At 32.6% G+C, this 50770-nt stretch carries 41 protein-coding genes and 1 other RNA gene; 24 read left to right on the top strand and 18 right to left on the bottom strand.

Translation table 11 applies throughout. The annotated features are described in order from the left end of the window. Window positions 1-391: 391 nt before the first annotated feature. The 6 genes from B0A81_RS00355 (at window position 392) to B0A81_RS00330 (ending at window position 5889) form a co-directional block, all read left to right on the top strand. Entirely contained in the window at window positions 392-877 is a 486-nt protein-coding gene (locus B0A81_RS00355) for a SixA phosphatase family protein (RefSeq protein WP_089056155.1), read from the top strand. Window positions 878-882: 5 nt separating this feature from the next. Continuing rightward, the gene (ppk1, locus tag B0A81_RS00350) at window positions 883-2964 is read left to right on the top strand and encodes a polyphosphate kinase 1 (RefSeq protein WP_089056154.1); all 2082 of its coding nucleotides are present in this window, start codon (window positions 883-885) and stop codon (window positions 2962-2964) included. 33 nt (window positions 2965-2997) lie between these two features. Beyond that, window positions 2998-3888 carry a Ppx/GppA phosphatase family protein gene (locus tag B0A81_RS00345; RefSeq protein ID WP_089056153.1) on the top strand — a complete coding sequence of 297 codons (891 nt, stop codon included), beginning with the start codon at window positions 2998-3000 and terminating at the stop codon, window positions 3886-3888. Window positions 3889-4022: 134 nt separating this feature from the next. Next, window positions 4023-4595 (top strand): TMEM175 family protein, encoded by a 573-nt coding sequence (locus B0A81_RS00340; protein WP_089056152.1) that lies wholly within the window; start codon window positions 4023-4025, stop codon window positions 4593-4595. Between the two features lie 22 nt (window positions 4596-4617). Continuing rightward, the gene (locus tag B0A81_RS00335) at window positions 4618-5178 is read left to right on the top strand and encodes a Crp/Fnr family transcriptional regulator (protein ID WP_089056151.1); all 561 of its coding nucleotides are present in this window, start codon (window positions 4618-4620) and stop codon (window positions 5176-5178) included. Between the two features lie 132 nt (window positions 5179-5310). After that, window positions 5311-5889, top strand: coding sequence for an NAD(P)H-dependent oxidoreductase (locus B0A81_RS00330; RefSeq protein ID WP_089056150.1), 579 nt, complete (start codon window positions 5311-5313; stop codon window positions 5887-5889). Window positions 5890-5966: 77 nt separating this feature from the next. Here the strand turns inward: B0A81_RS00330 and B0A81_RS00325 are convergent, their stop codons facing one another. Beyond that, window positions 5967-6410: a DNA polymerase III subunit gamma/tau gene (locus B0A81_RS00325; RefSeq protein WP_165768024.1), complete on the bottom strand. Its 444-nt coding sequence runs from the start codon at window positions 6408-6410 to the stop codon at window positions 5967-5969. Here B0A81_RS00325 and B0A81_RS21585 point away from each other — a divergent pair. Then, window positions 6394-6561 carry a hypothetical protein gene (locus B0A81_RS21585; RefSeq protein WP_165768023.1) on the top strand — a complete coding sequence of 56 codons (168 nt, stop codon included), beginning with the start codon at window positions 6394-6396 and terminating at the stop codon, window positions 6559-6561. The two genes, B0A81_RS00325 and B0A81_RS21585, sit on opposite strands and share 17 nt — an antisense overlap. Window positions 6562-6634: 73 nt before the next feature. Here B0A81_RS21585 and dnaX read toward each other — a convergent pair whose 3' ends face one another. Together dnaX and B0A81_RS00315 are read right to left on the bottom strand one after the other, a co-directional pair. After that, window positions 6635-7720 (bottom strand): DNA polymerase III subunit gamma/tau, encoded by a 1086-nt coding sequence (dnaX, locus tag B0A81_RS00320; RefSeq protein ID WP_089056148.1) that lies wholly within the window; start codon window positions 7718-7720, stop codon window positions 6635-6637. 60 nt (window positions 7721-7780) lie between these two features. Next, a complete protein-coding gene (locus B0A81_RS00315) occupies window positions 7781-8437 on the bottom strand; it encodes a hypothetical protein (protein ID WP_123922143.1) in 657 nt (218 codons plus the stop codon). Window positions 8438-8545: 108 nt separating this feature from the next. On the opposite strand from B0A81_RS00315, the gene B0A81_RS00310 reads away from it, so the two are divergent. From B0A81_RS00310 to B0A81_RS00295, 4 genes are all read left to right on the top strand, one after another. Further along, entirely contained in the window at window positions 8546-9340 is a 795-nt protein-coding gene (locus tag B0A81_RS00310; RefSeq protein WP_089056146.1) for a peptidase, read from the top strand. A 57-nt stretch (window positions 9341-9397) separates the two neighbouring features. Then, window positions 9398-9847, top strand: a complete 450-nt coding sequence (locus tag B0A81_RS00305; RefSeq protein ID WP_089056145.1) for a nuclear transport factor 2 family protein — start codon at window positions 9398-9400, stop codon at window positions 9845-9847. Window positions 9848-9946: 99 nt separating this feature from the next. Then, window positions 9947-10195: a type II toxin-antitoxin system ParD family antitoxin gene (locus tag B0A81_RS00300; protein WP_089056144.1), complete on the top strand. Its 249-nt coding sequence runs from the start codon at window positions 9947-9949 to the stop codon at window positions 10193-10195. Then, window positions 10188-10481 carry a type II toxin-antitoxin system RelE/ParE family toxin gene (locus B0A81_RS00295; protein WP_089056143.1) on the top strand — a complete coding sequence of 98 codons (294 nt, stop codon included), beginning with the start codon at window positions 10188-10190 and terminating at the stop codon, window positions 10479-10481. Before B0A81_RS00300 ends, B0A81_RS00295 begins: the two co-directional genes overlap by 8 nt. 225 nt (window positions 10482-10706) lie before the next feature. On the opposite strand, the gene B0A81_RS00290 is transcribed toward B0A81_RS00295, so the two are convergent. Beyond that, window positions 10707-11000, bottom strand: a complete 294-nt coding sequence (locus B0A81_RS00290; protein ID WP_089056142.1) for an SH3 domain-containing protein — start codon at window positions 10998-11000, stop codon at window positions 10707-10709. Between the two features lie 125 nt (window positions 11001-11125). Between B0A81_RS00290 and rnpB the strand changes: the two genes are divergently transcribed. The 4 genes from rnpB (at window position 11126) to B0A81_RS00270 (ending at window position 14396) form a co-directional block, all read left to right on the top strand. Next, window positions 11126-11445: RNase P RNA component class A (gene rnpB / locus B0A81_RS00285), an RNA gene on the top strand. Window positions 11446-11477: 32 nt separating this feature from the next. Beyond that, window positions 11478-12728, top strand: a complete 1251-nt coding sequence (locus B0A81_RS00280; protein WP_089056141.1) for a cation:dicarboxylate symporter family transporter — start codon at window positions 11478-11480, stop codon at window positions 12726-12728. Between the two features lie 66 nt (window positions 12729-12794). Continuing rightward, window positions 12795-13763: a ketopantoate reductase family protein gene (locus tag B0A81_RS00275; RefSeq protein WP_244281186.1), complete on the top strand. Its 969-nt coding sequence runs from the start codon at window positions 12795-12797 to the stop codon at window positions 13761-13763. Window positions 13764-13853: 90 nt separating this feature from the next. Continuing rightward, window positions 13854-14396 (top strand): hypothetical protein, encoded by a 543-nt coding sequence (locus tag B0A81_RS00270; RefSeq protein ID WP_089056140.1) that lies wholly within the window; start codon window positions 13854-13856, stop codon window positions 14394-14396. Window positions 14397-14428: 32 nt separating this feature from the next. On the opposite strand, the gene B0A81_RS00265 is transcribed toward B0A81_RS00270, so the two are convergent. Next, entirely contained in the window at window positions 14429-15118 is a 690-nt protein-coding gene (locus tag B0A81_RS00265) for a response regulator transcription factor (protein WP_089056139.1), read from the bottom strand. Window positions 15119-15128: 10 nt separating this feature from the next. Continuing rightward, the gene (locus B0A81_RS00260; RefSeq protein ID WP_089056138.1) at window positions 15129-16487 is read right to left on the bottom strand and encodes a sensor histidine kinase; all 1359 of its coding nucleotides are present in this window, start codon (window positions 16485-16487) and stop codon (window positions 15129-15131) included. Between the two features lie 134 nt (window positions 16488-16621). On the opposite strand from B0A81_RS00260, the gene B0A81_RS00255 reads away from it, so the two are divergent. After that, window positions 16622-18736 carry an outer membrane beta-barrel family protein gene (locus B0A81_RS00255; RefSeq protein WP_089056137.1) on the top strand — a complete coding sequence of 705 codons (2115 nt, stop codon included), beginning with the start codon at window positions 16622-16624 and terminating at the stop codon, window positions 18734-18736. A 51-nt stretch (window positions 18737-18787) separates the two neighbouring features. Here B0A81_RS00255 and B0A81_RS00250 read toward each other — a convergent pair whose 3' ends face one another. Both B0A81_RS00250 and B0A81_RS00245 read right to left on the bottom strand, forming a co-directional pair. Further along, entirely contained in the window at window positions 18788-19393 is a 606-nt protein-coding gene (locus tag B0A81_RS00250) for an RsmD family RNA methyltransferase (RefSeq protein WP_089056136.1), read from the bottom strand. After that, on the bottom strand, window positions 19390-20211 hold the full coding sequence (locus B0A81_RS00245) for a DUF3822 family protein (RefSeq protein ID WP_089056135.1): 822 nt from the start codon (window positions 20209-20211) through the stop codon (window positions 19390-19392). The genes B0A81_RS00250 and B0A81_RS00245 overlap by 4 nt, the downstream gene beginning before the upstream one ends. A gap of 560 nt (window positions 20212-20771) precedes the next feature. Here B0A81_RS00245 and B0A81_RS00240 point away from each other — a divergent pair. After that, window positions 20772-22181, top strand: coding sequence for an ATP-dependent DNA helicase (locus tag B0A81_RS00240; RefSeq protein ID WP_089056134.1), 1410 nt, complete (start codon window positions 20772-20774; stop codon window positions 22179-22181). A 116-nt stretch (window positions 22182-22297) separates the two neighbouring features. Next, window positions 22298-23128: a 4,5-DOPA-extradiol-dioxygenase gene (gene ygiD, locus B0A81_RS00235; protein WP_089056133.1), complete on the top strand. Its 831-nt coding sequence runs from the start codon at window positions 22298-22300 to the stop codon at window positions 23126-23128. Between the two features lie 192 nt (window positions 23129-23320). On the opposite strand, the gene B0A81_RS00230 is transcribed toward ygiD, so the two are convergent. Continuing rightward, a complete protein-coding gene (locus B0A81_RS00230) occupies window positions 23321-24655 on the bottom strand; it encodes a PQQ-binding-like beta-propeller repeat protein (protein WP_089056132.1) in 1335 nt (444 codons plus the stop codon). Window positions 24656-24785: 130 nt separating this feature from the next. Here B0A81_RS00230 and kdsB point away from each other — a divergent pair, with 130 nt between their 5' ends. Next, the gene (gene kdsB, locus B0A81_RS00225) at window positions 24786-25520 is read left to right on the top strand and encodes a 3-deoxy-manno-octulosonate cytidylyltransferase (RefSeq protein ID WP_089056131.1); all 735 of its coding nucleotides are present in this window, start codon (window positions 24786-24788) and stop codon (window positions 25518-25520) included. A gap of 355 nt (window positions 25521-25875) precedes the next feature. Here the strand turns inward: kdsB and B0A81_RS00220 are convergent, their stop codons facing one another. From B0A81_RS00220 to B0A81_RS00185, 8 genes are all read right to left on the bottom strand, one after another. Beyond that, complete coding sequence (locus B0A81_RS00220; protein WP_089056130.1) at window positions 25876-28287, bottom strand: alpha-ketoacid dehydrogenase subunit alpha/beta; 2412 nt, start codon at window positions 28285-28287, stop codon at window positions 25876-25878. Between the two features lie 187 nt (window positions 28288-28474). Next, on the bottom strand, window positions 28475-31225 hold the full coding sequence (locus B0A81_RS00215) for a gluzincin family metallopeptidase (RefSeq protein WP_089056129.1): 2751 nt from the start codon (window positions 31223-31225) through the stop codon (window positions 28475-28477). Window positions 31226-31441: 216 nt separating this feature from the next. Then, window positions 31442-32170: an LOG family protein gene (locus B0A81_RS00210; RefSeq protein WP_068845660.1), complete on the bottom strand. Its 729-nt coding sequence runs from the start codon at window positions 32168-32170 to the stop codon at window positions 31442-31444. Between the two features lie 384 nt (window positions 32171-32554). Next, a complete protein-coding gene (locus tag B0A81_RS00205; protein WP_089056128.1) occupies window positions 32555-33463 on the bottom strand; it encodes a hypothetical protein in 909 nt (302 codons plus the stop codon). 102 nt (window positions 33464-33565) lie between these two features. After that, window positions 33566-36397, bottom strand: coding sequence for an excinuclease ABC subunit UvrA (gene uvrA, locus B0A81_RS00200; RefSeq protein ID WP_089056127.1), 2832 nt, complete (start codon window positions 36395-36397; stop codon window positions 33566-33568). A 160-nt stretch (window positions 36398-36557) separates the two neighbouring features. Continuing rightward, the gene (locus B0A81_RS00195; RefSeq protein ID WP_089056126.1) at window positions 36558-38342 is read right to left on the bottom strand and encodes a chloride channel protein; all 1785 of its coding nucleotides are present in this window, start codon (window positions 38340-38342) and stop codon (window positions 36558-36560) included. 86 nt (window positions 38343-38428) lie between these two features. Beyond that, the gene (ggt, locus tag B0A81_RS00190; RefSeq protein ID WP_089056125.1) at window positions 38429-40108 is read right to left on the bottom strand and encodes a gamma-glutamyltransferase; all 1680 of its coding nucleotides are present in this window, start codon (window positions 40106-40108) and stop codon (window positions 38429-38431) included. 34 nt (window positions 40109-40142) lie between these two features. After that, window positions 40143-40727 (bottom strand): acyl carrier protein phosphodiesterase, encoded by a 585-nt coding sequence (locus B0A81_RS00185; protein WP_089056124.1) that lies wholly within the window; start codon window positions 40725-40727, stop codon window positions 40143-40145. Between the two features lie 282 nt (window positions 40728-41009). Between B0A81_RS00185 and glmM the strand changes: the two genes are divergently transcribed. Continuing rightward, window positions 41010-42398, top strand: a complete 1389-nt coding sequence (glmM, locus tag B0A81_RS00180; RefSeq protein WP_089056123.1) for a phosphoglucosamine mutase — start codon at window positions 41010-41012, stop codon at window positions 42396-42398. A gap of 83 nt (window positions 42399-42481) precedes the next feature. Here the strand turns inward: glmM and B0A81_RS00175 are convergent, their stop codons facing one another. Next, entirely contained in the window at window positions 42482-43357 is an 876-nt protein-coding gene (locus B0A81_RS00175) for a lysophospholipid acyltransferase family protein (RefSeq protein WP_089056122.1), read from the bottom strand. Window positions 43358-43469: 112 nt separating this feature from the next. Here B0A81_RS00175 and B0A81_RS00170 point away from each other — a divergent pair, with 112 nt between their 5' ends. The 4 genes from B0A81_RS00170 to B0A81_RS00155 all read left to right on the top strand — a co-directional run bounded on the left by B0A81_RS00170 (window position 43470) and on the right by B0A81_RS00155 (window position 50289). Further along, the gene (locus tag B0A81_RS00170) at window positions 43470-44108 is read left to right on the top strand and encodes a rhomboid family intramembrane serine protease (protein WP_089054401.1); all 639 of its coding nucleotides are present in this window, start codon (window positions 43470-43472) and stop codon (window positions 44106-44108) included. 53 nt (window positions 44109-44161) lie between these two features. After that, window positions 44162-44854: an SIMPL domain-containing protein gene (locus B0A81_RS00165; RefSeq protein WP_089056121.1), complete on the top strand. Its 693-nt coding sequence runs from the start codon at window positions 44162-44164 to the stop codon at window positions 44852-44854. 809 nt (window positions 44855-45663) lie between these two features. Further along, the gene (locus tag B0A81_RS00160) at window positions 45664-48852 is read left to right on the top strand and encodes a SusC/RagA family TonB-linked outer membrane protein (RefSeq protein ID WP_089056120.1); all 3189 of its coding nucleotides are present in this window, start codon (window positions 45664-45666) and stop codon (window positions 48850-48852) included. A 12-nt stretch (window positions 48853-48864) separates the two neighbouring features. Continuing rightward, window positions 48865-50289, top strand: a complete 1425-nt coding sequence (locus B0A81_RS00155; RefSeq protein ID WP_089056119.1) for a SusD/RagB family nutrient-binding outer membrane lipoprotein — start codon at window positions 48865-48867, stop codon at window positions 50287-50289. Window positions 50290-50770: the final 481 nt, after the last annotated feature.

Genomic DNA, 50770 nt, shown 5'->3' with positions numbered 1-50770 from the left:
TTAAGTGCTCTTTTTTTATTAAAAAAGGCATGAAAAAAATATTTTTTTTGCCAAATTTTTTCAATTTCAATAGTATGATTTCTTCTCTTTTTGGCTTAAAATCATTTTTTAAACACGGTGTAAATGATTAATAATCAGTTATTTAGTTAAAATTTTACCAATTTGCAAAATATCGACGAACTGTATTGTTTAATAGGTGAAGTACATTTTTTGGAATAAAATCCTAAGAATGATTTTATTTGTTTTGAAAGCTCTGAAGATCAATTATACTTGTTAAAATTTACTTAAAATGTTAACACTAATAAAAAATTGAGAAGGTTTAAAATATCTTTTGTAAATTAGAACTTAAAAAAAATAATGACCTCTTTTTGAGGTTTCAAAACTTCTGCTTATGAAAAATTTAATTTTAATACGTCATGCAAAGTCAAGTTGGGAAGCTCCTCTAAAAGACTTCGATAGACCTTTAATGAAAAGAGGAATTTTAGATGCGCATGATGTTTCTTCTACTATTTCTAAATTTCTTCCAAAAACATACATTATTTGGAGCAGTACCGCAGCACGAGCTTCAGAAACGGCATTAATTTTTGCACAAAATATTTCATATCCTATAGAAAGTATTGTTTATAAAGACGACCTTTATACTTTTGATGATAAACAACTCGAAAAGGTTATTAAATCATGTGATAATAGTTTCGAAAGCGTTATTCTTTTTGGACATAACGAGGCTATTACAAATTTTGTTAATAAATTTGGGGATGTTTTTATAGAAAATGTCCCAACCTCAGGCTTTGTATCTTTACAGTTTGATTCAGAAAGCTGGGATACTATAAATAAAGGCAAAACCCATAAAACAATTTTCCCCAAAGATTTAAAATAAATATAGTGTACGAACAAAAATATATCGATAGAGAAAAAAGCTGGTTAGCGTTTAACGCAAGAGTACTTCAGGAAGCGGGTGATAATACGGTTCCACTTTTAGACAGACTTCGTTTTGTTGGAATTTTTTCAAACAATTTAGATGAGTTTTTTAGAGTTCGTTATGCTGCAATAAGAAGATTGAGTCTCTCTGGAATTTCTGGCGAAAAATATTTAGGCGGAGTTTCGGCACATCAATTAATTAAAGATATTACAGAAATTGTAATTCAGCAGCAATCAGAAAGCTTACGTATTCTAGGAAATATTGAAGCTGAACTTGAAACAGAGAATATTTTTATTATAAACGAAGATCAAATTACCAAAAATCAGGAAAGTTTCCTGAAAGACTTTTTTATGCAAAAATTAAGTCCAGAATTGGTAACTATTATATTGAATGATTTGGCAGAATTCCCTGTTTTAAAAGACACTTTAGGATATCTTGCCGTTCGTTTAGAAATGACAAACAACGAAGTACGTTACGCTGTTATAGAAATTCCAAAAACGATAAACAGATTTGTTGTTCTTCCATCTGAAGATGAGAAACAGTATGTAATTTTAATTGACGATGTTATTCGTTACAACTTAAAAAACATCTTTAACATATTTGATTATAAAAGTGTTTCAGCACATATGATCAAGATTACTCGTGATGCTCAGTTAGATATCGACAGTGATTTGAGTAAAAGTATGCTCGAGAAAATTGCAACATCAGTAAAAGACCGCCGAATCGGTGAGCCAGTTCGTTTTATCTATGATAATTTAATTGAAGAGGATACTCTGCAGTTCTTTTTAGATAAGATGAAAATTGTTGAAACAGATAGTATAATTCCTGGTGGAAGATATCATAATCGCCGTGATTATATGAGTTTTCCTAATTTAGGACGCTATGATTTGCTTTACAAACCAAATGAACCTCTGCCAATTCCAGGTTTAAGTCTTGGCGGAAGCATATTAGAAAAAATTAGTAAAAAGGATTATTTATTACACGCTCCTTATCAGTCATTTTCTTATTTAACTAAATTCTTGCGTGAAGCAGCTTTAGATCCAAAAGTAACCAGTATCAAAATTACTTTATATCGTCTAGCTAAGAATTCGCAGATTATTAGTTCTTTAATTAATGCTGCAAAAAACGGAAAGAAAGTAGTGGTTCAAATCGAGCTTCAAGCGCGTTTTGACGAAGCAAGCAATATTTCGTACGCAGAGCAGATGCAGACCGAAGGTATTGAGCTTATTTTTGGAATTAAAGGTCTTAAAGTACATAGCAAAATATGCGTTATAGAAAGACTTGAAGAAGGAAAAACACGTCGTTACGGTTTTGTTTCTACAGGGAATTTCAATGAATCGACAGCAAAAATTTATACAGATGTTACTTTGTTTACCTGTAATCAAGGTATTTTGAAAGATGTTACCAAAATATTCGAATTTTTCGATATAAATTATAGAGTACACAGATACAAGCATTTAATAGTATCGCCGCATTATACAAGGTCAAAATTTGTTAAACTTATTGATCGTGAAATCCTTCATGCTTTAGCTGGAAGAAAAACGCATATTAAGTTAAAAATGAATAGTTTATCTGATTTTAAAATGATCGATAAATTATATGAAGCCAGTAATGCAGGTGTAAAAATTCAACTGCAGGTAAGAGGAATTTGTTCTCTGATTCCTGGAATCCCTGGAATGAGTGAAAATATTGAAGCTATTAGTATCGTCGATAATTACTTAGAACATTCAAGAGTTTATATTTTTGGAAACGCAGGACTTAATGAAGTGTATATTTCTTCGGCCGATTTTATGACACGTAATCTTGACGGCAGAGTAGAAGTTACCTGTCCAATCTATGATCTTGAAATTAAAAAAGAATTAATCGATAACTTTAATATTGCTTGGAAAGGAAACGTTAAAGTAAGATACCATTCTTATAAATTAGATAATAAGTACAAACCTCGAAATCATCATGCATCATTTAGAGCGCAGTTTGAAACCTATAAATATTATCAAAACAAAATTAAAAAGTTCGAAGAAATTCCGCAAAAAGTAAATCAATAATAATAGAAAACAATTTCAAATCATAAAGTGAGCATGATTAATATAAGGAAATTTGCAGCAATAGATATTGGATCAAATGCCATGAGGCTTCTGATATCGAATGTTGTAGAGCAAGATGGCAAAGAACCGCAGTTTAACAAAAGTTCACTTGTTCGTGTGCCAATTCGTTTGGGACAAGATGCCTTTACAGTAGGTGAAATTTCAGAAGAAAATATAGATCGAATGGTTGATGCTATGAAAGCATTCAATCTTTTGATGAAAGTACATAAAGTAGAACGCTATATGGCGTTTGCAACTTCGGCAATGCGCGAGGCATACAATGCAAAAGAGGTTGTGGCTCTAATTAAGAAAAAAGCCGACATTAAAATCGAGATTATTGATGGTAAAAAAGAAGCGGCTATTATAGCTTCAACAGATTTACTTCATTTACTAAAAACAGATGAAACCTATTTGTTTGTTGATGTTGGAGGTGGAAGTACCGAGTTTACTTTATTCTCTGACGGGAAATTGATTAATTCTAGATCTTTTAAAGCAGGAACCGTTCGTTTATTAAATAATATGGTGCACGATGTAGTTTGGGATGAAATTGAAAAATGGATCAAAACTAATACCGCAGACTATGATGAAGTAACACTTATAGGTTCTGGCGGAAACATCAATAAGTTGTTTAAAATGTCTGGCAAACAGCAAGAAAAACCGCTGTCATATATCTACATTAATTCACAATACGCGTTTTTAAATTCGCTTACTTACGAACAACGAATCGCTGAATTAGGATTGAATTCAGATCGTGCCGACGTAATTATCCACGCAACAAGAATTTATCTTAATGCAATGAAATGGAGCGGAGCACGCCAGATTTACGTTCCTAAAATTGGACTTTCTGATGGTATCGTGAAAGCAATGTACTACGGGAAAATATAAATTATTCTTTCGCCATAAATTACACAAATTTGCACTATTTTTTTTATTTACATTATAAAATGTAATTCCAGTAAATTTGTGTAATTCGTGGCAAACTTTTTAAAAGATACTTAGATTATTTTAAACTTATTTAAATGAACAAAACTAGACTCGAAGCCTTTAGTGATGGTGTTTTAGCAATCATTATCACCATTATGATTTTGGAAATTAAGGTACCTCAAGGGCATGAATTTACAGACTTGAAACCGCTTATTCCGAAGTTTTTAAGTTATATTTTGAGTTTTATTTACGTTGGAATTTACTGGAATAATCATCACTATTTAATTCATGGTTTATCAAAAGTAAACGGAAAAATTCTTTGGAGCAATCTGCATTTACTATTTTGGCTTTCTTTAATTCCAGTTTCAACTGGTTGGATGGGAGAACACAATTTCGAAAAAGCAGCAATGGCTTTGTATGGAATTATTCTGCTGCTTTGCGCAATTTCTTATGTAATTCTTCAAAAAACAGTTCTTGATGTTGAAGGGAAAAATTCTGCGTTGGCAAAAGCTTTAGGGAGAGATTTAAAAGGAAAAGCTTCAGCAGTTTTATATGTTATTGGTATTGCAGCTTCATTTTATAATGTTATTATTTCTGGAGCCGCTTATTTTATAGTTGCAATGTTATGGCTTATTCCAGATAAAAGAATTGAAAGAATTTTTTCTTAAAAGAGTAATTTTAATACTATAAATGAAAGCTGTTTTTCAATCAATTCAGGAATTATCTAATGAAGAGTTGTCACATTTAGATGATTTAATCACTTTTAGAAAACTCAAAAAAGGAGATTTTTTACTAGAAGAAAATCAGATTTGTAATGAAATAGTATTTATAGAAAAAGGAATTCTACGTTCTTTTTTTATGAATCATAAAGGTGATGAAATTACCAATTGTTTTGCTTTTGAAAACGATTTTATGGCGTCATTTGCCAGCTTCATAACACAAGAAAAAGCCGAAGAAAGTATTCAAGCATTAGTTGATACAGAATTGCAGGTTTTAGATCGAAATGCATTAGAAAAACTTTATAAATCAAGTTATAACTGGCAGGAAATAGGCAGGAAGTTAACCGAAATGGAGTTTGTAAATCTTCAAAAACGAATGGTAGATTTTCAAAAATTATCTGGTGCAGAACGTTATGAAGCACTTTTTAGGAATCATCAAAAATACCTTCAGTTGATTCCGTTACAATATTTAGCATCCTATTTAGGAGTTACACCAAGACATTTAAGCCGAATTAGAAAAGCGGTCTCGTAAGCGCTTTTAAGAAATTCTAAGAAGGTTCTTTATCTAGGTGTAAAGCTGTGAATTAAATTTATATTTAGTTTTTTTAGGACATTTGTCTAGTAAAAGAAAACCCGCAGAAAGTATTTTTGAAAAAAGAAAAACATGAGAAAAATACTGATTATAAATGGACACCCAAATCCAGACAGCTTTAATTTTGCCATTGCTGCCGAGTATCAAAAAGGCGCATCAGCTTCTGGAGCAGTGGTGGAAACAATTACAATTGCAGCTCTGAATTTTAATCCAAATTTAAAATTCGGATATCAAAAACGAACAGAACTAGAACCGGATTTATTAGAATCGTGGGAAAAAATTAAAAGAGCTGATCATTTAGTTTGGATTCATCCCGTTTGGTGGGGCGGACTTCCTGCAATTACAAAAGGCTTTATTGATCGATTATTTTTACCTGGAATGGCATTTCAGTACAGAGAAAATTCTGTGTGGTGGGATAAATTATTAAAAGGAAAAACGGCACATATTATTACAACTCTTGATCAACCTGGCTGGTATTATAGATTGTTTTTTGGAAGACCAAGCGTGAATCAATTAAAGAAATCAACTTTAGAATTTTGTGGTGTAAAACCAGTAAAAGTAAGTTATATCGGAATCATAAAAACAGCAAAAGAAAGTCAAAGAAATAAATGGCTTGAAAAAGTTTATAATTTCGGATTTCTAAATAAATAATGCTGCTAAAGTTAATTGCTGTTTTTTATTTCATGTAAAAACAATTCGTATAAATTTGCAGCGAAAAGAGTATAAAATTATCCAGGTAAATCCAATCCAAATGTTGAACGTAAAAGCTCAATGTTTGGATTTATTTCATGTAAACGATTGTATTTGTCTTGGTCGTTGAAACTTCTTTTAATCTCGAGTTTTTCATTTACAATTACTTCAATTGTGATGTCGTGATTGTGAAGATGACCTCTTAGATGTCCTAAAAGTGCATTCATCTGACTTTCGAATTCTAGTTTAGAACCTTCGTTCGGAAGTTCGTAAGTGATGTTGGTTCCACTTAAAACCGGATCGTTGATTAATAAGATCGACTCCATGATCTTTAAACCTTTTTGACCCAAACGCTCTGCATATTTATTCCATTGCACAAGCATTTCGGTTTCGGTAAACTCTTCAGTAGGAAAAACAGATGTTGGTTTTACATAAGATTTAGTGCTTTGTTCAAGTTCTTTCTTCTTGCGAATACTAGCCAAAGAAAATGCAGAAACCTTTGCTTCACCACCAGTTTCGGCTCTTGGAGTTTCAATCTTCGGAGTTTCAATTTTCGGAGTTTCTGGAACAGCCGTATTTATGGCAGCAGAATTATTATTGACTTTTTCTTCCGTTTTTGAAGTTTCAGTCTGACTTTCGACTTTTGACTTTTGACTTGGAACTTCAACAATAGAAAAACTTCCGTTTTTATAATAAGTAGGAGGGATTATGTATTGCTCAACTTTTTTTTTTCTCCATCAAAGTTGATAGAGGCAAGTTGCATCAAGCATAATTCGACTAAAAGACGTTGATTCTGACTCAATTTATATTTTAAATCGCAGTCATTTGCAATATCAATTCCTTTTAATAAAAATTCTTGAGAGCATTTTTGAGATTGAACGCCATACATTTGCTGTGCTTGTTCTCCAACTTCTAATAAGGAAATAGTTGCAGGAGTTTTGCTAACCAATAAGTCTCTAAAATGAGAGGCTAATCCAGCAATAAAATGATGCCCATCAAAACCTTTTGATAAGATATCGTTGTAAGCCATTAAAAGATCTGGAATTTTGTTTTCCAAAATCAAATCAGTAATACTTATGTAGGTTTCGTAATCTAATACGTTTAGATTCTCAGTTACAGCCTGACGTGTCAAGTTAGTTCCGCAATATGAAACCACACGGTCAAAAATAGATAAAGCATCACGCATTGCGCCATCAGCCTTTTGAGCAATAATGTGCAAAGCATCGTCTTCAAAATTGATTCCTTGACTTTGAGCAACATCTGCTAAATGTTCTTTAGCATCTTTTACCGTAATTCTTTTAAAATCAAATATCTGACAACGAGATAAAATCGTCGGAATGATTTTGTGTTTTTCTGTTGTCGCTAAAATAAAAATAGCATGCTTTGGCGGTTCTTCTAATGTTTTAAGAAAAGCATTAAAAGCAGCCGAAGACAACATATGAACCTCGTCAATAATATAAACTTTGTATTGTCCGGTTTGCGGCGGGATTCGGACCTGATCAATAAGGCTTCGAATATCATCAACCGAGTTGTTTGAAGCGGCATCTAACTCAAAAACATTAAATGCAAAATCTTCATTAGGATCGTCATATCCAGGCTGATTTATTTTTCGAGCCAAAATACGTGCACAAGTAGTTTTTCCAACTCCACGCGGTCCTGTGAATAAAAGAGCAGAAGCAAGGTGATTACTGTCAATAGCATTCAACAAAGTGTTTGTAATGGCTTTTTGTCCCACAACATCCTTAAAGGTCTGCGGGCGATACTTACGAGCCGATACTACAAATTGTTCCATATTCTTTTTATTCGATAGCAAATATATGACTTTTGTTTCGTTGTTTAAAGTCGATTTTGCTTATTTGACGAAATTCTTTTTCTTTAAAATTACAAAAATCAAACTTAGAAATAATACGATGTTGACTATCAAAGATATGATGATATATCTGTTGTATGTTTCAAGTTTAGTCTCGTTTTTTTCTTTATCAGAAATTTCTTTTTGAGATTTTTTATATACTCTTAATTTCTCTATTTGATAAATCCAATCTTGTAAATTTCGATTTTCAAATTTCAGATCCCAGACATAAAAAGACAATGATTTTATTTGATTATCTGTCTTTTGTGACATTTCTATTTCTGGTGGAGAAGGCATGGAGTCGCTCCCATAGGGTTTAAAACCAGTACTTGGAGAACAACTACTCACTTCGATAGTTTTATCGTTATTAAAATTAGCATAAACAATCCAAAGTTGTTTTAGGGATGGAATAATAGAACAATTACCAGAATACTTTTGCGTAATGAATAGAGAATTGTATTTTCCTTTAAAGAGTTCTACGATTCTAAAAGTATATATTCTGTTTATTGAATCTACTTTTGTAACTTCTCCATAAAATACAATTTCATACTTTAATCCTATTTCTACCATATTTTCTCGGTCAATTGGGTTACAGTCACATGAAAAAGAATTCGTGCAAATAAAAAAGAATGCAAAAACAAAAATGTATCTAAACTTCATAAAGTTGATTTTGAATACAATAATAATTAAATTTTTGTAATAAAAAATGTGTTATTTTTAATCCGAAACTAAAATGACCAATTAACAAAAATATTAATTTGATATTTCATGAACGCAAAACAAATAGTTAGATTCAGCAATATTATTGGAATCACATCAATACTTTTATTAGTGTATTGGGTATTTACTTTTATAACCATTCAGGTTTTTGGCTTAAAAGTTTTTAAAGAGAATATGACCGAGACATTTTATCTAAGTATTTTAGGAATTCTTGCTTTGATGGTTGGTTCTCTGATTATCAATTTAATGTTTAATTTGACCAGAATTGCTGAAAAACATAATCTAGATGCAGTGAATGATAAATCAAATAGATTGCGGTTTTTGACTTTGATTTTGATTTTTCCCCTGATTGCTATTATTTTATTTGGCGGAGATTATTTGACCTCGGCTAAAAAGGAAAAGCGATTGATTAAATCGGCTGAATCAATTATTGCAATTAATAAAGCGAATAGCGATAAATTAGTAAATTATAGTTTTTCTGAAAGCTATATAAAAGAGACTGCTGATATTTTGGACATTTTGTCTAAGACAGATAAAAATTTTCCCAATGTTACTGTGATTGTAAAAGATTCAGTTAAAGGCTCTCAGGTTTATTTGGGCTTTAGTGATTATTATGAAGGAAATTTGAAAGACTCGATTCATCCACAAAAGCAGCGTTATATTTATCAAACTACAAAAGAAGAGAGAGATTATTTGAAAAGTGTTTTTGAGAAAGGAAGCAACGAATTGCGTTACAGTTCGCATAATGGTTATTATGAATTATTTTATCCGTACGAAAAAAACGGAAATAAAGTAATTCTGTATTTTTCAGAACAACAACGTTATGGAAAACTTGGAAGTTAATTTCTATTAGTAACAACTTTAGAATGTTTTAGATAATAAATCGTAATCCCATTTTACATGAAAAAATATTTAATACTCTTAGTAATTATAATTAGTTCTTTTAAAAATCAAGCACAAACCGCTCAAGATACGTTAGAAATTAAACGAGCAGCTTTGGCATATATTGAAGCACAGCATAATCCAAATCCAAAATTGATGGAAAGCGCCTTGCATCCTAGAATGGTAAAAAGATCAGTTTTTAGAAATAAAGTGGCACAGAAAGATTATATCTCTGAGTTTTTTGCTGAAAACATGGTTATACTGGCAGAAACTTATAATGTAAAAGGCGATAAATTTCCAAAGAATCCAAGAAAAGAAATAAAATTGTTAGATGTTTCTGCAAAAACAGCGTCAGTGAAGTTACTTGCAGATGCATGGATAGATTATATGCATATTGTAAAAATAAATGGCGAATGGAAAATTATAAATGTACTTTGGCAATATAATGATGTAAGGCAGCACGAATAAAAAAAAGCCTTCTTTTTATTGAAAAAATCATATCGTTTTTCTAGTTAGATACTATTTATTACCAATTTTTGGTAACTTTGTAATATAGAAAGTTAAATCATGGGAAGAAATACATCAATATCGCTTGGAAATCATTTTGAAAACTTCATTGAAAATAGTCTTTCTGAGGGAAGGTTTAAGAATGCAAGTGAAGTTGTTAGAGCAGGATTACGTCTTTTAGAAGAAGAAGAGAATAAATTACTTATTTTGAAAAAAGCTGTTCAGGAAGGACTTGAAAGTGGACGTGCTGAGAACTTTGATTCCAAAAAACATCTTGAAAGTTTAAAAGCAAATAGAAAACATGGCTAAATATCATTTGACAAATAAAGCTGTTGAAGATTTAGCTGATATTTGGAATTATACTTTTGATGAATGGTCAGAAAATCAAGCTGATAAATATTACCTTTTGCTTTTAGATTCTTGTCAGGAATTGGCTGAGAATCCAAATCTTGGAAAAAAATATGATACTGTCGCAGAAAGTTTATTTGGGTTTAAATCAAACCTGCATATTCTTTTTTATCAAATTATTTCAAACACCGAAATTGAAGTTGTTAGGATTCTTCATGGAAGAATGGATTTAAAAAGTAAGTTTTAATTCTTTTGTAAAAAAAATACTAAGATAAACTTCTTTTTTATGTCATCCCGAGGAACGTATAATCTTCGCAAGAAACTCTGCAATGTAAATAACCAATTTTTCGGCGAGCTGCTAATGAAAATTCTTTATTCTTCAAGATGACATAGATTGTTATTCCTTTACTTTTAAAATGGATAACGTAATTTCCTTATTGAACAGAAGACTGGTGGTTTTGACTTCTGAAAATTACCTTCCTTTAATGCTTAAATCAAATAAAAGTTTAGTGGTTTCCTGATCTGCATCGGCAGAAAAACCTGCTACAAAAACACCTTTTTTGCCATTACTGGACTTAATTCCGTATACAACTGCCTCATCGCCTGGGTCTGATTCCCCTTCGTATCGATACACATGTACAATTTCAAATTTCTCAGGATTTTTTTTAAGAATGTCTGAGTTGAGATTAAAATCGCACGTAAACCCTTTTTCATGCAATTGATCTAAAGCTTTTGAAACAGTTGCGTAGTGATACATCCTAATCATAATATTTCAATTTAAAAATTATCGAATTTTAAAGATAACTATTTTAAAATTAAAAAGTTATGATAAAACTCATAAAAACAGAAATTTAAAATCATTATTCTTAGCTCATAAATCGCTACTTTTGCAGCGCAGACCGCCTTATCGCTGCCCGCTACGGTGGGGAGAGGAAAGTCCGGACACCATAGAGAAGCATAGCGGGTAACACCCGTCGGTCCTGATAGCTGTCGGGATTAGGACAAGTGCAACAGAAAGTATGTACAGGTAATGCTGTAGTGAAACCAGGTAAACTCTATGCGGTGAAATACCAAGTATATCAACATTTAAGGGCTTCTCGTCCGTTGTTGAAGGGTAGGTAGCTCGAGTTTCGAAGTAATTCGGAATCTAGATAAATGATAAGGCCTTGATTTATCAAGGACAGAATCCGGCTTATAGGTCTGCTTTTTTTATATATTTGTGAAACTCTACTAACCTGTTTTCATGAATATAACCGCTCCAAAATCTTCTTCAAAGGCAAAAAAAAGCCTTTTTAATGCCATAATTACAAATCTTACTTTTTGGGTTTTAATAGCAATTATTGCGGGTATTTTACTCGGACATTTTTCGCCTGAAAATGGTGTGAAAATGGAAATTTTAGGAGCGAAATTTATAAGTCTTATCAAGTTGTTTATTGGCCCGATTATTTTTCTGACGATTGTTTTGGGAATTTCTGGAATGGGTAATTTGAAGAAAGTAGGACGAATTGGCGTGAAAGCTTTAGCTTATTTTGAAGTTGTTTCTACTGTAGCTTTAGCAATTGGCGTTGCAGTTGCTTATATTTTTAAACCCGGAAAAATTGATAAATCAGGATTAACTTTAGGCGACGCAAGTCAATATACAAATGGTGCTGCAAAAGATTTTTCATGGCTGGAGTTTTTTCTTTCCAATTTTACATTACAGGTTTTATTAGCGGCTATTGTATGCGGAATCGCTTTAAATTTTTATAAAAAGAGAGAACAAACTATTCTAGTTTTAGAACGGTTTTCAAATGTCGTTTTCTTCGGTTTAAAATATGTTATGTATCTCGCGCCAATTGGTGCTTTTGGCGGAATGGCTTATACAATTGGAAAATTTGGATTAGGAACTTTAATTCCACTCGGGAAATTAATGCTTTGTGTTTATTTAACGATGGCGTTGTTTGTTTTTCTAATTTTAGGAAGCATTCTGCGTTATTATAAAATAAGTATACTTTCGATTTTAAAATATATTAAAGAAGAACTTTTATTAGTTTTAGGAACATCATCTTCAGAAGCTGCTTTGCCAAGTATTTTGGTGAAACTAGAGCAAATGGGCTGCAGTAAATCGGTCGTAGGATTGGTGATTCCAACAGGATATTCTTTTAATCTCGATGGAACGTCGATTTACTTATCAATGTCAGTTATATTTTTGGCACAATTGTATGATGTGCACTTGAGTTTCTTTGAAATTTTAACTGTTATTGGTATTTTAATGATTACTTCAAAAGGTGCCGCAGGTGTTACCGGAAGCGGATTTATTGTTTTAGCCTCTACTTTAACAGCACTTCATAAAATACCAGTTGAAGGTTTAGCGTTTCTATTAGGAGTTGACAAATTTATGAGTGAAGCCAGAGCCATTACCAACTTAATTGGAAATACGGTCGCGACAATTATAATTTCGAAAACCGAAAGAGATTTTACAGAGCTTGATTTGAATCCTGTTTTGGAAGAATAATATAAGTGCTCAGGTGAGAAACGGTTTTCTTTGTCGAATTACAAGTGTGATTTCTCGTTCCTCGAAATGACAAAATTACGCGTTATAAGTGGTGTAATTAGTGATAAAAAAAAGGCTATGAAAAGAATTGGAATTTTAGGACTTGGCGGCGTTGGCGGCTATTTTGGCGGACTTTTAGCGAAAGAATATTATAAGTCTGAAGATGTTGAAGTGGTTTTTATTGCACGCGGTGAAACTCAAAAAGCGATTACCGAAAACGGATTGAAAATTGTAACAGATGATTCTGAAACAATTGTTTTTCCTAGTTTAGTTTCAAATAATCCTGACGAAATTGGCGAATTAGATTATTTAATTTGTGCGACCAAAACGTATGATATTGAAGAAAGTTTAACGTCTTTGAAAAAATCTATTAAGAAGGAAACGGTGATTTTACCATTGTATAATGGAGTAGACGCGCAGGAAAGAATCCAAAATATATTTCCCGAAAATGAAGTTTTACAAGGTTGTGTTTATATTATCTCGATGATCTTTTCACCCGGAACAATTCGTAAAATTGGCTTTTACGAAAAGTTATTTTTTGGTTCTAAAACCGCACCATTTTCAAAACTAGAAGAGCTGCAAAACATCTTCAAAAAAGCAAAAATAGAAAGCTACTTAGTTGCAAATATTGAAGAAACGGTTTGGGAGAAGTTTATTTTTATTTCGGCATTAGCCTCGGTAACTTCTTATTTAAATCAGAATATTGGTGAGATACTGCATAATTTAGAATCTAAAGTAATTTATATTGAACTGCTTCATGAAATCGAAGACGTGGCGCAGGCAAAAGGTCTAAAATTACCAGAAGATATTGTTGCGCAAACTATTGTAAAGTTAGAGAAATCTCCAAGAGAAGCAACATCATCTATGCACAGAGATTTAATCGCAGGTAAAAATACGGAAGCAGTTTCGCTCACACAGTTTGTTGTTAATGAAGGAAGAAAATATTGTGTAAAAACGCCTCTTTACGAAAAGATTGCTGCTATTTTAATTAAATAATACGATTATATCTGTAAGAAAATAATTTACTTTTTTAAGCTGTGGTATGTTTTTAATGTTATTTTTGCCCAAACCAATTTAAAATAACCAATGAAGAAAAATTACCTATTTCTATTACTTTCTGTTCTTTTTATAAATGCAGTTAATGCGCAAGACGATGCTCCAACTGCAGTAGCAAAACATCAGTTTAAAATTAATTTATTGCTTCCGGGATTCGTTTATGAACACGGATTTAATTCTAAAAACACCTTGTATTCTGAAGCAAGTTTAGGTTTAGGTTTTCAAGCCAATTCGAACAATTCGAATTTTGCCATTTATCCTACTATTAATGAACAGTTTCGTCATTATTATAATCTTGAAAAAAGAGCAGAGAAAGGAAAAAGAACAGCAAGAAATTCAGGGAATTATTTAGCCGCAAATGCAGTTTATAGTTTTGGTTCGATTTCTACAAATGATAATTATAGAGAAGCTTCTTCTTCGTTTACGCTTGGCGCCCTTTGGGGATTGCAGCGTACGTATAAAGGAAGATTTAATTTAGAATTTAATGCTGGACCGGGAGTGAATTTTGACGAATATGACACGGAATTTGTTCCAATCATAAATTTCACCTTAGGCTGGGTAATTGGAAAATAAAGCTCGTTTAAAATAGAAAAACCTTGATTTTATCAAGGTTTTTCTATTTTAAACTCTAAGCCAATACTTCGAACGCTTTCAATACTGATTTTTGGATCTGAATTAAAATATTTTCTAAGTCTGCTGATAAAAACATCCATGCTTCGTCCAGAAAAATAATCGTCTTTTTTCCAAACAGACATTAAAATTTGTTCTCTTTTTAACAGCTGATTATGGTTAAGATATAAATATTCAATAAGTGAAGCTTCTTTTTCTGTGAGCTGTTGAACGTGATTTCTATTATTAAGAGTTAAACGTTCGTTATCAAAAATATACGAACCAATTTCAATTGTATTATTTCCTTCTAGGCTTCTCTTTTGCTCGAGTCTCTTCAATATGTTCTGCAAACGCAGAATCAGCTCGTCGACTTCAAAAGGTTTTGCTATATAGTCGTCAGCGCCAAGTTTTAATCCAATGATTTTGTCTTCTTTTAACTTTCTTGCAGTTAGAAAAATAAAAGGAGTCTCGGGATTTATTGTAATCATTTTTTCAGCCAATGAAAACCCGTCCAATTTGGGCATCATGACATCAAGAATACAAATATCGAAAGTCTGGTTTTTAAAATGATCTAAAGCTATTTCGCCATTTTCTGCCCAGGTTACTTCAAATTGATGAAGCTCTAAATATTGTTTTAAAATCGCTGCAAAGTCAAAATCGTCTTCAGCTAAAAGTAATTTTTTCAAAATATGGTAATTAAACTTTTAATAAAATTGTAAACTGAGTTCCTTTTCCTAAATCACTAATAACGTTAACAGAGCCCTGATGTGCTTTTACGATTTGATCAACATAATATAGTCCTAAACCCAAGCCTTTTGTATTGTGAAGATTTCCTTGTTCTACACGATAAAATTTATCAAAAAGAAGTGATTGTTTGTTTTTTGCAATTCCAATTCCGTCATCTTCAAAACAGATAGAAAACTGATTTTCTACGATTTTTGTTCTTACAGTAATCGTGTTCGAACCATATTTTACCGCATTTTCTAAAACATTTAAAAGAGCTGTTGTTAAATGAAATTTATCCAGAACTAAAATCGTTTTCTGAGTTTGAAAGTCAGTTTTAAGGTTGATTTTTGGAAAAGCAATTTTAAAATCATCGACAATTATCTGAAGGAAATTCTCAGTTTCAATTTTTTCCTTTTGCAATTCGATTTCATTTTCAGCCAAAGAATTTGCCATAACTTGATCAATCAAATTTTGAAGACGATTGTTCTGACGTGAAATTGTATTGACAATTGAGTTGAAATTCTCATCGTTGTCACGAATGTTTTTTTGTTCCAAAATTTTGGTTGAAATACCCAAAGTTGCTAAAGGAGTTTTAAGTTCGTGTGTAATATTATTGATGAAATCTGTTTTTACATCACTTACCTTTTTCTGTTTAATTAAAGCTTTAAGTGCAATTACAAAAAGCGAAATTAATGTAAGAATTGACAATAATGATAAAGCGAGAATAAAAGCCATTCGTTTTAAAATAATCAATTCCCAATCGATAACCGAAACATACATCGAATCTTCGGTAAGTAATTTATATTCTTGATTTTCAAAAGTTCCGTTTGTAGTTCCAACATAATTTCGAACTAAAAAAGCATGATTTAAAGATGACAGATTTCCGTATAATTTATTTTGTATAAAAGGCTTTTCAGAGAAAATTGTATCTCTTTTTTTAGCGTTTTTGTAAAGGATAAATTTATTTAGAACAATAGCAAAATCAATTTTGAAATTGGGTAAATCTCTTTCAAACTTTCGTTGAATTTTCTGTGTTAACGCATCATTAGATTTGCTTTCTAAAATGCCTTTTTTAATATCAATTTTAGAATTTTTGCCTTTAATATATTGTTCCGATAAATTCTTGTAAAGCGCTTCTTTTTTTGAAACTAAAGCAGCGTCAATGTCACTGTAATTATTTGTAATTGCAGCAATCTCATTCTTGATCTGTGTATGAAACTGCGCCACTTTATAATCGTAAGCAGTTTTGACCAAATAACATTGTACTGTCGACAAGACAAGTAGTGCGACAACAGAAAGCGTTATTAATAAATTGATTCTTTGCTTCATAAACTTAAAAATTCACTTCAAAAATACTGCTTTTGTGAGATATTCCAGTCATTAACTCAGCATTAACCTTCAATTAACCTTGATAACTCTTTTTTAGAAGCATTTTTGCATCATCTCAAAACAAAAAACTAAAAATGAACCTTTATTTGCCATTAAAACTCCTTATTGCACTTTTGCTTTTTTGTCTTTCATTTGCTGCAAATGCACAGAGTGAAACTCCAAAAGACTCTATTTCAAATCAATTGAACGAAGTTGTTATCAATCAGAATAAAAAGACTTTTACAAACTCAAACGGAAATATAAAAGTTGACGTTGCAAATTCTATTTACAATTCAATTCCAAATACAGTCGATTTGCTGGCAAAATTACCAACCGTTTTAGTGAGTCCAGATAAAGAAACTATTACAGTTGTAGGCAAAGGAAGTCCGCTGATTTATATTGACAACCAAAAAGTGGGAATGAATGATTTGAATGCTTTGGCTCCAGCCGATATTAAAACTATCGAAATTATTCAAAATCCATCTGCAAAATATGAAGCGGAAGGAAGATCTGTGATTTTGATTACAAGAAAGTTTAGTAAAAAAGATAGTTTTAGAACCGATATTTCTGAAACAGCATCTTTTAAAAAACAGTTTAATAATTACCTCGGATTTAATTCTAGTTTTAAAAAGAATAAATTAGAATGGAAAGCAAACTTCAATTATAATCGTCTAAATCCGTGGGAAAATCACAGTATCGATTACCAAATTCCAAATGCAGAAATAGCTTCCAAATATGATGTAACAGCTCAAACAAAAAGAAAACAATTTATTTTTGGCGGCGGTGTGTTTTATAAAATAAACGAAGATGATTATTTCTCGTTTAGTATCAATAGTAAACTGCAGACAGATACTTTTCCTATAAATACAATTACAGATAATAAAAATAAAGATGTAGAGAATAATGTTATCACTTACAGTGATAATGAAGGAGACAAGAATTTTGTAAACGCATTTTTGAATTATTCTAAGAAAATTAAAGCAATTGATATGCTTATTTTTAGTGGTTTTCAATATTCGAATTTCGATCAAAAATCGTGGAGTAATGTGCAAGATAATTTTAATAATACGCAATTTGAGATGTCTCAAAATCGTGATCAAGATTTTAAAGTGAATGTTTTTTCGGGAAGAGTTGATACAGAGAAAAAGTTTAAAAATGATCTGAAATTAGAAATTGGAGGATTGTATTCATCTGCAGATTCAAAATCGGATATTGATATTTTTTATTATAAAACGGGTGTTGATGAAATAAGTAATTATGATTTCAAAGAACAGAATTTGGCAGGATACAGTCAGTTTTCAGGAAAGATTAAAAAGGTTGATTTCTCATTTGGAGTCAGAGTTGAAAATACGAATGTTAACGGAAAGTTTAAAAGTGATTTATTGCCTTTGGTTGATAAAAATTACACGAAATTCTTTCCAAAAGCACAATTCACATTTCCAATTGACAGCACAAAAAGTATTAGTGTAAACTATTCAAAAAGTATATCAAGACCCAATTATTCGTCTTTAAGTCAGGGAGCTACATATATAAATCCATATTTTTTGTATGCCAGAAATATATTTTTAGATCCCACAATGATCAATGAAATTTCCTCGACTTTTCAGTATCACGATAAAACGGTTAAATTGAGTTATTATAAAAATACAAATACAGTTTATAACAGTTTTACGTTTGATGAACAGAATAATATAATGACTTTTAAAGATGTGAATTTTGATAAAGAAACTGGTTTTAATCTTGATTTTGAATTGCCTTTTACTTATAAGTTTTGGACAACGAGTAATTCACTGATTTTTATTTTAGAGAAAATCGAAGATCCTTCCGCAGTATTTATGACTTCGAAACCCTATTTTTATTATTACTCCAATAATGAATTTAAGCTCTCAAAGGAATATAATTTTGTGTTGAATTTTTGGGGATTGACAAAACAGAAAGTTGGTGTTTTTGAAAGAAACCCAATGTTTGTTGTTGATATGGCAGTTTCGAAAACCTTTTTTAAGAAATGGAGTTGTACTTTAAGCTGGAATAATATTTTTAAAAACACGATTAGAACGGAGAATTTCACCATTAATGCTGTCAGTTCGAAAGCACGATATGTAGTGGATTCTCATGAAATTTCGATTGCGTTAAAGTACTCTTTTGGAAAAGTGAAAGAAAGTGAGTTTAAAGGAAAAAGTATTGATGAGAACGAAAGCAGAGTTAAATAAAAAAGAAAAAACCTTGAAAATTCAAGGTTTTTTTATGCTGTAAAAAGAAAATTATCCTTCGTCTTCTTCCGTAATTTTTATTGGAGTATCACCTGGTAATTCTTCATCGTCATCTGTCGAATTTAATTCGAAGAAACTAAAGAAAGAACCTCCGTAACTTTTTTGAAATGAAAAATTACTCAAATGATCTAGTTTGGTGTACTTTGAATGTTCGATAATCATCATGCCGTCTTCGTGAAGCAAATCTCTTTCGAAAACCGTTAAAACAATTTTTTCAAAAGTGTTTTGATCTAATCCATAAGGAGGATCGGCAAAAATAATATCGTAAGATGTTTTACAGTTCTCCAGAAATTTAAAAACATCGCTTTTGGTAGCCGCAATGTCAAAATCATATTCTGACGAAACTTGTTTAATAAATTTCACGCATCCAAAATCACCATCAATAGAGGTAATTGGTGCGCTTCCACGTGATGCAAATTCGTAGCTGATATTTCCGGTTCCCGAAAATAAATCTAAAACCTTTAAGCCGTCAAAACTAAAATGATTATTCAAAACATTAAATAATGCTTCTTTACTCATATCAGTCGTAGGTCTTACAGGAAGGTTTTTTGGCGGAAAAATGCGGCGTCCTTTGTATTTTCCTGAAATAATTCTCATGATTGAAATAAGATATAATGTTTTTGATTCTGAGCAGTTGTATAATTGTTTTTTTCTTGTAATGTGCTTACATCTAAGAAAGATACATTACGAATATATTTGTATGCAATCGCATAAAATGGATCGTTTTGGGTTATTGTACCCAATAATTCCAGTTGAAAAAGTTCTGGATTTAAATTGGTTTGTTCGGCCGTAAAAAGTAAATAATAAATAAAATCTTCTGGAGTTTGATATTCAAAAGAGTTAAATAATAATAGTTTTTGGTTTTGAACTACTATAACCTCAAAATGATTTGGGTTAAAGTTTACCACCATTTTTTTCTCGTCATTATTTCTTGAACCTTCCAGAATTTTTTCGACTAGAATACTATTTACGTGTTTGTACTCAAAAGACCCGACGTTATCAATTAGAAAATTATTGATATTTATGTACGGGATATAAACAGAGTTCATTTCGTAATTTGAGATTTTATCGAAAGTAAAAAAATCGGATTCAAATACTTTTGTACTGTACTGTAAATAACTGCCTAGATAATTTTCATCAAATAAAGCAGTTGGTACAAAGGTTGAAAGATTGTTGTTATGAATGACTAGAATATCATCGTAGGTTTCTTTTAATTCAGGATAATTTTTAAATGAAGCTGAAAATAAGTCCTCGATTTTATTTTGTTTTTGAGAAGTATCAAATTGTACTTCGTTAAACGAAGTAATGGTATTATTTAAAGTATCAAAACAGCAAAATGAAAATCCATTCAGTGAAACCTGAATCGAAAGTTTTTTATAATTTTTGGAAATAATGTTAGTGTTTTGTAATGACATATTGATTTACAATTCGTTACCTGTTTTACAAGAAAGAATTTAAGGCGACTACAAACTTACAAATTAAAAAGGAACAATTATAATTGCAATTTCAAAAAACAATATTACAAGGAAGTTACTAAAGTTTTATCGTTGTGTTATTTTTTTAGAGTTTAATCAATAAACGATATATGGTATTTAAGCTTAGAGGATTTTTTTTTTATTATTGAGATCATTTAAGCACTATCAGCATCAAAAGGAAGCGTTTTATATGGTACTTTAAAATTACGTCGCTCATTGTGTGTAATATATAGATATTTGTTTAAACACATAGAAACATAGATTTTATAGTTTAAAAAGAATACAAAAAGAAACACATTTCTTTCACATAAGCTTGCTTTGTGCATTTTTGTTAAGTGAAATGCTTTTTTTGTTAAGTCAGAGTCTATCCCGATAGTTATCAAGACTATGTGTTAAAGATAAATATCCTCAACGAGTTAAATATCTTATATCACTTATATGGTTTCAAATTATTGCCATTGCCATTAAAAAAGGCGACCTTTGTATTTCAAATTTTCCTTATGAATTCAGCATTGTTTTACGGCATTTTACAAAAAAGATTTCCATTTGCACCCACATACAAACAGGATATTTTTTTTCAAAAAATTGCTATTTTTTTAACCGAACCAGTTAACGATACCATTTTTGTATTAAAAGGATATGCGGGAACCGGAAAAACAACGGTGATTTCGACAATTGTAAACAATCTTGGCGACATAAATAAAAAGTTTGTTTTGCTTGCACCAACTGGACGCGCTGCAAAAGTAATTGCCAATTATTCGAATACGCCGGCTTTTACTATTCATAAAAAAATATATTTTCCTAAAAAATCGTCGGGTGGAGGAGTTGCTTTTACAAAACAACTTAATAAACATAAAAACACCATTTTTATAGTTGATGAGGCTTCGATGATTTCAGACAGTACTTTAGACAGCGGTTCACTTCTTGATGATTTGATTAATTACGTTTATTCTGGAACTAATTGTAAAATGATTCTTTTAGGAGATACAGCACAGCTTCCACCGGTAAATTTAGATATAAGTCCAGCGTTAGATATTCAAACACTCGGAATACATTACGATAAAGAAATTGAACATATTGAACTAGATGAGGTAATGCGTCAGGAAGAAAGCTCGGGAATTTTGTTCAATGCAACTGAATTACGTGAGCTGTTGAAAGAAAGTTTTATTACGGAGTTTAGATTCAATGTAAAAAAGTTTAAAGATATCGTGCGTCTTACAGATGGTTATGATATTCAAGATGCGATAAATACAGCTTATAGTAATTATAGTATTGAAGATACTGCTTTTATTGTGCGATCTAATAAAAGAGCAAATCAATACAATGAACAAATTCGAACTCGGATTTTGTTCAAAGAAAGTGAACTTTCTGTAGGTGATTTTTTGATGGTAGTTAAGAATAATTATTTCTGGCTTAAAGAAACAGATGAAGCTGGTTTTATTGCAAATGGCGATATTATTGAGGTTCTCGAAATGTTTGGAATTAAGGAATTATACGGATTTACTTTTGCGAGAGTAAAAATAAGAATGGTCGATTATCCAGATCAAAAGCCTTTTGAAACGGTGTTACTTTTGGATACTATAAAAAGTGAATCTCCATCATTGACTTACGAAGAATCAAATCGTTTGTATGAAGAAGTGATGAAAGATTATGAAGACGAAACAACAAAATATAAGAGATTTCAAAGAGTAAAAGAAAACGAATATTTCAATGCTTTACAGGTAAAATTTTCTTATGCTATAACGTGTCACAAATCGCAGGGTGGACAATGGAATACGGTTTTTATAGAACAGCCTTATTTGCCAAATGGTATCGATCGCGATTATATTAGATGGTTGTATACGGCTATGACACGTGCTAAAAATAAGTTATATTTGATAGGATTTAAAGACGAGAGTTTTGAGGAATAATTTTTTAGCCGCAGATTAAAAATGATTTTCACAGATTTTATAATAAATGACGTGCTAAAGTTTTTTTTTTTGAAATCATTTTAATCCTTTTAATCTGTGGCAAATAATATTTTACAATGACAACACTAAACGACTTACATTCGATTTCGTCAACGTTTTCGAATACTGATAAAATGCCGGTTCTGTTTTTAGGACATGGAAGTCCTATGAATGCAATTGAAGAAAATCAGTTTGTGGCTGGTTTTCGCAATTTGGCAAAAACATTACCGCAGCCCAATGCTATTTTATGCGTTTCGGCACATTGGTTTACTAAAGGAACCAAAGTTACTTCAATGCAAATGCCAAGAACAATTCATGATTTTGGAGGTTTTCCACAGGCTTTATTTGATGTTCAATATCCTGCGAAGGGAAGCCCTGAATTAGCGTTAGAAACCAAAAGAATCTTAGATCCGGTTCAAGTAGATTTAGATGAACATTGGGGGTTAGATCATGGTGCTTGGAGTGTAATAAAGCATTTATATCCAGAAGCAAATGTTCCTGTAATTCAGTTGAGTATTGATTATACTAAATCAGGTCAATATCATTTTGAATTAGCACAAAAACTGCAGTCACTGCGTCGTAAAGGTGTTTTGATTATTGGGAGCGGAAATATTGTGCACAATCTTAGAATGGTTGATTTTAGAAATTTTGATAAAGATAATTATGGTTACGATTGGGCAATTGAAGCTCGAGAAACGGTGAATAATTATTTATTAGGTGGGAATTTTCAGCCGTTAATAGATTTCGAAAAAATGAACAAAGCTGTTCAATTGGCAGTTCCAACGCCAGAACATTATTTGCCGTTATTATACACCTTAGGATTAAAAGAAAAATCAGAAGAATTGAGTTTATTCAATGATAAACTTCTGGCTGGTTCGTTGAGTATGACCTCAGTAAAAATTATTTAAAAATTGATTAGAAATTTTACCGCAAAGCATGCAAAGTTATTTTGTTTGGGATTACGCTTATAAAGTGTAAAAGTTCGCAAAGCTTTATCAATATAGCTTTGCGAACTTTTGCGCTTGATATAACCTTGCGAATAAAACAACTTTGCGCCCTTTGCGGTAAAATGCGTTTCGCAGATCCGGTTACAAAGTAGTCTATTTTTCTAGATTGTATGCATATAGATATCCATCAGCACTTCCAAAATAAATTGTACTATTATTGATAGATGGTGAAGAAAGGATTGAGCCTAATTTGTAAAATTGATCCATTACTTTTTTGCTGTTGTCGTAGTAAGACAGATCTTCGTTTTGACCTGCATATCCAAAATCTAAAAGATCATTTTTCAAAATAGAGTTTGCATATTTTTTACGATTGTCAGTACTTATAGTATTTGATTTTTGTCCATTAGAAAGTAAATCCAGTGAGAAGAAATTTCCAGTGAAATCACCAAAATAAACTGTATTTCCTGCTATTACAGGTGAGTTATAAACATAGCCATTTGTCTTGAATCGGTATTTTTCAGCGCCGGTTTTTGCGTCAAGTGCCAATAAAACATAGGTATCAGAAGTTCCTACATAAATAGTTCCATTTGTGATGACAGCAGTGCTTAGAATCCAAGAATTTTCAGCATCATATTTCCAGATTAGTTTTCCTGTTTCGGCATCAAGTGAAAAGAAGTGAGGATCGCGCGCTCCAAAATATACTTTTCCGTCAGAAACTGCCACAGACGATTGTATACCTTTAAAACCTATTTTAGTAGAAGTAGCAAAATGCCATATTTCTTTTCCAGTTTCTGCATTCAATGCGTATAGAACGGCATCCCAGCCGCCAACGAAAACTTTGTTTTTATCTATAACAGGAGTTCCATGAACAGGACCATTAGTTTTAAACTTCCAGTTTACATTTCCGGTTTTTGTATCAAGCGAATAGATGTTTCCGTCGCTGCTTCCAAAGATAACTTGAGCTGTTTTTTTATTTTGGTATACAACTGGCGATGATAGGTAAAAACTCCATAAATCCTCCATGTATTGTGTTTCAGGTTTCATTCCACCTCCGCCTTTTTCTCCCATCCAGTGTTCTCCGCCCGTTTTGAATTTCCAAATTTGTTTTCCTGTTTTAGTATTTACCGCGTAATAATTGCCGTCAAAACTTCCAAAGAAAACAGTATCCTCAAAAATGCTGGGTGAACTGTGAATCGCGCCATCTGTTTTAAATTTCCACTTTAGATTTCCTGACTTTTCTTCAATTGCATATAAAAAGCCATCTTCGCTGCCAATATAAACAATTCCGCTTTTGGTAATGGGTGAAGAGAAGATTTTACCTTCGGTTTTAAACTTCCATTTTAGAGTTGTCAGCGGCTGATAACCATTGCCGTCAAAGATGTTATTTGCAAATGCATTTAGTGGAGCAGCATTATTTTTTTGGCTTAAAGCCGAATTAATAAAAGTTAAATTCAATAAAAACAGAACCAGAATCGACGATTTTCTCATACTTTTTTTTCTGATAAATATACTTTATTTTTTAAAACATTGGCAATCAGTTTTATAACGATCTGTGGTAATTATGTTTTTTATCTTAGGTTTGAATAGTTACATTTGTTTTACTTAAAAAAGATTTACAATGAAAATAATAGCGGTAATTCCGGCGCGATATGCATCGACACGTTTTCCTGCAAAGCTTATGCAGGATTTAGGAGGCAAAACAGTAATTCTACGAACATACGAAGCTGCAGTTTCGACAAAATTATTTGATGATGTTTTTGTAGTAACCGATTCTGATTTGATATTTGATGAAATCGTTTCTCATGGCGGAAAAGCAATTATGAGCATTAAAGAACATGAATCTGGAAGTGACCGAATTGCAGAAGCTGTAGCCAATCTTGATGTTGATATTGTTGTAAATGTACAAGGTGATGAGCCTTTTACGGAAGCAGCGCCATTAGAGCAGGTTTTGTCAGTATTTAAAAATGATGCGGATAAAAAAGTTGATTTGGCTTCGTTAATGCGTGAAATTACAGATGAAGATGAAATCAATAACCCAAATAATGTAAAAGTGGTAGTAGATCAATCACAGTTTGCATTGTATTTTTCTAGATCAGTAATTCCGTATCCAAGAGATAAAGAGGCTGGAGTTCGTTATTTTCAGCACATCGGAATTTACGCGTTTAGAAAACAAGCGTTATTAGACTTTTACAGTCTTCCTATGAAATCTTTAGAAGCTTCTGAGAAGTTGGAGCAATTACGTTATTTGGAATTCGGAAAACGTATTAAAATGGTTGAAACAACACATGTTGGAATTGGGATAGATACTGCAGAAGATTTAGAGAAGGCGAGAGCTATTCTGAAGGATATTTAATTGCTCCTAGTTTGAAGCTGATTAAACAGATTCGCTTTCGTAAAAGCGCGGATTTAAATGGATTTCTAATTTAATATGCGCGTTTTTTGTCATTTCGACGAAGGAGAAATCTTCGTAAGAAACTCCGTGCAGTTAATCTCCAATCTTTGTTGAGCAGCTTGTGAAGATTTCTCCTTCGTCGAAATGACATACTCGGCGGTTACTTTGGATAAAGAATATCTTTGTCGAATTCCGAGTGTGATTTCTCTCTCGAAGCCTCGGGATCGAAATGACAAACTTTATGGTCACTTTGTTTAAAACAAAAAAAGCTCCAAAATACTTGGAGCTTTTTTTTATTTAAAACATTCTAAAATTCTTAGTACAAACTAGGATATTTAGAAGGATTAACTTCGTTCATCATGCTGTATACTTTCTCAAAAATATCTTCGGCAGAAGGTTTAGAGAAATAATCGCCATCAGTTCCGTAAGCAGGTCTGTGTGCTTTTGCAGCAAGTGTTTGTGGTTTGCTGTCAAGATAATTGTAAGCGTCTTGCTCTTCTAAAATTTGTTGTAGGATAAAAGCTGAAGCTCCGCCTGGAACATCTTCGTCAATTATTAATAGACGGTTTGTTTTAGCGATACTTTTTACAATGTCTTTATTGATATCAAACGGAAGTAAGGATTGTACGTCGATTACTTCACAGTCAATTCCTAAGTCTAATAATTCTGTTGCAACTTGTTGTACCAATCTTAAAGTTGATCCGTAAGAAACTAAAGTAATATCAGAACCTTCTTTTAAGGTTTCAACAACACCAATTGGTGTTTTGAATTCACCAAAGTTCAAAGGTGTTTTTTCTTTTAAACGGTAACCGTTAAGACATTCAATTACTAAAGCCGGTTCATCGCACTCTAAAAGAGTATTGTAAAATCCTGCAGCTTGTGTCATGTCTCTAGGAACTAAAACGTGAATTCCACGGATAGCATTTATAATCATTCCCATAGGAGAACCAGAATGCCAAATACCTTCTAAACGGTGTCCGCGAGTTCTGATGATTAATGGTGCTTTTTGTTTTCCAACAGTTCTATATTGTAAGGTCGCCAAATCATCACTCATGATTTGTATAGCATACAACAGATAATCTAAATATTGAATTTCGGCAATTGGGCGTAGGCCTCTTAAGGCCATACCAATTCCTTGTCCAAGGATAGTTGCTTCACGAATTCCGACATCGGCAACACGAAGTTCTCCGTATTTTTCCTGCATGCCTTCAAGACCTTGGTTAACATCACCAATGTTTCCAACATCTTCACCAAATATCAAAGTTTCTGGATATTTAGAGAATAAGGCATCGAAATTATCACGTAGAATCATTCGGCCGTCAGAATCTGCTTTTGCATTTTCTGCATATTCAGGTAGTACTTTTTGTACTGAGAATACATTTTGCTCAGATTCAGAATGCAAATTGCTGCTGAATTTTTTCTGAGTAACTCCTATATAATTAGTAATCCAGTTTGATAAAAGCATTTTGCTGTTTGGTACTTCAACAAAGCGAAGAATCTTTCTTGCAAAAACTAAAATCTCCTTTTTTAAAGGCGCTTTTATCGCACTTAATTCTGAAATGTATTTCCTAATTCTGTCTTTATGGTTGATGCTTGCTTCAGCAATTTGTTCCAATAAAGCCAAAAGATTTTTTTGATCTTCAATAATTGGATTGATGAAAGAATTCCAAGCTTCTTTTTTAGCTTCTAGAACTTCTTTTTTCAATTCAAAATCGATTTCTGCTAGTTCTTCTGGTGATGCAATATTGATAGCGATCATCCATAAACGCATCTGACGAATACAATCGAAATCTCTTTCCCAAGCTAATCTTTCTCCATTTTTGTAACGTTCGTGAGAACCTGATGTAGAGTGTCCTTGCGGCTGCGTTAATTCGTTAACGTGAATTAAAACCGGAATATGTTCTTCACGAGCAATAGCACCTGCTCTTTCGTATGTTGAAACTAATTCAGCATAATCCCAGCCTTTTACTCTAAAAATTTCATATCCTTTAGAATCTTCATCACGTTGATATCCTTTTAAGATTTCAGAGATGTTTTCTTTTGTAGTTTGATGTCTGGCATGAACAGAAATACCATATTCATCATCCCAAACACTCATTACCATAGGAACTTGAAGTACTCCTGCAGCATTTATGGTTTCAAAAAACAAACCTTCAGATGTACTTGCGTTTCCAATAGTTCCCCAAGCCACTTCATTTCCATTTACAGAGAAATTATCTTTGATGGTAATACCGTCAACATTTCTGTAAATTTTTGAAGCCTGAGCTAATCCCAATAATCTTGGCATTTGTCCGGCTGTAGGTGATATATCTGAGCTTGAATTTTTTTGCTTAGTCAGGTTTTTCCATGATCCGTCTTCGTTTAAACTGTGCGTAACAAAATGTCCGCCCATTTGTCTTCCTGCAGACATTGGATCAAAATCTAAATCTGTATGACCATATAAACCAGCAAAAAATTGCTGCGGAGTTAATTCTCCAATGGCCATCATAAAAGTTTGATCGCGGTAATATCCAGAACGGAAATCACCATTTTTAAAGGCTTTGGCCATTGCAAGCTGAGGGACTTCTTTTCCGTCTCCAAAAATTCCAAATTTGGCTTTTCCTGTTAAAACTTCTTTACGACCTAAAAGGCTACATTCACGACTGGTAACTGCAATTCTGTAGTCGTTCAATACTTCAGTTTTGAAATCTTCAAACGTTAATGTAGTATTGCTTTTTTCTTTTATCATAATCTTGTGGGTCATGTTTAGACTGCGAAATTACTTAAAAACAATTAATAATCATAATTCTTTAAAATAAATATAATTTAATTATTTGTATTTAAATTCAAAAAACTACGTATTTTATTTATGTTATTTTTATTGTTTTCGTTATTTTAATGATAATTATTTATGTTTTTGTTTAAAATTAATTCAATTAAAACCATTTTCGGGTGAAAAGATTAACTAATGTTTTTGGCGAAAAGGTGATTACGAATCGAATTTTTTCATTGTATTTATTTTGAGTGATTTCCCAGCCATTATTAGAGTAAACGGGAAAAAATAATTCAAAATAGTCTGGAACTAAATTTAATCGAATACCGCTGTCATAAGCAAAATACTCACTTTGATGCTTATTTTTCAAGAAACCTACATCTCCATAAACTTCTATCCAGTTCCAGATTGCATAGCTGGCATTAAGAGTTGTCATCCATTGGTTAGCATATGCAGGTTCTAGCTTAGATTTAAAACCTCCTTCGGCCATAACATATTGCTGGCTAAAAAAGCCTGTGGTTTCAGATCTTCCGAAAAAGTTATAATCAAAAAGATAATCTGTAGGTCTGTCTAAACCAAAACTAAAATAATCTGAATTTGTTGTGTTGTATAAAAAACTTCCTGCATATAATCTTACGTTTAACTTATGGTTGTTCTCAAACAATCTTCGATATTCAATTTCACCACCTACTTTTCCAAAATCACCTGCAAACTGAAGGTCTGTCATGAAGCTGAAATGATCAATTAATTCCGTTTTAGTATTAGAATAACGAGCATTAAAAATAGAGTAATTAGGTTTAGAATTGTCCGTAATGTAAGTACTTGCTTCTCGATTTACAATTACTTGTCTAAACATAAAGAGTTGTTTTCTATTATCTCTAAAGTTTTCTTCGCGAATTCTAAATTGAACCATCGGATTCAAACGTAAATAAGTGGCGTCTGGAGCGTAATGATAATAGTTTTGACTAATTGAATAGCGAATGTTGTACAAGGTTGTATGACGATAATTTTGACTCCACACCAAAGCAGATGATCCTGAGAGAGTTCCGGCTTTAATAGAGTAAGCAGGAGTAATGTCGAATGTAAAGGGTTTGTCAAGAATAGTTTTATTATGAAAACGTATTCCCGGCGTAAAACCATCATATAAGTTGTACGATAGTGTCGGGATATATAATATTTGATTATAATAGGGATCTTCTAGATCTTTCGCAAAATTAAATTTTATTGGTCGATTGGTAATTGCTAAAGTTTTTAGCGATTTCCAGTTATTTCTCTGGTTAAACTCAGGAACTTCATTTTCGTAGTTTATAACGATTTTGTCGGCATTTTTACGATCAAAATGATAAACTGAATCGTTTTTTTGCGGTTCAATCCATTGTTTAAAAACGACTTCGTTTTTTTTAAGTCCAAAAATAGGAATAGGAGCATAAATGCCTGTTCTATTTTTTACCGAAAATGTTATGCTGTCAGCTGTTCTTGAAACACTTGAAAATTTATAATCAATAATATCACGAGAGTCGATAATTGTTTTAAAAAACCAATCAATTTTTTTTGGGCTTTTATCAATTAGTATTTTTTCAAAATCATATCGGTTTGTTTGTTCTTGTTTATTCAGATTGTAAAATTCCTGTACACTTTCAGGCACAATATTATGGTTTAAGTAATCATCTAAATAACTTAAGCTCAAACCAGCTCTGTATTTACTAGCAATTTGTTCGTTAAATTTTATTAAAGTGTTTTTAGGATCGCCAAGAGGTTGATCTAGATTTTTACGCGCCATCAGCATATAGTAATAGCTGTATTGCTCATTAAAAGTTAAATTGGTAATGTTGTAACTGTTAAAAAGTTTCATTTCAGAAAGTTTGCCCAGCATTTTCTGGTCCAAGTGGTTTTCTTCCATGTATTTTATCATCGCGTAAATTTGGATTCCGTCATAAATCCAATTGTCTTTTCTGGGATCAATACGAAGACTATTTTTTAGATAATTGTTAAGATAGGTTTTGAAAAAGGTAATTTCGAACATAAACTCATCTGTAAACGGACTTATAAAGGAAGGAAGCTGATTGAGTCCGTAAAAGGGATTTCGATCATAATCGGCCTGCGAAACAGTGATTTTTTCATGCGGGTATTTACCAATAAAATCATTTGCAAAAGCCGTAACTCTATTGATGACAATTGCTTTTTGAATCTCGCTGATTTTTTTATTGTTTAAATCCGAAAGAACTTCTAAAGAACCATTACTGTAACTTCTGAAATTATTTTGCTTTTCGATTATTAAATTGAAATCGATTCTATTGCTTCCAGCGTAAGAATAAGTACTGAATAAAGGGTTTGAAGCGTCTTTCGAAACCGAATTTAAATCGGTCGTAATCGAATAATTGGCTGGTATTTTTATTTCAACTTGATAATCTGTAACGGCATTTGCGATATCATCGAGATTGAAATTATTGTATTTTGTAAAACGGTGATTTTCAAATCGGGCAGGGCTTAAGAACCAGTTTTTTAAAATCATTCCGCCATTTTGATCAAAACCGTAGTGTGTAAATTTGTTGCTCGGAATTTTTGCAATGTAAGTTATATGAAGATCAATTTGTTCTCCTGGACGCAGCTTTCGGTTTAACCTGACAACAATAAAATCTGGATTCTTGGCGGTTCGTTCCCATTCAAGCGCCATAAAATCAGAGTCTGTTAGATTTAAAATCGTTGTATTTCCTCTTTCCGTAGTTTTAGCCACATGAAAACCTCTATAAAATTCATCAGAAAAGCGTTTGGCAAGCGGAGTGTTTTTGTCTGAAAATGCATTGTTCCAGTCATTCAAAACAATAGAAACTAAAGTATCGTTAGAAGTATTGCGATACGTAATATCCTGCTTGATATTTAGTGTTTTAAGTTCAAGATTTACCGCAACTTCCATCTTAGATTGATGTTGGCCGTATTGCTTTATTGAACTGAATAAAACAAAAATGAGGATTATAATTTTAAATAATGATTTCAAGAATTTGGCGTAAAATTTAGGACTTTATCTTTAATGTACGTGTGTTCTGTTGTTTTGGTTTTATGTAAAAATAACATAAAAAAAGCTGTTTTAAAAAACAGCTTCTCATTTTTGTAATAATATAGGATTCAAACATTAAAAGTTTGGACTCAAATCGTATTTCTTATAGAATTTATCTAAAACGTCAACAACTTCATCTTCAGTGTCTACGATTTTAAATAAGTTCAAATCTTCAGGGCTTACGGTATGCATTTTCTCAACCAAAACAGTTTTTACCCATTCGATCAAACCAGACCAAAATTCTACTCCAACTAGAATAATTGGGAATTTTCCAATTTTTTTAGTTTGAATCAAAGTGATCGCTTCAAACATTTCGTCCAAAGTTCCGAAACCTCCTGGCATAACCACAAAACCTTGCGAATATTTTACGAACATAACTTTTCTCACAAAGAAATAATCGAAATTCAGGTTTTTATCATGATCAATATAAGGGTTAAAATGCTGCTCAAACGGTAATTCGATGTTTAAACCAACCGAAGTTCCTCCGCCTAAATGTGCGCCTTTGTTTCCAGCTTCCATAATTCCAGGTCCTCCGCCAGTAATTACGCCATAGCCGGCTTTACTAATTTTATAAGCAATTTTCTCAGCCAATAAATAATATTTATCGTCTGGTTTTGTTCTCGCTGAACCAAAAATAGATACGCAGGGACCAATTCGTCCCATGCTTTCATAACCATTTACAAATTCGGCCATGATTTTAAAAATCGCCCAGCTGTCATTTGTTCTAATTTCATTCCACGTTTTTTGTTTCAAACGGTCTTGAATTACTTTGTCCTCGTCATTATCAAAATCTTCTAATCTCATTTTAGGTATTTTAATTTATTATTCTATTTGTTTTTTCTGTGCGGTCAAAGGAAAGGAGCTCGTTCCTGCTGTCCGCTATATCTTTTGTGCCAAACCCCGGCACAAAAGGATGCCGCTCCCATCAGGGCTAGGGCAGTTGGTTTCATATAAACAGTTAGTTTAATCGAAACATCTTTCTTCAAATGCTTGAAATTTTGAAAAAAAGCGGTTACTAAATTAACTCTTTTTTTCAGAATTGTTACAAAAAAGGAAGTTTATAATCTAAAACTAGCATAGTAAAAATTTGGTTTTTTTGTTTTTAGTTCATTATCAAAGAATTAAAGCTAGATGAACTTTAAGCGTGAAGTAACTGAAAAGAAATAAAGAGCTTATTAATCGTTGTTTTTAATTCAGATCTTTAATGGTTAGTGTTCTGTAAGTGTTACAATACGTATTTATGGGTTTATTGTTTCTAGTTCCTGGAGTCAATATTTGGTCAAATGACATTATTGCGCGATCAATCTCATCTTTTAAAATGCTATTTGGAGCTATACAATTAACTTTGATAATCCTTCCTTCGGTATTAATAGAAAATCGTGGACTAAAAGTGATTTCGCCTCTCAGATTCTGTTCACTAATGGTTTTAAGTGAAATGTTTTGTATAATATAATTGTTTAATTTGTCATACAAACAGTTACTGATTTCCCAGTTCGTTTGAAGATTTTCGCAGCCTTTTACAACCGGTAATTGATCAACAACAGCATATGTACTTGCTTTAATTATGATTTTTTTATTCTCTTTTGCAAATAGTTGGATACTGATTTTCCCACGCTTGTCAGCTTCTGAAAGGGCTAATTTTTCTAAAGGATAATTTTTAAAAATTTCAATAACTTTTCTATTTAATTCTTTATTTCCTGTATTGATGTGAAAATTAGAAGCCTTCTTTTTTTTATTTATTTCAAAAGTTAATCGAATGGTATAGTTAAATTTACTATTTGAAATGTTTTTGTATAAGTAAGAAGATTTAATTGTAGAGAAATCAATCTTTTTTAAAAGGTTTGATTCTAAATATATCTTAAAGTAATTAGCTAAATCATTGTTTTCCGCTGGTTGCGCTAAAGCTTGAAAAGTATTGTTTTCGTTTACATATTCCTCTTCAATTTCTTGTTTTGTGAAATAAGGATTGTCAGATTGTGTTTCCTGAATGTTTTTAATTCGTTCACGGACAACTTTGTTAAGACTGTCTTTTTTTGATTGAGAATAAGTGGTGAATGAGAATAATAATATTGTAATGAATAATAAAATTGATTTCATCTTCTATGTTTTTAAAACTAAAATATAAAATAATTAGTATTAAAATAGAACAATAGAAAGAATCTTTGTCAAAGTTTTAAACTTTGACAAAGATTCTTTTTTTTACTCTAACTCTTTTTTCAAAAACTTAGCCGTATAACTTTTTTTATTTTTAGCCACTTCTTCTGGAGTTCCTTTGGCAACCAATTGTCCGCCGCCTTTTCCTCCTTCGGGACCAATATCAATAATATAATCCGCAAGTTTTATAACATCCATATTGTGTTCGATTACTAGAATCGTATTTCCTTTATCAACCAATTTATTGATAACGTCCATCAAAACTCGAATATCTTCAAAATGCAAACCGGTTGTAGGTTCATCTAGAATATAAAACGTATTTCCTGTATCTTTTTTAGATAATTCTCCAGCCAATTTAATACGCTGTGCTTCACCGCCGGAAAGTGTTGTACTTTGCTGTCCGAGTGTGATGTATCCTAAACCAACATCCTGAATGGTTTTTACTTTTCTATAAATCTTCGGAATGTTTTCAAAGAACGGAACAGCTTCATCAACGGTCATATCCAAAACATCCGAAATAGATTTTCCTTTATATCTAATTTCCAGCGTTTCTCTATTAAAACGTTTACCTTGACAAGTTTCACATTCTACATAAACATCAGGTAAAAAGTTCATTTCGATAGTTCTTACACCAGAACCTTCACAGGTTTCACAGCGTCCGCCTTTTACGTTAAAACTGAAACGTCCTGCTTTATAACCGCGAATCATACTTTCAGAAGTCATGGTAAACAAGTTTCTGATTTCTGTAAAAACCTCAGTGTATGTAGCTGGATTTGAGCGTGGCGTTCTTCCAATCGGACTTTGGTCGATATCTATAACTTTATCAATATGTTCTAATCCTTCAATTTTTTTATATGGCTGTGGTTTTTTTACGCCATTAAAATAATACGCATTTAAAATAGGATAAAGGGTTTCATTAATTAAAGTCGATTTTCCGCTTCCTGAAACTCCTGTAACACAAGTTAATTGACCTAAAGGTATTTCGATCGAAACATTTTTTAGATTATTTCCTGTTGCTCCAGTCAGTTTTAAAATCTTTCCGTTTCCTTCACGACGCTTTTTCGGAATTTCCAGCTTCATTTTACCGTTCAAATATTGAGCGGTAATAGTGTTTGATTTTAGAGTTTCTGCCGGAGTTCCAATACTGATAATCTCTCCGCCATATTTCCCTGCCTTCGGACCAATATCAATAACATAATCAGCCGTTTCGATCATGTCTTTATCATGTTCTACTACGATAACTGAGTTTCCAATGTCACGTAATTGTTCAAGTGATTTGATTAGTTTTTCATTATCTCTTTGGTGTAAACCAATACTTGGTTCGTCCAAAATGTATAGAACTCCAACCAATTGTGAACCAATTTGTGTTGCTAATCGAATACGCTGTGCTTCTCCACCAGAAAGTGATTTTGAACTTCGGCTTAGAGCCAGATAATTCAAGCCAACATTCATCAAGAAGTTTAATCGGTCTTTGATTTCTTTTACAACTTCAGAAGCAATTAAAAGTTGTTTTTCGGATAAATGGCTGTTTAAGTCTTGAAACCAAGCTGTTAAATCAGAAATATCCATATTACACAATTCGGTAATGTTCTTTTTATTAACTCTGAAAAATTGTGCTTCTTTTTTTAAACGTGAGCCTTCGCAAACAGGACAATTTATTTCGTCCATAAAATCTTTTGCCCAGCGTTTTATGCTGGTCGTTGCGCTTTCGTCATATTGATTTTTTATGAAGTTTGAAATTCCTTCAAAATCAATTTTATAATCTCGCGTAACGCCAAGATCTTTTGAGTTTATAGTAAATTTATCTTTTCCGCCATAAAGAATCATTGTCATGGCTTCTTCCGGAATTTTTTCGATTGGATCGGTGATTTTAAATCCAAATTTTTCTCCAATAGTTTCTAACTGCTTAAAGATCCAAGAAGATTTATATTCGCCAAGTGGAGCAAAACCACCGCTTTTAATTGATAATTTCGGATTTGGAATAATCTTTTTAACGTTGATTTCATGAACAGTTCCTAATCCGTTACAATGCGGACAAGCACCTTTTGGCGAGTTAAAGGAGAATAAATTCGGTTCTGGATTTTGGTACGAGATTCCAGTTGAAGGACACATCAAATTCCTGCTGAAATAACGAACTTCATTTGTATCTTGATCTAAAATCATCAATACGTTTTCGCCATGATGCATCGCAGTATTAATACTTTCAGCTAATCGTTTCTGATTGTCTTCTGTATTTTCGATAACCATTCGGTCTACAACAATTTCAATGTCGTGCGTTTTGTAACGATCTAATTTCATGCCTGAAACTAAATCCTGTACTTCGCCATTTACACGAACTTTTAAGAATCCTTGTTTGGTAATTTGCTGAAATAATTCAGCATAATGTCCTTTTCTGGCTCTAATAATTGGTGCTAGGATATTAATTCGTTTTCCGTTAAAATCCTGAATAATCAAGTCTTTAATTTGCTCATCAGAATAAGAAACCATTTTCTCACCAGTGTTGTAACTGTAAGCATCGGCACCACGAGCATAAAGAAGTCGAAGAAAATCGTATATTTCAGTAATCGTTCCCACGGTTGAACGCGGACTTTTACTGGTTGTTTTTTGTTCAATTGCAATAACTGGCGAAAGTCCGTCAATTTTATCAACATCGGGACGCTCTAATCCTCCAAGAAATTGACGAGCGTAAGCCGAAAAGGTTTCGACATAACGACGCTGTCCTTCAGCATAAATGGTGTCAAATGCCAACGAAGATTTTCCCGAACCTGAAAGTCCTGTTATAACAACAAGTTTTTCACGCGGAATAGAAATATCGATATTTTTTAGATTATGAACTCTTGCACCAAGAACTTCAATAGTGTTGTCTTTATCTAGCATAATTTTGAGCAAAACGCAAAGTTACCACTTTGATTTGTTCTTTTTGTGCTCGACAGCAAAACTTTATGTTACAATTAGTAACAAAAAAACGCTGTTGTAAACTAGCGTTTTCGTTTTGTCGGATTCATATATTATTTTTTTAACGTATTTGATATTAAGCTTATTCTATAGTCATAGATCTTAATTTTGTTCTATAAGCCTCGAGTGCTATAGATTTTGAAATGAAGCCAAAGTATTTATCATTTCGCAAAACGGGTAAAAATGCTGATTTAGATTTCTCGAATTTGCTCATTACAATTTCCATACTGTCATAAGATGAAATTGTTGCCGGAGGTGTTTTCATAACATCTTTAATCAAAGTATATTTTACACGATAAGCATTAAATATAATTTCGCGAATATCATTAAAATGTACAATTCCTACGAGTTCTTTTTCATTGTTTACAACTGCAAAAACGACTTGATTTGAATGTGAAATTAGATCCACTAATTTGCTTAAATGGTCTTCAGGATGCACGGTTAAATAATCACATTGTATAATAGAATCAATGTCTAAAGTAGAAAGAATGTTAGAATCTTTATTGCTGGTAAAGGCATGTCCTTTTTTGGCTAAATTTTTTACGTCAAGCGAGTATTTTTCAAAACGTTTAGAAATGGCAAAACTAATAGAGGACACAATCATAAGCGGAATCATTAGTCCGTAACCTCCAGTTATTTCGGCAATCAAAAAGATTGCAGTTAATGGTGCATGAAATAAACCGCTCAAAATACCAGCCATTCCAACCATTGTAAAGTTGCTGATTGGTAAATGTGATAAACCGATTAAACTTATAAATTTTGAAAAGAAATATCCTAAATAAGAGCCTAAGAATAATGAAGGTGCAAAGTTTCCTCCATTACCGCCGCTTCCAATTGTAAGTCCAGAAGCGAATACTTTTACCATCATAGTGCAGCCTACAAACAAAAGAAAAACCCATTGATTGTTTCTAAAACTCTCAAACAAAGTATTGTCTAACAGTTTTCCTGGATCGGTTTCCGATAAAGTCTTGATGCTTTCATAACCTTCACCAAACAGAGTTGGGAAAATAAAGATTAAAAGTGCTAAGATAGAAGAACCTATTAAGGCTTTTTTGTACGGTCCAATTTTTAGTTCGGCAAAATAATGTTCTATTTTTTGAAAATTTCGAGAATAATAAACAGCCATAAAACCTGTTAATAATCCCAAAATGATATAAAAAGGAATATTGTGAAAGTCGAATGTTTCTTGTTTTTTAAAAGATAGTAAAATGCTTTCATCTAATACAATTGCAGAAACTAAGGCTCCAGTAGCCGCAGAAATCATAATAGGAGTAAAGGCAGAAATACTTACATCTACTAATAAAACTTCAATAGCAAAAAGAACTCCGGCAATTGGTGCGTTAAATGCGGCCGCAATTCCCGCCGCAACACCACAGCCAATTAGTAAAGTTCGGTCTTTGTAAGCTAACTTGTAATTTTGAGCATAATTAGAACCAAAAGCAGCACCAGTTACAACAATAGGGCTTTCTAAACCCGCAGAACCTCCTAAACCAACTGTTAACGAGCTGGTAATAATTTGGGCATACATTTGTTTTTTCGGAATAATACTTGCTTTTTTGGCAACCGCATATAAAATTTGTGATGTTCCTTTTTGGATTGTTCCATTTAGAACTTTGTTGATTACAAAAACGGTCAGCAAAATACCAATTATAGGTAGTATACTATTGATGAAACTAAGTTTTAAAGTTCCGTTGATGTATGTCGCAAACGAAAAGACACTATGGGCAAATGTTTTTAAAACAATTACAGCAAATGCACATGAAATACCTACCAAAACACTTGATAAAAAAATGAACTGCTTTGGTGTCATAACAGATTGCGACAAAGCAATTATACTTTCTAGTCTTCGAAAAAGTCTTTTTATCATTATTTTTTTTAAAATTTCAGGTGAGGTGCAAATTTAGTTTTAAACATTCAAATTTGCATAATCTTTCTGCTTAAATCTTTTTCAGGCTAAAAACCAGCGGCTTTATCATCTCCTCTAAAATCTGCGCCTCCTTCAAGTTTTTTATTTGGTAAAACCAAAATAGCATCAACTTTGCCAATTACAGGAGTTGTTTTTTCATTAATCAGATAACCTTTAGCAGTTAAGTTTTCGAATGCTTTTGTGCTGAAAGTGTGAGGCTCAAAAGTAACAATATCTGGAAGCCATTGATGATGAAAACGTGGTGCATTTACAGCCTCTTGCATACCCAAACCAAACTCGTAAACATTTAGAATAGTTTGCAATACAGAAGTTATAATAGTAGAACCGCCGGGCGTTCCTACAACCATAAATAATTTTCCGTTTTTCTCAACAATGGTTGGAGTCATTGAACTCAGCATTCGTTTTTGCGGTGCAATACTATTGGCATCATTTCCAACTAATCCAAACATATTTGGTGATCCAGGTTTTGCACTAAAATCATCCATTTCATTATTTAAGAAAAAGCCTAATTCGTCGCAATAGTATTTTGATCCAAAGCCATCGTTTATAGTTGTGGTTGCAGCAACAGCATTCCCAAATTGATCTACAATAGAGTAATGTGTCGTTTCGGTGCTTTCGCTGTACTTAATTTCTCCTTCTCTTATTTCTGATGATAAACTAGCTTTGTCAAAACTAAAAGTCGACATACGCTCTTTTAAATACGAATCAGCTAAAAGTTCCTTAACAGGTATTTTTACAAAATCAGGATCTCCTAAAAATTGACTTCTATCAGCATAAGCTCTTCTTTCGGCTTCTACAATTACCTGAATGGCCTTCTCAGAATTGTGTCCCATTTTTGACAAGTCATAAGGAGCAATCATTTTCATAATTTGTGCCAGACAAATTCCGCCGCTGCTTGGCGGTGACATTGAAGTAATTTTTAATTCCTTATAATTAAATTGCAATGGCTTTCTCCATTTCGCTTCATAACTTGCTAAATCTTTAAGTGTGATAATACCGCCGTTTTTCTGAATATAATCTACTAATATTTGGGCCGTTTTTCCTTTATAGAACTCGTCTTTTCCATTTTTCAAAATTCGTTTCAGCGTATTTGCAAGTGCAGGATATTTGATGGTATCTTTTTCTTTAAATTCTTTCGCCATAAGCGTATTTGGTCCATTTGCTTTTACAATGGCATCATGATAAGCTTCAAGCTGTTTTTGTTGTTTTTGAGTTACTATGACACCTTTTTCTGCTAAAGCAATTACTGGCTTTAAAATTTCAGATATAGGCAGAGAACCTAGTTTTTTATGTACAGCAAATACTCCGGCTATAGTTCCTGGTACACCAATTGCTAAAGCAGTTTCGGTACTTTTGCCTTTTATAACATTTCCATCTTTGTCTAGAAACATATCTTTTGTTGCAGCGAGAGGTGCTTTTTCGCGATAATCCAAGCTTCCAACTTCACCATTTGCTTTGCGATAAACCATAAAACCTCCTCCGCCAATATTTCCAGCATACGGATATGCAACTGCCAGCGCAAGTTCAGTTGCGGCCATAGCATCAAAAGCGTTTCCTCCTTTTTTCATAATTGCTGCGCCTATTTTTGAAGCTTCTTCGCGAGCAGAAACTACCATAGCTTTTGAAACGACTAATCCCGTTTGTTTTGAAGTTTGCGCAAAACTGCAAATAGAAATGAAATAGAGTATAAAGGTGATTTTTTTCATGATTTAATAAGAGTTTTATAAGATCAATTTGATTTTATAATGAAAGTAATTTTTGTTTTGCCTGCTGCTGAATCTCTTCAAAAAAACTAGTGAATTCCTGTTCAAATTCGGTATAAAATTCTACTAATTCTTCACTTGCAAACTGCATTTTAGACACATTTTTTGATCTTCGATCCATTTGAGTTAAAATCTGATGAATGCCGTCGACGGTTTTATAGCTTAAAAGCCAATTTCTCTCAATCATATAAGGCATTAAACCCTGTGTTTTTTCAGTTAGAATGTCGTAGTTGGTATGAAGTGAGTTGTAAAATCTATTGGTAAAATCTTCCAGTTTTTCATCTGAATAATTGCTCCAATTTTTAGCTAAAAAATGATCATATACAATATCAACAATTACTCCCGAATAATGATGGTACTTTTCATGCAGTCTTTTGGTGCTTTGCCTGAATGTATCATGAGAATCTGTATAAGTATCGATAAATCTATGCAGAAGAATTCCTTTTTGCACATCTTCAGGAAAATGCTCAAATTGTTTCCCACGAATGCCATCGGCCATAAAATTGCCAATTTTGATTAAATCATTTTCGCCAGAAAGATATATGTGGGCTAGGAAGTTCATTTTTTGTGAGGTGCTAAGGTTCTAAGGCGCTAAGTTCGCTCTTGTAAAAGTATAAAAACTTTTTTAAATGATTTTGTTATAAAATTGTCCGACATTTTATGATAAGGTTATATCACTTTAGAAACCTTGGCTTCTTAAGAGCCTGCGACATTAGCTGCGCTTATTAATTTGAGATGTTATTTTACTAAAATTTTATAGTATTTAAAAAATCTTAGCATATTGGCAACTTAGAACCTTAGTAACTTTTCTATATTTGTAATAAAATAACCATAACGCAGAAAAATGACTTTAATAAAATCAATTTCAGGAATACGAGGAACAATTGGAGGAAAAGTAGGAGATAACCTGACTCCTGTTGATGCAGTAAAATTTGCATCGGCTTACGGTACTTTTCTAAAAAACAATACTTCAAAAGAAAAATTAACTGTTGTAATTGGTCGCGATGCCAGAATTTCTGGACCAATGATTCATAATCTTGTTGTAAATACTTTAATCGGTTTAGGAATTAATGTGATCGATCTTGGTCTTTCGACTACACCAACTGTTGAAGTAGCTGTTCCGCTTGAAAAGGCAGACGGCGGAATTATTTTAACGGCTTCTCATAATCCAAAACAATGGAATGCTTTAAAATTATTGAATGAAAAAGGTGAGTTTTTAAGCGGAGCAGAAGGAGCAAAAATTCTTGAAATTGCTGAAGCTGAAGCTTTCGATTTTTCGGATGTTGATAATTTAGGCGAGATTACACCAAATGATGCTTACATGGATATTCATATCGACGAGGTTTTAAATTTGCCTTTGGTTGATGTTGAAGCTGTAAAAGCGGCAAAATTTAAAGTAGTTGTCGATGGAGTAAATTCATCTGGAGGAATTATTATTCCAAAACTATTAGAATTAATGGGAGTGGAAGTAGTAAAATTATACTGTGAACCAAACGGACATTTTCCTCATAATCCTGAGCCTTTAAAAGAACACTTGACTGATATTTCAGAATTAGTGGTGAAAGAAAAAGCGCATTTAGGTGTTGTAGTTGATCCGGATGTTGATCGTTTGGCTTTTATCAGTGAAGATGGTGAAATGTTTGGTGAAGAATATACTTTGGTCGCTTGTGCTGATTATGTTTTGAGTAAAACTCCTGGAAATACAGTTTCGAATATGTCATCGTCTCGTGCTTTACGCGATGTGACAAAAGCACATAATGGAAACTATGAAGCAAGTGCTGTAGGTGAAGTGAATGTGGTTGAATTAATGAAAAAAAATAACGCAATTATTGGCGGTGAAGGTAATGGCGGAATTATTTATCCTGAATTGCATTACGGAAGAGATAGTTTGGTTGGAGTTGCTTTGTTTTTAACTCATTTGGCAAACAAAAAGATATCTGTTTCGGCATTGAGAGCTTCTTATCCGGAGTATTATATGAGTAAAAACAAAATTGAATTGACACCGCAGATTGATGTTGATGCGATTTTGACTGCTATGACTGAGAAATATAAAAACGAAGATATTTCTACAATCGACGGTGTAAAGATTGATTTTGCAACGGAATGGGTACATTTAAGAAAATCGAATACAGAACCAATTATCCGAATTTATACTGAAGCGCCTTCACAAAAAGAAGCTGATGTTTTAGCTCTTCGAATTATTGATGAAATAAAAGAAATCGCTGGAATTTAATTTCGGAGTATAAAAAAAAACACCTCTTTCATTTATTTAGAAAGAGGTGTTTTTTTATGCTTTAATTTGAGATGTATTTAGAATTATTTCTCAATTCTGTGTTTCCATCTTTTATGCGTCCATAAATAATATTCAGGAGCTTCATATATTTGTTTTTCAACTTCTTTCAAATACTTTTCAGTTATTTCAAAATTTTCATAGTCGTTTGGATTATCAGCAAGTGATACAAAAGTAGCTTCATAATAGCCTCTTGCTATTTTATTTACTTTTACAAAAATCACACTTAAATCATATTTTTTAGCCAGCATTTCGGCGCCGGTATGTACAGGAACTTCAATTCCCATAAATTTCATGGAATGAAAAATACGATCCAATTTTGGCGATTGATCACTTGCTAAACCGTACATGCTTAAAATTCCGTCACGTTGATTTTGTGCCATCGTTGGAATTGCCTTTTTGGTTTCAACTAATTCTGTATCGTATTTAGAACGTATTTTTCGCACCAATTTATCAAAATAAGGATTGGCAACTTTTTTATAAACGGCAACTCCCTGAAAAGCAATTTTACGATTAATAGTTAAAAGCCATTCGTAGCTGGCATAATGTGAAGCTACCAAAATAACACTTTTCCCTCTTTCAGCATATTCATGAACGAGATCAAGATTAGTTACCGTAAATCTTTTTTCCATTTCATCAGCTGAAATACTCATTGTTTTAATCATCTCGAGAAACATATCACACATATGTTGATAGAATTTTTTCTCGATTTTTTTTCGTTCTTCATCGCTCAAATGCGGTAAAGTAAGCGCTAAATTCGCTTTGACCACTTTTCGTCTGTAACCTACAACATAGTATATCAAAAAGAAGATACAATCTGATAGTAAATAAAATAGTCGAAAAGGAAGTATAGAGATAAGCCAAAGTAAAGGATAGGCCAGTATATAAACGATAAATTGCATGTAATATTTTTTTACAAATATAATTTAAAAATGAATAACCATCGATATTTTGGTTTGTGACGGAGTTATCTCTGAGAATGACTATATTTACATTTCATATTAAATATTGTTTATGAATACCATTTTGATTGGAATTATTGTAGCGAATGTACTAATTAGCTATAAAGGATTTAATGACCTTTCTTTTTTTAGAAAATACGAATTTCATGTAGGAAGTATTAGAGCTGGAGAACAGATACGAATGTTGTCATCTGGTTTTTTGCATGTCGATATGATGCATTTAATTTTTAATATGCTTACACTTTGGTTTTTTGCGCCGGTTGTTTTGCAATGGCTTGGAACATTTTCTTTTGTTTTAGTTTATTTTGGAAGTTTGATTTTTGGCAGTCTGCTTACGATGCTGTTTCATAAAAACGATTATAATTATCGCGCAGTAGGAGCTTCGGGTGCGGTTACTGGCGTTTTGTATTCGGCTATTTTATTGCAGCCAGATATGATGCTCGGAATATTTTTTGTTATTCCAATGCCGGCGTATCTTTTTGGAATTTTATATTTATTGTATTCGATTTATGGAATGCGTGCCAAAAATGACAATATTGGACATACGGCGCATTTTGGCGGTGCCATAGGCGGTTATGTAATTACATTGATAAAAGAACCTTCATTAATTGTAGATCATAGTTTAATGGTTATTTTGTTGGCAATTCCTATTTTGATACTTTTTGGTATGGCAAAAATGGGCAAGCTGTAAGGACTGGCACAACTTTTGAAAGATCAATTTCAAATAACTTAAATATAACAAAAATGAAGAAAGTAGTATTATTTTTAACAATCATGTTTATGACTATGTCTTACGCTCAAGAAACAAAGCAAATTCCTCAAATCAATGTAAACGGTGAAGGAAAAGTAAAAGTAGCCCCTGATCAGGTTTGTATTTCAGCTACTGTTGAAACAAAAGGGAATAATGCTAAAGATGTTAAAAAGCAAAATGACGAAAAAATGGATGCTGTTTTAAAATTCATCAAAAAAATGAATGTGCCAACAGCTGATTTCAAAACAAAACAAGTGGCGTTAAATCCGCAATACGACTACGAGAAAAAGAAAACTAGTTATAATGCAACACAAACTGTTGAAATTGTATTGAAAGATTTATCAAAATATGATGAATTAATGGAAGGTTTAGTGCAGCAGGGAATTAATCGTTTAGACAAAGTTTCTTTTGAAACTTCTAAATTAGTACAACTTCAATCAGAAGCTCGTAAACTTGCGATGAAAGATGCTAAAGCAAAAGCAGAAGATTATGTTTCTGTTTTAGGACAAAAAGTGGGTAAAGCTTTTACAATTTCTGATAACTCTCAGGTGTATTACCCAAGACCAATGTATGCAGCAATGAAATCAGCAGAAGCAATGGATTCTGCAGGTGCTTCAAATGAAACTTTAGCAATTGGAGAAATCGAAGTTACAGCAAATGTCAGCGTGAGTTTTGTTTTAGACTAAGACTTATAAAAGATCAATATAAAATCCAAATTCCAATGTAAAATTGGGATTTGGATTTTTTTTTTTGCCTGATTTTTTTGATCTTGATTTTAGATTCCTTCTAATGAGTTTTATCTTATTCTTGTTTGCTAAGTCATAACTCCTAATTAAAATTTTAGAAATACTGAATCTCCAAAATGATCATTTTGGAGGTTTTTTTGTTTTAATACGTTTTATTATTTTGATAATTCCTTTAAAACCTACTGCTATTTCTAATTTTAGACTGTTGGTTTAAAAAAAATCTTACACTCAATAAGAAAATATGAAACACCTTAAATTACTTGTGTTTAGTGAGTTAAATATTCTTATTCAATAGAGTTAACATTTCTTTTGTAAAAAAAGCAATTAAAATTTTGGGTTTACTATTTTAAAATATACTTTTGTTCTATCAAATTAGTAGAGTTTAAAATGCAAGAGGCACCCAAAGATTAAAGATTATCAAATATATTTCATTTTTGAATATGAGGAGAACCAATAAACAGTTTCTGTTTTAAGGTTATCACGATTAACAATTCTTCAATCTCAAATTCATACCAATTTTTTAATCAAGATACAGCCTTAGTTTTAGGGCCGAGTTCTTGTGAAATCAGTTCAAATAATAGTAATCCAAAATAAAAAAAATGAAAAAGCGAATGTGCAGCAAATAAAAAACCATTTCTGTTGCAGCAGAAATGGCGAAGCTTAAAGAAATTGTTCATCTCTTAAAAGGAAAGCGATAATGGAGTAAATCCGTTTTCGGCTCACCTTATTTATTAAACTAAAACAAAGTAATGAAAAAAATATTAAATAGATATACATGGTTGTGTATTTTGTTGATTTCCATAGGGATTAATGCACAAGAGACAAAACCTCTGATCCAATCTAAACTTGAAGGAACAGTAATAGATGCCATTACAAAAGAGCCGGTTATTGGCGCTTCAATAAACATAAAAGGCACTACGCATGGCGTTGTAACAGATTTAGATGGAAGATTCTTCTTCCAAACAGGACAAAAATTTCCTTATACTTTAGTAGTTAGCTATTTGGGTTATAAAAAAAGGGAAGTTGTAGTTAATCAAAATTCAGTTATTATTGATCTTACCGAAGAGCAAAATGTACTGTCAGAAGTTGTGGTTACGGCACTAGGAATTACAAAAGAAAAGAAATCTTTAGGATATACTACGCAGTCACTTAAGAACAAGGATATAGCAGATACAAAAGAAACAAACTTTTTGAACAGTCTTGCTGGAAAATTGGCAGGTGTTCGTATTACAAATTCACAAGGAGATATGGGATCTTCACGTATTATTATTCGTGGAGAAACTTCTATCGCAGGAAATAATCAGCCGTTATTTGTTGTAGATGGCGTTCCTGTAGATAACTCACAGTTAAATTCTGGAGGTGCAACTCGTGATTTTAAAAATGCAATTTCAGATTTAAACCCTCAGGATATTGAAACATTGACGGTATTGAAAGGACCTAACGCGGCAGCGCTTTATGGATCTCGTGCAGCACATGGTGTTGTTCTTATTACTACAAAATCTGGAAAAAGTCAAAAAGGACTTGGGATAAGTGTTAGCTCGGGTATAACAATTTCACAAGTTGCTACTTTACCTAGTTTTCAAAATTCATTCGGACAAGGTTCAAACGGAAAATTTAGTTACGTAGATGGTAAAGGAGGCGGAATTAACGATGGTGTTGATGAAAGCTGGGGACCTAAATTAGACGGACGTCTTATTCCTCAATTTTACTCTAATGGTCAGGCAGTTCCTTTTGTCGCTAATCCGGATAATGTGAGAGACTTTTTTAATACAGGACTTACTTTTGATAATAGTATTTCTGTTGCCAGATCAGATGATAAATCGGATTTCCGTTTAGGAATAAACAATCAAAAACAAAATGGTACGGTGCCAAATAGTGAAGTAAATAAAACGAACTTTACGATTAACACTAATTATCAAATATCTAAAAATGTAAAAGTAGGAGTAACAGGAAATTATATTGTTACAGATGCTCCTGCTTTACCAGGTGGTCCAATGGGAGCACGTGCTGCTGGTGTAATGCTGCAGTTTCTTTGGTTCGGTCGTCAGGTTGATATTAATCAGCTTAGAAATAATAGAGACGTAAATTGGAATAACAGTTACTATAGTAATCCATACTGGAATGCTTATTACAATACAACTAGTCAACAGCGTAATCGTTTAATAGGAGATATCCATTTGGATGCAAAACTGGCAGACGGACTTAATTTTAAATTCCGCACAGGAGTTGATTATTATAACGATCGCAGAAAATACCAAATTAAATATGGTACAAATGGAACTCCTTTTGGATCGTATGCCGAAGATGCTTACACAGTAAGCGAAAGCAATACGGAAGGTATTTTTACATATACTAAAAAACTAAGCGATGATTTTAGTTTGGATGCTCTTGCCGGTTTCAATATTCGTAATCACAGTGATGCAAACAATTATCAAAAAGCACCACGTTTAGCGGTTCCTGATTTATATACATTAAACAATTCAAGAGACCCATTAACGTCATACAATACATTATCAAAATTAAGAGTGTATAGTGCATATGCTTCGGCACAATTTGGATATAAAAATTATGCTTTTGTAAATGTTACGGCTCGTAATGATTGGTCATCAACATTACCGAGCAGCAACCGTTCGTATTTTTACCCGTCTATCAATGGTAGTTTAGTGTTGTCTGAAGCTTTGAATTTGAAAAGCAATACGCTTGATTTCTTAAAACTACGCGGAGGCTGGTCTGAAGTTGGTAATGATGCAGATCCGTATCAATTGTCTACAGTTTATAATTTCCAAACTGCATTCGACGGAAATCCTATTCAGACATCTTCACAGAAAAAACTGAATGAGAATTTGAAACCAGAAACAACTCGTTCAACTGAAGTTGGTGTAGAAGCTTCGTTCTGGAAAAACAGATTGCATTTTGATGCTGCTTATTATAATACGAATAGTTTTGACCAAATTTTAGAAATAAAAACTACAGCTTCAAGCGGTTATAATTCGCAATTAATCAATGCAGGAAAAATAAACAACCGTGGTATAGAAATTCAATTGGACGGAACTCCTATTCAAACGCAAGATTTTAAATGGAATGTTGGTGTGAATTATTCTAAGAATATCAGCAAAGTTGAAATTCTTGATTATGACAAACAAATTCAAAATTATACCATTGGAAGTTCTGGAGGTGTTGATGTATTAGCATCTGTTGGGCAGGCTTATGGAGCACTTTACGGTACAGCATATCAGCGTGATGCAAGTGGAAATATTGTAGTAGGAGCAAACGGATTACCAAAAGCTGATCCGCAAAAGAAAGTACTAGGACATTATACTCCAGATTATCTTGCAGGTGTGACAAATACATTGACTTACAAGAATATCGAACTTTCATTTCTTGTTGACGCGAGTGTAGGCGGAGAGCTTTTTTCAGGAACTAATAGAACGGGTAATTATACAGGTGTATTAGCACAAACTCTTCCGGGTCGTGATGCTGCAAATGGCGGATTAAGTTACTATTATCCAAGTAATAACACTGCAAATCCGAAAACATTAGTAGCTGGCGGAACTGCTCCAAGCGGAGTAACGGTATATGATGACGGAATGATCTTTAAGGGAGTGTATGCTGATGGAACTGCAAACAATCAAGTGATTAGTGCACAGGAATACTATAAAGCATCATACAATATTAGTGAAGCCTATGTCTACAGCTCAACTTTTGTAAAATTAAGAGAAGTAAAACTAGCTTACAATTTAAATAAATCATTCGTTAAGAAGCTGGGATTAGAAGCTGCAAGTATAACTGCTGTAGGTCGTAATCTATTCTTTATCTATAAAGATGCGCCAAATATTGATCCTGAAACAGCTTTCAATACTGGAAATGCTCAAGGGTTGGAGAGTTTAGCTTTACCAACAACAAGAAGTTACAGTCTTAATGTTAATCTTAAATTTTAAAAACACGAAATCATGCTTAAAAAACTATCATATATAACGCTATTTGCATTGACGTTCGTGTCTTGCAGCGATACTTTGGATGATATTAATAAAAATCCAAATGCGACCGAAACTCCTTTAGCACCTTATTTGTTAACTGGAACATTAAAACAAGGAGCTGACTTGTATTGGGGAGATAATACAAACTTTAATTCGTCTTTGTTATTTGTGCAGCATTGGGCTAAAATTCAATATACTGAGCCAGACAGATACGATGTGTCTAATACTTCTTTTACTTCTTTATGGAATACGGGTTATGCCACTTTGATTACAGATTTGAATACGATTTTGAAGTTTTCTGATCAACAGGCAAATTCCAATTATAAAGGGATTGCATTAACCCTGCGTTCATGGACATTTTTATTATTGACAGATGCTTATGGAAGTATTCCTTACAAAGAAGCAGGTTTAAAAGTAACGCCTGCTTATAACACACAAAAAGAAGTGTATACAGGATTGCTTGAAGACTTAAAACAAGCTCAGTCATTTTTAAGTACAACAAACGGTACTGTGACTGGCGATTTGGCTTACAAAGGAGATATTACAAAATGGAAAAAACTGGTAAATTCGCTTCGTTTGCGTATTGCATTGAGAATTTCAGATAAAGAACCAGCTTTGGCTAAACAGGCTGCGATTGATGCAACTACAGATGCTGCAGGAGTATTGAGCAGCAATAACGATACTTTTAAATTTACCTATACGAGTTCGCCTCAGCAGAATCCTGCTTCAGCTTGGTTTGAAACGCGTGATGATTTTCGTGTTTCGAAAACATTGGTTGATAAATTAACAGAGTTATCTGATCCGCGTTTACCTGTTTATGCACAATTGCCAAGCGATAAAAGTGTAGTTAAATATGTGGGAGCAGGTAATGGATTAACGAATAGTGATGCCAATTCTCAAGGTTTTGCGAAGACATCAAAGCCGGGAACTTATTTCCTGACTTCATCATCGCCAGCTGTAATTGTTTCTTATTCAGAAGTATTATTTAATCTTGCAGAAGCAGCAGCGCGCGGTTACATTTCGGGAGACGCAGAGCAGCTTTATAAAAATGCAATTACCGCGTCGTTTAATCAATTTGGAATTACAGATGCGACTGCTATTTCTAATTATCTTAATCAGGCGTCTGTAAAGTATGATGCTTCGAATTATGCTAAATCGATAGGCACGCAAAAATGGATTGCATTTTACGGACAAGGTCTTGATGCTTTTACAGAATGGAGAAGACTAGATTATCCTGTGTTGAAAGCGGGACCATCTACAGTTTTGGATGGACAAATTCCGTCTCGTTTCTTCTATCCAGGAACAGAGCAGTCTTTGAACGGATCTAATTATCAAACAGCAGTTTCTGCTCAAGGAAAAGATTTGCTTACAACAAAATTATGGTTTGATGCAAAATAAACGAGACTCTAAAAAGAGTGTTCACATTTTAGTGTAATGAAAAAATAATTAACACATAGAAACATAGGTATTAGATTAAAAAGTGAACAAAAAAGAAATATGTTCCTTTCACATAGAGGAGTTATGCGAATTTAGGAAAAGTAAAACGTCTAGTTTTTGGTTGCAAAAGCTATGTTTCTGCGTGTTGAGAATAATTACAATTCAATAGGATATTACTTTCTATTGAAAAAAAAATCAAATAGATCACTATCCTGATCCAATGTGATCAATTTGTAAAAGTCCTAATGAGAATTAGGACTTTTTTTTGGCTTTAAAATCTACGAATAGGGTATGTTTTAAATATTTACAGTCTTGTATATCATGATTTTGATACCGTATTCAAAGGGCTTAATTTGAATTTTATTTATTTCTAAGCCTTTACTATTACAAGACAGTTTTCTTTTTTCTTATCAAAAAGATTCCTTTTATCTGCTATATTTCT

The sequence above is a fragment of the Flavobacterium plurextorum genome (assembly GCF_002217395.1).
In the GTDB taxonomy this organism is placed as follows: domain Bacteria; phylum Bacteroidota; class Bacteroidia; order Flavobacteriales; family Flavobacteriaceae; genus Flavobacterium; species Flavobacterium plurextorum.
This window is presented reverse-complemented; position numbering and strand designations above follow the sequence as displayed.

Bases quoted from the DNA above. Each gene is read 5' to 3' on its own strand.
- B0A81_RS00355 (WP_089056155.1), top strand. From the start codon at position 392: ATGAAAAATTTAATTTTAATACGTCATGCAAAGTCAAGTTGGGAAGCT.
- B0A81_RS00345 (WP_089056153.1), top strand. From the start codon at position 2,998: ATGATTAATATAAGGAAATTTGCAGCAATAGATATTGGATCAAATGCC.
- B0A81_RS00340 (WP_089056152.1), top strand. From the start codon at position 4,023: ATGAACAAAACTAGACTCGAAGCCTTTAGTGATGGTGTTTTAGCAATC.
- B0A81_RS00335 (WP_089056151.1), top strand. From the start codon at position 4,618: ATGAAAGCTGTTTTTCAATCAATTCAGGAATTATCTAATGAAGAGTTG.
- B0A81_RS00330 (WP_089056150.1), top strand. From the start codon at position 5,311: ATGAGAAAAATACTGATTATAAATGGACACCCAAATCCAGACAGCTTT.
- dnaX (WP_089056148.1), bottom strand. From the start codon at position 7,720: ATGGAACAATTTGTAGTATCGGCTCGTAAGTATCGCCCGCAGACCTTT.
- B0A81_RS00315 (WP_123922143.1), bottom strand. From the start codon at position 8,437: ATGAAGTTTAGATACATTTTTGTTTTTGCATTCTTTTTTATTTGCACG.
- B0A81_RS00310 (WP_089056146.1), top strand. From the start codon at position 8,546: ATGAACGCAAAACAAATAGTTAGATTCAGCAATATTATTGGAATCACA.
- B0A81_RS00305 (WP_089056145.1), top strand. From the start codon at position 9,398: ATGAAAAAATATTTAATACTCTTAGTAATTATAATTAGTTCTTTTAAA.
- B0A81_RS00300 (WP_089056144.1), top strand. From the start codon at position 9,947: ATGGGAAGAAATACATCAATATCGCTTGGAAATCATTTTGAAAACTTC.
- B0A81_RS00295 (WP_089056143.1), top strand. From the start codon at position 10,188: ATGGCTAAATATCATTTGACAAATAAAGCTGTTGAAGATTTAGCTGAT.
- B0A81_RS00290 (WP_089056142.1), bottom strand. From the start codon at position 11,000: ATGATTAGGATGTATCACTACGCAACTGTTTCAAAAGCTTTAGATCAA.
- B0A81_RS00280 (WP_089056141.1), top strand. From the start codon at position 11,478: ATGAATATAACCGCTCCAAAATCTTCTTCAAAGGCAAAAAAAAGCCTT.
- B0A81_RS00275 (WP_244281186.1), top strand. From the start codon at position 12,795: ATGACAAAATTACGCGTTATAAGTGGTGTAATTAGTGATAAAAAAAAG.
- B0A81_RS00270 (WP_089056140.1), top strand. From the start codon at position 13,854: ATGAAGAAAAATTACCTATTTCTATTACTTTCTGTTCTTTTTATAAAT.
- B0A81_RS00260 (WP_089056138.1), bottom strand. From the start codon at position 16,487: ATGAAGCAAAGAATCAATTTATTAATAACGCTTTCTGTTGTCGCACTA.
- B0A81_RS00255 (WP_089056137.1), top strand. From the start codon at position 16,622: ATGAACCTTTATTTGCCATTAAAACTCCTTATTGCACTTTTGCTTTTT.
- B0A81_RS00250 (WP_089056136.1), bottom strand. From the start codon at position 19,393: ATGAGAATTATTTCAGGAAAATACAAAGGACGCCGCATTTTTCCGCCA.
- B0A81_RS00245 (WP_089056135.1), bottom strand. From the start codon at position 20,211: ATGTCATTACAAAACACTAACATTATTTCCAAAAATTATAAAAAACTT.
- B0A81_RS00240 (WP_089056134.1), top strand. From the start codon at position 20,772: ATGAATTCAGCATTGTTTTACGGCATTTTACAAAAAAGATTTCCATTT.
- ygiD (WP_089056133.1), top strand. From the start codon at position 22,298: ATGACAACACTAAACGACTTACATTCGATTTCGTCAACGTTTTCGAAT.
- B0A81_RS00230 (WP_089056132.1), bottom strand. From the start codon at position 24,655: ATGAGAAAATCGTCGATTCTGGTTCTGTTTTTATTGAATTTAACTTTT.
- kdsB (WP_089056131.1), top strand. From the start codon at position 24,786: ATGAAAATAATAGCGGTAATTCCGGCGCGATATGCATCGACACGTTTT.
- B0A81_RS00220 (WP_089056130.1), bottom strand. From the start codon at position 28,287: ATGATAAAAGAAAAAAGCAATACTACATTAACGTTTGAAGATTTCAAA.
- B0A81_RS00215 (WP_089056129.1), bottom strand. From the start codon at position 31,225: ATGGAAGTTGCGGTAAATCTTGAACTTAAAACACTAAATATCAAGCAG.
- B0A81_RS00210 (WP_068845660.1), bottom strand. From the start codon at position 32,170: ATGAGATTAGAAGATTTTGATAATGACGAGGACAAAGTAATTCAAGAC.
- B0A81_RS00205 (WP_089056128.1), bottom strand. From the start codon at position 33,463: ATGAAATCAATTTTATTATTCATTACAATATTATTATTCTCATTCACC.
- uvrA (WP_089056127.1), bottom strand. From the start codon at position 36,397: ATGCTAGATAAAGACAACACTATTGAAGTTCTTGGTGCAAGAGTTCAT.
- B0A81_RS00195 (WP_089056126.1), bottom strand. From the start codon at position 38,342: ATGATAAAAAGACTTTTTCGAAGACTAGAAAGTATAATTGCTTTGTCG.
- ggt (WP_089056125.1), bottom strand. From the start codon at position 40,108: ATGAAAAAAATCACCTTTATACTCTATTTCATTTCTATTTGCAGTTTT.
- B0A81_RS00185 (WP_089056124.1), bottom strand. From the start codon at position 40,727: ATGAACTTCCTAGCCCACATATATCTTTCTGGCGAAAATGATTTAATC.
- glmM (WP_089056123.1), top strand. From the start codon at position 41,010: ATGACTTTAATAAAATCAATTTCAGGAATACGAGGAACAATTGGAGGA.
- B0A81_RS00175 (WP_089056122.1), bottom strand. From the start codon at position 43,357: ATGCAATTTATCGTTTATATACTGGCCTATCCTTTACTTTGGCTTATC.
- B0A81_RS00170 (WP_089054401.1), top strand. From the start codon at position 43,470: ATGAATACCATTTTGATTGGAATTATTGTAGCGAATGTACTAATTAGC.
- B0A81_RS00165 (WP_089056121.1), top strand. From the start codon at position 44,162: ATGAAGAAAGTAGTATTATTTTTAACAATCATGTTTATGACTATGTCT.
- B0A81_RS00160 (WP_089056120.1), top strand. From the start codon at position 45,664: ATGAAAAAAATATTAAATAGATATACATGGTTGTGTATTTTGTTGATT.
- B0A81_RS00155 (WP_089056119.1), top strand. From the start codon at position 48,865: ATGCTTAAAAAACTATCATATATAACGCTATTTGCATTGACGTTCGTG.